Genomic DNA, 54583 nt, shown 5'->3' with positions numbered 1-54583 from the left:
GCAAGACGACTGGGAGCTTTAAGCAGCGCCCCCAGCCGTTGTTTCAGGGGCGCTTAGCCGGGTTTGTACATGCCGTCGTAGATCGGCTCTAGCGTGTCGGCGTCAAACAGGGACGAGACCGAAGTGCCGTTCCAGATGTTCAGGATCGCCTGCGCAAAGATCGGCGCTGTGGGCACGATCCGGATGTTTGTAGCTTGCTTGACGGCGGGCGTCGGCGCGATGCTGTCCGTGATGACCAGCGATTTCATCACCGAATTGCTAACGCGTTCGACCGCAGGGCCGGACATAACGCCGTGGCTGATGTAGGAGTGGACTTCCTTCGCGCCGTTTTCCATCAGCACTTCGGCCGCTTTGCACAGGGTGCCGGCGGTGTCACAGATGTCGTCCACAATCAGGCAGACTTTGTCGGTCACATCGCCGATCACGGTCATCTCTGCAATCTCGCCGGGTTTTTCGCGGCGCTTGTCCACGATGGCGAGGGGGGAGTTGATGCGCTTCGCCAGTTCGCGTGCGCGGGCCACGCCGCCCACATCCGGAGAGATGACCATCAGCTCGTCCATGCGGCCCTTGAATTCGTTTTGGATGTCCAGCGCAAAAACGGGGGAGGCATAGAGGTTGTCGACAGGGATATCGAAGAAACCCTGGATCTGTGCGGCGTGCAGGTCCATCGTCAGGATACGCTCGATGCCACTGCCGACCATCATATTCGCGACCATCTTGGCGGTGATCGGTGTCCGTGCCTTGGTGCGGCGGTCCTGACGGGCATACCCGAAATAGGGCAGAACAGCCGTGACACGCGCCGCAGAGGACCGGCGCAGCGCGTCGGCCATGACCAGCAGTTCCATCAGGTTGTCATTGGCGGGGTTCGACGTTGGCTGGATGATGAACATATCCTCGCCGCGGACGTTCTCGTAAACCTCCACAAAGATTTCGCCGTCATTGAACCGTTCGACCCGTGCGTCGACCAGCCCTACGTTGACCCCCCGATGCAGCGACATCCGCCGTGCGATGGCTTTGGCCAACGGCATGTTCGCGTTACCTGAGATCAGTTTGGGTTCGGTGGTTTGAGCCATGTGCAAAGGGTCCCTGGATGCAGAACATGTGACAGAATCGTGACGTTGACACCGCTTAGCATGGCCTTACGGTCTGGCAAAGCTGCACAGCCCTGATCGGAGACCCCAAATGCCCCATATCGACTATTTTTTTGCGACACTTTCACCATATGCCTATCTGGCGGGAAACCGGCTTGAGGAAATCGCCGCCAAACACGGGGCGACGATCACCTATAAACCTTTCGATCTGATTACCGCTTTCGGGCGCACGGGCGGGCAGCCCCCGAAAGATCGGCATCCGTCGCGGCAAGAGTATCGCGCGATTGAACTGCCGCGTCAGGCCAAGAAGCTGGGGATGCCGTTCAACCTCAAACCCGCGCATTGGCCCACCAACGGTGCGCCGTCTTCGTACGCCATTATTGCAGCGCAGAACGAAGGCGGCAACGTAGGCAAGCTGTGCCAGCTGATCATGACCGCCGTCTGGGCCGAGGAACGCGATATTGCCGAAGATGCGGTCGTGCGCGACTGTCTTGAAAAAGCCGGATTTGACCCCGCGCTGGCCGACAAAGGCTTGCTGCAGGGGGCTGATACCTACGCGCGCAATCTGGAAGAGGCGGTCGAAAAGGGCGTCTTTGGCGCGCCATTCTATATTCTGGACGACAGCCACAAGTTCTGGGGCCAGGACCGGCTTGAAGATCTTGACCTCGTGATGGCAGGTAAACTGTGAGTTCAGGTTTATATACACGGCAATTCGGGCATGGTCCGCGGCACGCGCTGGCTGTTCACTGCACGCTTGCCCATTCCGGCGCGTGGCGCGGCGTGGGTGAGGCGTTGGCGGATGAACTGACGCTGCTCTGTCCCGATCTGCCCTCCCACGGGAAATCCGCCGATTGGGACGGGCAGGGGGATATCCATGCATACTCAACCGATCTGGTGCGGGAACTGGTGACCGAACCGATTGATATTATCGGCCATTCTTTTGGCGCGACGATCGGCTTGCGGATTGCCATCGAGAACCCCGAATTGGTGCGCAGCCTGACGATGATCGAACCGGTCTATTTTGCGGCGGCCCTGGCTGACGATCCGGCACGGGTGGCGGCCGCGGATCGCAACTCCGGCGGGTTCGATGCGGCTTATGACGCGGGCGACCGGATGGAGGCCGCGCGCATCTTCAACACCGGCTGGGGTGACGGTAGCGGATGGGAACAGACGCCGGAAAAGCTGCGCCAGTATATGGCTGACCGTATCCATTATGTGCCCGCCAGCCAGCCGTTCTTGCGGGACGACAATGCCGGGCTGCTAGAACCGGGCAAGTTCGCCCGCGCCGCGATGCCGGTGCTGTTGATAGACGGGGGTACATCGGCGGATATGGTAGATGCGATCAGCACGTCCATCGCCCGCCGTTTGCCGAACGTGACACGCAAGGCGATCGAGGGGGCGGGGCACATGGCTCCGATCACGCACCCGCAGGCCGTCGCCGCTGAAATCCGCAGCTTTCTCGAAACGGTATAGCCGTCAGAAATACGATAGGAACTGGTCGATCGCCTCTGTGCCGATCGACCAGTCACAGACCAGCCGCGCGGATAAAGGCTCATTCGGGTCGTCGCCCTCTAGCGGGCCGTCCATGACATAGTATTTCGCCCCCGCATCATGCAGCTTCTGGTGGATGCGGCGGGGCCATTTGGCAAAGATCATATTGGCGTCGGGTTTATGCAGCAACGTTGCCCCTGCGGCGCGCAAACCATCCGCCAGATGGCGTGCGTTGTCATTGGCCCGGGCAGCGGTCGTCTTCCACAAATCATCCTGCATATAGCCCGCCATCTGCGCAGACAGGAACCGGTGCTTGGAAAACAGATGCGCCCCTCGTTTGCGCCGCAGCTCGAACTCCCAAGCCTTGGCGGGGTCGAAGAAAATCACCGCCTCGACACCCATGCAACCGTTCTTGGTGCCGCCAAAGCTGACGACATCGACGCCCGCTTTCCACGTCATCTCTGCCGGGGTGCAGCCCAAGGCAACCAGCGCATTGGCAAAGCGCGCCCCGTCCAGATGCACCGGCAGGTCATAGCTTTTGGCAACAGCGGTGAGGGCGTTCAGCTCTTCCAGCGTGTGGACCGAGCCCCGTTCGGTCACTTGGGTAATCGACACCGGCCCGCGCTGCGCGCCATGTACATTGCCCTCGGAGTGTTTCTCGATCGCCTTTGTCAGCGCCTCTGGCGTCATCTTGTCGTCGGTTTCAACCACAGTCAGCTTGGCGGCACCGGCATAGAACTCGGGCGCGTTACATTCGTCTTCGTGGATATGCGAGGTGACGGAGCAAAAGATCGTCTGCCACGGCTGGGTGTAGCACGCCAGCGCGAGCGCATTGGCCGCGGTGCCGGTTGCGACCAGATAGACCGCGGCCTCGGGTGCCTCGAACGCGGTGCGGATCGCGCCGCGGACTTCGTCCATGATGGGATCATTGCCATAGGGCATCGCGTGTCCGGTGTTTGCCTGAGCCAGACGGTTCATGATCTGGGGGTGAACAGGGCCCGCGTTGTCAGAGGCAAAAAACATCAGGTTGGCTCCTCGATGATGTGGTCTTCCCATTCCTCGAACGGGGTGTCGAATTCCGAGACGGTATTATGCTGCACCGAGATTCCCGCGCGATGCACGCTATCAGGGTCACCGCTTATCAGCGGGTGCCAGTCATACAGCGGCTTGCCCTGCCACAGCAGCCGATAGGCGCAGGTGAGCGGCATCCAATAGGCGTGGGTATCCAGATTGTCGGGCTTCAGAACGATGCAGTCGGGCACGAATTGGTGCCGGTTCTCGTAGTGGCTGCACCGGCAGGTCGCATCATCTAGCAGGCGGCAGGCCACGCGGGTCAGGGCGACTTCTTCGGTGTCTTCGTCTTCAAGCTTGTTCAGGCAGCATTTTCCGCAACCGTCACACAGCGCTTCCCATTCGTCTTGCGACATCTTGGTGAGCGGCTTCTTTTCCCAGAACCGTTTGGCAAGACCTTTGGCGGCAATCGGATCGGTCATAGCGCGGCCAGAATGCTGCGGGCCTGTGCGCTGTCCGCATCCATCTGGGTGATCAGGGCGTCAAGACTGTCGAATTTTTCCTCGCCGCGCAGGTGGTCGACCAGCGCGACCGAGACATGCTTGCCGTAGAGATCGCCTTTGAAGTCGAAGATGAATGTCTCGAGGTTGGCCTTGTTCTCGCCGAACATCGGGCGCACGCCAAGGCTGGCAACGCCGTGGTAGCGCCCTGCCTGCGGTCCTTCAAGTACATCGACAAGCACCGCATAGACACCAAAGGCTGGCGGGTGCAGCCCGTCGATCGACATATTCGCCGTCGGGTAGCCCAGTTCGCGCCCGCGCTTTTCACCGTGCAGGATCGGGCCTTCAACGCGGTGCCAATGGCCCAGCATCGCGGCGGCGTCGCGGGGGCGTGCCTCTGTCAGTGCGTTGCGTATTGCGGTCGAGGACACGGTGTCGGGCCCCTTCGCCATCAGCGGCGCGATGGTCACGCCGAACCCCATCTCGGCACCGAAGGCCTGCAGCTGTTCAGCGGTGCCCGCGCGCGCCTTGCCAAAGCGGAAGTCCGCACCCACGACCACATGGCGCAGGCCCAGCCCATCAACGATCACCTCTTGCGCAAAGGCGCGGGGGCTGAGGCCGGATAGGGCTGCATCGAACCCCAGCTCATACAGCTTGTCGACGCCGATCTTTTGCAACTGGTGCGCGCGCGCCTCTGCGCCCATCAGGCGGAAGGGCGGGGCGTCGGGGGCGAAATATTCGCGGGGGTGTGGCTCGAATGTGACCACGCCCAAGGGCGCGTCGGGCAGGGCGGCGCGGGCCATATCGATGACCGACCGATGCCCCAGATGCACCCCGTCGAAATTGCCAATAGCGGCGGTCGCCCCCTGATCGGAAGCGGATACAAATTGATAGTCGCGAATGATTTCCATGCGCTTGGTGGTAGCCCCCTCTGCCGGTGCTGACAAGCAGCGGGGCGGGTCACGGTGCCGAAAAACCGCAGCGTCGTGGGGCGGGCGCTGGCGGGAGGGCTATCGTCAATCGAACTTGCGCGACGGGGCCAGAACGGTTGCTTCGCCAATCAGGACCTTTTTGCCGTCAATCGCACAGTGGCAATCCAGTTTCACACGGCGCTTGTCGAATTCGATATTTGTAACTTTCACCTCGGCATAGACCAGATCGCCGGGGCGCACGGGGGCCAGGAACTTGAGCGACTGCGCCATGTAGACGGTGCCGTGCCCCGGCAACTGCTCTCCGATCACGGCAGAGATCAGGCCCGCAGTCAGCATGCCGTGGGCGATCCGCCCCTCAAAGATCGTGTCCTGCGCATAGGCGTCGTCCAGATGTACCGGATTGCGATCAGTGGACACTTGCGCGAACATCTCGATGTCTTCGTCGGTGATGACCTTGCGCAGATAGCGCGTCATGCCGATTTCGATATCTTCAATACAGATCGTTCCACGGGGCAGATTATCCAACATGCCAGCCCTTTCAGTAATAAAGTGACGCCAGTTTTATCCAGTGTGAAACTTAATTACTTTGCAAGCGCAGAAACGCAAGGAAAAAGTAGGTCAGCGTAGGTGTCCAATTGTGTAGGTCGGAGCCGATGTTTCCTTTTCCAAATAACGGGTTAGCGCCTCGGGATCGGGCTGGGTCTGCGTTTCGGTTTCCCGCGCGGCCAGACCGCCAGAGATGAAAAGCGAATCGATATCCTCGCCCATGGCCCCTTTGACATCGGTATGGATGCCGTCGCCGATGGCGAGAATGCCATTGTCGGTGATGTCCTTGTCCAATGCGTAGAGCTTGCGGCGGGCCAGATCATAAATCGGCGGGTGCGGCTTGCCGAAATACAGGCTTTCCCCGCCCATCTCGGTATAAAGCGCCGCGATGGCACCAGCGCACCATTCGCGCACATCGCCACGGTCCACCACGATATCGGGGTTCGCGCAAAGCAGCTTGAGCCCCTTTTGCTTGGCATAAAGCAGTTGCGGGCGCAGCACTGAGGGGTCTTCGGACGGATCGAAAGGGCCGGTGCAGACGATGCCTTCGGCGTCTTCCAGATCAACCAGCTGGATATCGACAGGATCATCAAGCACGTCGCTGGGATCAAAGAAGTGCTTGTCCGTGGGCGGGCCAAGGTGCCAGACCTGCGTGCCCACCATGCCGCGATACATCGCCGTACGCGCAGAATCGCCCGAGGTGGCAATATCGTCCCACGCATCATCCGGTACCCCGAAATGTGCCAGCTGTTTGATCACGCCGTCGCGGGGGCGGGGGGAGTTTGTGACAAGCACGACCTTGCCGCCGCCGTTGCGATAGGCTTGCAGCGCGGTGACCGCATCCGGCAGCGCCTTGACCCCGTCGTGGACGCAGCCCCAAAGGTCGACGAACAAGGCGTCATAGCGGTCAGAGATTTCGAAAAGGTTATTGATAATCTGGGTCATGGGCCGCTTTCCAATCTGCAAGAGCTTTGCACCGCAGAAAGCACACATCCCCCCGCGGGGCAACTGGGCAGCGCAACAGGCCCGCGCCGTGATGCGTGTCAGAGCCGCGCCAACCCGTCCGCGATTTCGCCCGCGATGGCGGCGGCATCCACCCCCTCACGTTCCGCAGAGACGCGCAGCCCCAGCACATCGGACTGGTAGCGCCGCGCCAGACTGCGCGGATCGTGATCGGTGCGGATGTCACCCGCGGCTTGGGCTTGGGAAAACAGCTCTGCGAACATCTGCTCCATCTTCCGCAGATGGGCGTTTGCCTTTTGCGCCAGCGGATGACGGTGGGCTTGCAGTTCAAGCAGGGTTTTCGACAGCATGCAGGCTTTGGCCGGTGCGGTGTCATTCGAAATCACCATGCGGGGAAATTTTTGTAGCGCGGGCAGGGGGCCTTCGTTACGGGCAAGCGTTTTCATCCGCTCTGACCCGTCAGCGGCGTAGCGATCAAGCGCCAGTTCGAACAGCGCATCCTTTGACCCGAACGCTGCATAGAAGCTGCCCGGCTTCATCTTGAGGCTCGCCTCCAGGTCCTTCAGCGACGTGCCCGCCCAACCGCGTTGCCAGAACAGATCGCGGGCGCGTTCGATCAGATCTTCACGGTCATAGCTGGGTTTGCGGGGCATGGGATCACCTTTTCTTGAATGATTGCTCAATTATATACTTGAGTGATCGCTCAATAAACCCTAAATGTACTTTAGCGAAACATTTACAGGAGCTTTTCCATGTCCTTCCCCTCTCACGATCTTGATACCGCACCCGAAGCCTCCAAGCCGCTGCTTGAGCAGTCGCAAAAGGCCTTTGGCCGTCTGCCCGGTTTGCACAAGGTTCTGGCCGAAAGCCCACAGGCTTACGAAGGCTATCAGGTGCTGCACAAGCTGTTCACCGAAACCGATTTTGATGCGGAAGAGCTGACTGTGGTCTGGCAGGCGATCAACGTCGAGAACGAATGCCACTACTGCGTCCCCGCGCACACAGGTATCGCCAAGATGATGAAGGTATCGGACGAAATCTCTGACGCGCTACGCAACGAAACCGCGCTGCCGACACCCAAGCTGGAAGCCCTGCGCACCTTTACCGTCCAGATGTTCCGCCAGCGCGGCAACGTGTCTGACGATCAGATGAAAGCGTTCTTTGACGCGGGTTATGGCCACCGTGCGGTGCTGGATGTGATCCTTGGGATGGCGCAGAAAACCATCTCCAACTACGTGAACCACGTCGCACAGACACCCGTCGACGACGTGTTCAAGCCGCTGGCATGGGAACGCGGCGATACCCCATTGAAGGTATAAGCCCCTCGCGCTTCGGCGCGGCGCTGAAATGACAAAAGCCCCCCTGATCTCAGGGGGGCTTTTGCGTTTGTGCCCCCGCCAAGCAGGGGGCCGGATAGGTCCGTTTAGACTTTGATGTTCGGGATGATCTGCTTCTTACGGCTCATCACACCGGGCAGGACAACGCTGTCACCGGTGACGGTCGCGCCAAAGCTTTTCTCTGCCACAGACTTGGTAAAGTCGTTGGGGATCAGCATGGTGGCTTCTTCGTTCAGGATGTCGACAACGAAGAGCAACACCTGATCGGCCCCGTCTTCTGTGGCAACGCCGGGCATTGCGGCCATCAGCGCGTCTTTACGGTTCAGCACGGCTGCGGGCGATGTGGTTTCCAGAACGGAGACGCGGAATTTCTTGCCGTCGACTTCGTATTCTTTCGAATCCATGCGCAGCAGCTCTGCCTCGGAGAAGGACGATACGTCGGATTTCGCCGCAAACATCTGCGCCGCATATTCAGCGATGTCGACACCCAGATCCTTGGCCAGCGCGTGGGCGATGGCGGTGTCTTCTTGCGTTGTGGTCGGGCTGCGGAATTCCAGCGTGTCGGACAGGATGCAGGTCAGCATCGCGCCTTTGATATTGGTGGGCATCTGCGCCATGTCATCACCGATCATCTTGTACATGATCGTCGCGGTGCAGGCGAGCGTCTCCATCACGATGTTGACGGGGCCTTTGGTTTCAAGCCCGCCCACCAGGCGGTGGTGGTCGATGATGGCGGTGATGTCCGCGTCATTGATGCTGGCGGGCAGCTCGGCAGGGTTGTTGGTGTCAACGATCACAACGGGCTGGTCGGCTTGCACGTCGTCGATGATCTGTGGCTTGTCCAGCTTCCAGTGGTCCAGCATGAACAGCGCTTCGGTGTTGGGCTCGCCCAGCAGGGCGGGGGCGGCGTCGACGCCTTTGATTTCATTCAGGTACCATGCCCAGATGATCGGGCTGCCGGTGCTGTCTGTGTCGGGGGATTTATGGCCAAAAACAAGCGTTGTCATAGGAATGTCCTGCAGTGGGAGAGTGTTGATTTGCGCGCCTTATATGGTTGGTTGGCGCAGTTGTCACCACCTGCCTGATAGCCGCGCCTTTGGGGTTCTCAGCAGCGGGGCAAAGCTGGTAGCACTGCACCCATGACAAACCCGCGCGAAACCGACCTTTACCCGCCGATTAAATCCTTTCTCGAGGATCAGGGCTATGTCGTGAAGTCAGAGGTGGGGGCTGCCGATGTCGTGGCTGTTCGCGGGGCAGAGCCGCCGGTGGTGGTCGAGCTGAAGCTGGGCTTTAGCCTCGCGCTGTTTCATCAATGTATCGCGCGTCTGTCGGTCAGCGATGATGTCTACCTGGCGGTCGCCCGTCAGCCGGGCAAACGTTTTGCCAAGGCGGTCAAGGATAACACGGCAATGGCGCGGCGTTTGGGGTTGGGGTTGATCACCGTGCGGCTGCAGGATGGTCTGGTCGAGGTGCATTGCGATCCGGGCCCCTATGCGCCGCGCAAAAGCGCCAAGCGGCAGGCACGGCTGCTGCGCGAATTCGCACAGCGTCAGGGCGACCCGAATGACGGCGGGCAGACGCGGGCAGGGCTGGTCACTGCGTACCGGCAGGATGCTCTGAAGCTCGCGATGTACCTGTTCGAGGCAGGGGCCAGCAAAGGTGCCCATGTCGCGCGCGAAACCCAGGTTCAGCGGGCAACCGCCACGATGCGCGACAATCACTACGGATGGTTTGAAAAGATCGAGACAGGCATATACGGCCTGACCCCGACAGGTGCCGAAGCCGTTTCCGCCGCGGGGCGGGTGCTCGGGTCGGACTAGCCTGCTCGGGCCACGGGGCAAGTTGGCTAAAATTTTTCAAATTACCGTGGTTGACTAGGGCCGTGCACATCCTTAGCTATCCCTCATTAGCACTCGGCAGGGCCGAGTGCTAATGGCTGCACCCCTCGACCGGAGGGGCGGCTTGGGAGAATAACTTTGAGCCTTAAGGAGCTGAAAGATGGCATTTAAACCGCTGCATGACCGTGTGCTGGTGCGCCGCACCGAAAGCGAAGAAAAAACCAAGGGTGGCTTGATCATCCCTGATTCCGCAAAAGAAAAACCCTCCGAGGGTGAAGTCGTTTCTTGTGGCGAAGGCGCGCGCAAGGACAGCGGTGAGCTGATCGCAATGGCTGTAAAAGCCGGCGACAAGGTTCTGTTCGGCAAATGGTCCGGCACAGAAGTCACCCTGGACGGCGAAGAACTGCTGATGATGAAAGAAAGCGACATCATGGGGATCCTGTCCTGAGCTCAGGCAGACCGGGGCCTAGCGCCTCACCCAAGATACGCTGACATCAACCCAAGATTTTAGGAGAGACACTATGTCTGCTAAGGACGTAAAATTCGGGACCGACGCCCGTAACAAGATGCTTAAGGGTGTAAACATCCTTGCCGATGCCGTCAAAGTCACACTGGGCCCCAAAGGCCGCAACGTTGTGCTGGACAAATCCTTTGGCGCGCCTCGCATCACCAAAGACGGTGTATCCGTAGCGAAAGAAATCGAACTGGAAGACAAGTTCGAAAACATGGGCGCACAGATGGTCAAGGAAGTTGCTTCCCGGACCAACGACGAAGCGGGTGACGGTACAACAACCGCAACCGTTCTGGCCCAAGCCATCGTTAAAGAAGGCATGAAATCGGTTGCCGCTGGCATGAACCCGATGGACCTGAAGCGCGGCATCGACATGGCGACCACCACTGTCGTCGAAGCGATCAAAGCAGCAGCGCGCCCTGTCAACGACAGCGACGAAGTTGCCCAAGTCGGCACCATCTCTGCAAACGGCGAGAAAGAAATCGGCCGTCAGATCGCGGACGCGATGCAGAAAGTCGGCAACGAAGGTGTGATCACCGTCGAAGAGAACAAAGGTCTGGAAACAGAGACCGATGTTGTTGAAGGCATGCAGTTTGACCGCGGTTACCTGTCCCCTTACTTCGTCACCAACTCCGACAAGATGACTGTCGAGCTGGAAGACGCGATCATCCTGCTGCACGAGAAAAAACTGTCCTCGCTGCAGCCAATGGTTCCCCTGCTTGAGCAAGTGATCCAGTCGCAAAAACCACTGCTGATCATCTCCGAAGATGTTGAAGGCGAAGCGCTGGCAACTCTGGTTGTCAACAAACTGCGCGGCGGCCTGAAAATCGCAGCGGTCAAAGCACCTGGTTTCGGCGATCGCCGCAAAGCCATGCTGCAAGACCTTGCGATCCTGACAGGTGGTCAAGTGATCTCCGAAGATCTGGGCATGAAGCTCGAGTCCGTTACAATGGACATGCTGGGTTCGGCAAAGAAAGTCACCATCACCAAAGACGAAACAACAATCGTTGACGGCGCTGGCGAGAAGGCAGAGATCGAAGCACGCGTTGCTCAGATCCGTAACCAGATCGAAGAAACCACATCCGACTACGACAAAGAAAAGCTGCAAGAACGCGTTGCCAAACTGGCAGGCGGTGTTGCCGTGATCCGCGTTGGCGGCATGTCCGAAGTTGAAGTCAAAGAGCGCAAAGACCGCGTTGATGATGCCCTGAACGCGACACGTGCCGCTGTTCAAGAAGGTATCGTTGTTGGTGGTGGTGTTGCACTGGTCCAAGCGGGCAAAAAGCTCGAAGGGCTGACAGGCGACAACGCAGACCAGAACGTTGGTATCGGCATCGTCCGCAAAGCGCTCGAAGCGCCTCTGCGTCAGATCGCTGAAAACGCTGGTGTTGACGGTTCCGTAGTGGCCGGCAAAATCCGCGAAAGCGACGACCTGAAGTTCGGCTTCAACGCTCAGACCGAAGAATATGGCGACATGTTCAAATTCGGTGTTATCGACCCTGCCAAAGTTGTGCGTACAGCGCTGCAAGACGCGGCATCCGTTGCTGGTCTGCTGATCACAACCGAAGCCATGGTTGCCGACAAGCCGTCGAAAGACGGCGGCGCAGCCGGCGGCATGCCCGACATGGGCGGCATGGGCGGCATGGGCGGCATGATGTAAATCACGCCGCGGGGGCGATTACGCCCTTGTGCTGACAGAATGAAGGGGCGCATCACCAGATGCGCCCCTTTTTCGTGGTACGTCGCGCGTCGGTAGCCTAAGCAGTCGCCATGCGTATTTTCTTCCTCACCGCCCTTGTGATGGTCGCCTTCGCGGCCAACTCTGTCCTGACCCGCTTTGCCATCGCGGGCGGGCATATTGACCCCACCGGATTTGCCGTTGTGCGGGTGTTGTCAGGGGCGGTGCTCTTGGCGCTGCTGGTCGTGCTGCGCGGCGGGCGGATGCCCTTGCTGCGACGTCAACAGGGGCTGGGGGCGGTCACGCTGGCAATCTATATCATCGGTTTCTCGCTCGCCTATCTCACGCTGGACGCAGGCTTGGGCGCGTTGATCCTGTTCGGTGTGGTTCAGATCGCGATGTTCGCACATGGTGCGCTGTTCGGCGTGTCACCGACACCGCGCAAGCTGTTAGGGGCGGGGGTGGCCTTTGCCGGATTGGTGCTGGTGCTCTGGCCATCGCAAGGCGTGGCGGTTGACCCATTGGGAGCCGTATTGATGATCGCCGCAGGGCTCGGCTGGGCCGCCTATACGATCATTGGCCGAGGTGCCTCCGACCCGCTGGCAGGCAGCGCGGGGAACTTCGTGATCTGTACGCCCTTGGTCGCTATCCTGCTTCTGGTGCAGCCGACATTCTATACCCCCACGGGCATTGCTCTTGGCGTGGTCTGCGGGGCCGTCACCTCGGGCCTCGGATACGCGCTGTGGTATGCGGTGCTGCCAAGGCTGGCGCAGGCGACGGCGGCGGTGGTGCAACTGTCAGTGCCGGTCATCGCGATCCTTGCCGGTGCGCTTTTGCTGGCAGAGCCTTTGGGCGCAAAGGTGATCATTGCCACCGCGTTGGTGCTTGGCGGGATCGGGCTGGCGGTCAGCGCACGATCGGCTCCAGCGGGTCGTAGCTGATCGGGTCGTTGCCAAAGGCGACCTGCGCCAGACTGTCCGGCTTGACCCGCAGACCGCGCATCTCGTCGGGGGTGACCCAGCGGCGGTCGGTCACGATCCTTTCGGCGTCCTGCCACGCGGGGTCCACATCGGCAGAGCCGGTCACCGTGCAGCGAAAGTATATATCCACCTGATGGAAATCCCCCGCGGGGTCGTGGAATTCATTCACCAAGCAGGGCACCCCCACGGCGATCTGCAGGCCGGTTTCCTCGAAAACCTCGCGGACCAGATTGTCGGGCAGGGCGCTGCCGCGTTCTACCCCGCCACCGGGCGCGCACATCAGGTCGCTTTTGCCATCGGGATAGCCGTTGACCAGCAGCAAGCGGCCTTCATGGACCAACACGGCACGAACTGCCAAACGCGGGCTATTTTCCGCCATCTTACCCTCAATCTCGCGGCGCATGCGTCAAAGCATTTCACATGCGGCGTTTTCAGTCTATTTGACCCTAGCTATGAAAACACTGGTCACAATCACTTTCTCGCTAGGCGTGCTGTCGGGCATGGCACAGGCGCAAGCGTCGCTTTCCACCGCCGGAAACGGGCGCTGCGTGGTGCTGTTGCACGGGCTCGCCCGAACAGAGACCTCCTTTGCCGTGATGGAGGCCGCGCTCGAGACCGAGGGCTACACCGTGGTGCGCCCCGGCTACCCGTCAACCACCGCCCCCGTCGAAGAGCTGACCCGCCGCACCTTGCCCGACGCAGTTGCGGCCTGCGGGACGCAAAAGGTGGATTTTGTGACCCATTCCATGGGCGGTATCCTTCTGCGGCAATGGGTTGCCGAAACGGGCGATGCGCGTATCGGCCGCGTCGTCATGCTGGCCCCGCCCAATCACGGCAGCGAGGTCGTGGACACGCTGGGTGATCTTGCCGCCTTTGACTGGATGAACGGTCCCGCAGGGGCGCAGATGGGGACGGGTGAAAACTCTCTTCCCCTGCGGTTGCCTCCGGTTACCTTTGATCTGGGTGTGATCGCGGGGACGCAATCGCTGAACCCCTATTTTTCGTCGCTGCTGCCGGGGCGCGATGATGGCAAAGTGTCCGTCCAATCCGCGCGGGTCGACGGGATGCGAGATTTTTTGATGCTGCCGGTGACGCATACGTTCATGATGATGAACCCGACGGTGATTGCGCAGACGATGACCTATCTGGACACAGGGAAATTCGACCGGTCGCTGGGGTTCGTGGACGCGGTGCTGGATTCAATCGGCTGCCCCGATGGGGCCTGCTTGCCGGGACAAAAGGCTAACGATGCTGAACGTTGAATTTACGGGGGCGCACGTCTTGGGCGCGGATGCGCTTGAACCCCGCCCGCTGGCGGTTGCGCAGGGGTTGATTACCGATGTGGCGCAAACCACGCGCGTTGATCTTGATGGTTACATGATCGTGCCGGGGATCGTCGATGTCCATGGGGACGGGTTCGAACGGCACCTCGCCCCCCGCCGCGGTGCGATGAAAACCATGCAAGAGGGTCTGGTCGCCGCCGAGGCAGAGCTGGCCGCCAATGGCATCACCACCGCCGTGCTGGCGCAGTTCATCAGCTGGGAAGGCGGCTTGCGCGGCTATGAATTTGCCGAACAGGTCTTTGGCGCGATCCAGCAGGTGTCGGATACGTTGGTTACGGACCTGCGCGGACAGCTCCGGCTCGAGACGCATCTGCTGGACCTCTACGCCGATCTGCCGCAGCGCATGCAGGACTGGGGGCTGTCCTATGTCGTGTTCAACGACCATCTGCCGCACGACCGGCTGGCGAAAGGGCAGGTGCCCAAACGCATGGTAGGGCAAGCGCTGAAGGCAGGGCGCAATCCGGACGACCATCTGCGGATGATGCAAGACCTGCACGCCCAAAGCGCGGATGTTCCCGGCGCGCTGGACTGGCTGTGCAAGGTGCTGGCGGCGCGGGGTATCCAGATGGGCAGCCATGATGACACCACCGCCGAAGGGCGCGCCCTATGGCGCAAGCGTGGCGTGCGCGTCGCCGAGTTCCCCGAGACGCAGGAGGCAGCCGAAGCCGCAGCGGCGGCGGGGGATTATGTGGTGCTGGGGTCGCCGAATGTGGTGCGCGGCGGGTCGCACAACGGCAATGTTTCCGCGCTTGACCTGATTTCGATGGGGATCGGCGGGGCGCTTGCCTCTGACTACCATTACCCGTCGCCACGGCGCGCGGCCTTCATGCTGGCGGATCGTGGCGTATTGCCCTTGGCGCAGGCGTGGCACTTGGTGTCGGCAGGGCCCGCGGCGGTGTTGGGGCTGTCGGATCGGGGCGTGATCGCCACCGGAAAGCGGGCTGATCTACTAGTGCTCGACGCGCAGACGCGCCGTGTGGCCCTGACGATGTCGGGCGGGCGCGTCAGCTATATGTCCGGTGATATTGCCGCGCGGTTCCTTCGCTAGGCCCGCGCGGATAGTGCCCTAGCTGGGCCGTTTGACGATGTTCACATGGCCCATCTTACGGCCCGGTTTGACTTCGGCCTTGCCATACAGATGCAGCGCCGTGTCGCGCTGTTTCGCCAGCTCGGGCACGCGGTCCATATCGTCGCCGATCAAGTTCTCCATCACCACATCTGCATAGCGGCTGCCGTCGCCCAAGGGCCATCCCGCCACGGCACGGATGTGCTGTTCGAACTGGTCCACCGCACAGCCGTTCTGCGTCCAATGGCCCGAGTTATGCACCCGTGGCGCGATCTCGTTCACGATGAAACCTTGCGGCGTGACGAAAAGCTCGACCCCCAGTACGCCGACATAATCCAGTGCATTCAGGATATTGGCGGCCAGCAGGACCGCATCCATGCGCTGTGCGGCGCTTAGCCGGGCAGGGACGGTGGTGGTGTGCAGGATGCCATCGCGGTGCACATTCTCACCGGGATCGAAACAGGCAACCTCGCCCGAGGGGCTGCGCGCGGCGATCACGGACACTTCGGCGGTGAAGTTCACAAAGCCTTCCAGCACCGCAGGATTGCCAGCCATATCTGCCAAGGCCCCCGCCGCATCATCCGCGCTGCGCAGGCGCGACTGCCCCTTTCCGTCATAGCCGAAGCGACGGGTTTTCAGGATCGACGGCGCGCCGATGGTTGTCATGGCAGCCTCCAGATCGGCGGCATTGGCGATATCGGCAAAAGGGGCGACAGTCAGGCCCAAACCTTCGAGGAACTGTTTCTCCACCAGACGGTCCTGACTGGTGCGCAGCGCCTCGCGGTTGGGACGGATGGGGGTGATGTTTTCGATCACATCCAGCGCATCTGTCGGGATGTTTTCAAACTCGAAGGTGACGATATCAACCGACTTGGCAAAGGCGGTCAGCGCGTCGACGTCATCATAGCCAGCGGTGGTCAGCGCATGGGCGACATCACCTGCAGGCGGGTTGGCACCGGGTTCAAAGATATGCGTGCGAAACCCCAGACGTGCGGCGGCAACGGACAGCATGCGCCCCAATTGCCCGCCGCCCAAAATCCCGATGGTGGCCCCTGTCTTCAATGCTTCAGTCATCCGAAGGCTCCTCTGGGATAGACGCGCTGAGCGCATCGCGCCAAGCGTCAAGACGGGTGGCAAGGGTAGGGTCTTGGAGGGCCAGAATGCCCGCCGCCATCAACGCGGCATTCGCAGCACCTGCCGCACCGATCGCCATCGTCGCGACCGGAAAGCCCCGGGGCATCTGCACAATAGAATAAAGCGAATCCACGCCCGACAGCGCCTTGGTTTGCACCGGCACGCCGATCACCGGCACGCGGGTCTTGGACGCCATCATGCCGGGCAAATGCGCAGCACCACCCGCACCGGCGATGATCACCTGCAGGCCACGGTCTGCGGCGGTTTTCCCATAGCTCCACAACCGGTCGGGGGTGCGGTGTGCCGATACGATCTTGGCCTCGTAAGCGATACCAAGTTCATCCAGCAGCGTCGCTGCCTCGCGCATCGTGGCCCAATCGGACTGCGAGCCCATGATGATGCCGACAGGTGGATTTTCCATGAAAAAGGGCCTTTGCTAGAGCGTATAAGAAGCGCGCACTATAGCCATGATCGCCCGCGTGGCAATCCGCTGGCGGGCGCTGTCAGGCGGTAATATCGGGGGTCAGCCGGTCTTCGATCTGGGCAATCAGGTCTTTCAGGCGCAGCTTGCGTTTCTTCAGTCGCTGCAGCGTCAGCTGATCGCCCGTCCCCTTGTCGACCAGCGCCTGAATGGCATCGTCCAGATCGCGATGCTCGCGGCGAAACACCTCAAGCTCGACACGCAGGACATCGTCATTCTTCATCGACAGGTCGGAGGGAGGATTCATAGGTTTGGCTGATTCTTGCTATATCTAGGCCTGCGAATATAGGCGGTTGCAATTCAAAGGCATAGCCCTTGCGTCCTGCCCCCATGGCCCCCATATTTGATGCAGGTCGCCGAATACGGGGCCGGATGACTGACTGTCGCTTATCTTAAAGGACGTGTCTTATGACGAAATTAACGCTGGCTTCCTACCCGCATATGCTGGGTTTCGAGCAGTTGGAACGGGTGATGGAACGTACGGCGAAGGCCGGAAACGAAGGATATCCACCGTTCAACATTGAACAAACATCGGACTATAGCTACCGCATTACGCTTGCGGTCGCAGGTTTTGCGGAACAAGATCTCTCTATAACCGTTGAGGATAGACAACTTGTGATCCGTGGCCGTCAGGTCGACACGCAAGAAGACCGAATCTTTTTGCACCGCGGGATCGCCGCACGCCAGTTCCAACGATCCTTCGTACTGGCCGACGGTGTAGACGTTGGCGAAGCGCTGATTGAAAACGGCCTACTACACGTCGATCTCACCCGCGCGAAGCCCGAAAAGGTCGTTCAGACCATCAAGATCAGAAAAGGGGAATAAAATGCATAACGAAGAAACGCATGTTCAGGACCGTACCGTCTACGTCAAGATGATTGCCGTGTCCGACCTTCCCCTCGAAGTGCGCGAGCAGGCGGAAGGGCTAAAACAGCTATACGCCGTGCATGACGCCGAAGGGCAGCAGCTGGCGCTGGTCGGTGACCGCAAGCTCGCCTTTAGCCTCGCGCGCGATCATGACTATGCGCCAGTGATGGTGCATTAAGTCCTAACATCGAAAATTAAACAAAAAGGGTCGCGATTTTGCGGCCCTTTTTTGTGCACGAGGTCCAACAACACGCACGAAAAAGGCCAGCCTATGAAGGCCGGCCTTTCTGTGTTCGACTTGGCGAAAGGGTTACCCCTTGATCAGCCCCATGCTTTCCAGCTTGAGCAGCACTTGATGGGCGCAGTTGTCGACGTCGACATTTTCTGTCTCGACGCGCAGCTCGGGGTCGGCGGGAACGTCATAGGGGTCTGAGATACCTGTGAATTCCTTGATCTTGCCTTCACGCGCCAGCTTGTACAAACCCTTGCGGTCGCGGCGTTCGCATTCCTCGATGGAGGTGGCGACGTGGACCTCGACGAAGGCACCAAAGCTTTCCACGTCCTCGCGCACGGCGCGGCGGGTGGTGGCGTAAGGCGCGATCGGCGCGCAGATGGCGATGCCGCCGTTCTTGGTGATCTCGGAGGCGACATAGCCGATGCGGCGGATGTTCAGATCGCGGTGCTCTTTGCTAAAGCCCAGTTCCGACGACAGGTTCTTGCGGACAATGTCCCCATCCAGCAGCGTGACGGGACGGCCGCCCATCTCCATCAACTTCACCATCAAAGCATTGGCGATTGTCGATTTCCCCGAGCCGGAGAAACCGGTGAAGAAGACGGTAAAGCCCTGCTTGTTGCGCGGCGGCTTGGTGCGGCGCAGCTCTTCAACCACCTCGGGGAAGGAGAACCATTCGGGGATTTCCAGCCCTTCCTGCAGACGGCGACGCAACTCGGTGCCCGAGATGTTGAGGATGGTGATGTCATCCTTGTCCTCGATTTCGTCAATTGCCTCGTATTGCGCGCGCTCGGCGACCCAAACCATATGTTTGAAGTCGACCATTTCGATGCCCATTTCTTCCTCGTGGGCGCGGAACAGATCCTGCGCGTCATAGGGGCCATAGAAATCATCACCGGCAGAGTTCTTGCCGGGGCCCGCATGGTCGCGGCCCACGATGAAATGGGTGCAGCCGTGGTTCTTGCGGATCAGACCGTGCCACACGGCCTCGCGGGGGCCGGCCATGCGCATGGCGAGGTTCAGCAGGCTCATTGCGGTGGTGGCGGCGGGGTATTTGTTCAGCACGGCCTCGTAGCAGCGCACGCGGGTAAAGTGGTCCACATCGCCGGGCTTGGTCAGGCCGACAACGGGGTGGATCAGCAGGTTCGCCTGCGCTTCACGCGCGGCGCGGAAGGTCAGTTCCTGGTGCGCGCGGTGCAGGGGGTTGCGGGTCTGGAAGGCCACAACCTTGCGCCAGCCCATCTTGCGGAAATAGGCACGCAGCTCGTTCGGCGTGTCGCGACGCGCCTTGAAATCATAGTGGACGGGCTGCTGGATGCCCGTCACAGGGCCGCCCAGATAGACGTTGCCCGCGGTGTTGTGCAGATAGTTCACCGCCGGATGCGCGCTGTCATCCGCGCCAAAGACTTTCTCTGCCTCGCGGGCCTTGTTTGGAACCCAACGGTCGGTGACGGTCATGACCGCCAAAATCACGCCTTCCTGATCGCGCAGCGCAATGTCCTGCCCGATCTCGAGCCCTTCGGCAAACTTTTCCGACACATCGAGGTTGATCGGCATCGGCCACAGCGACCCATCTGCCAGACGCATGTTTTCGACAACACCGTCATAGTCTTCTTCGGTCAAGAAACCCTTAAGAGGGTTGAAGCCACCGTTCATCAGCAGCTCTAGATCGCAGATCTGGCGCGGCGTCAGGTCATGGCTGACCAGATCGCCAGCTTCCACCTTCAGCTTCTGCGCCGAGTCGTAAGAGACATAGAGTTCAGGGATCGGAGCAAGGTTGGGCGTTTGCATGGGCGTCTCGCAATATTTTAGGTTCAAATTCGAATATTCGGGCTGATAGACCGCACCGATTGGGCTAGGCAACCTTTGTAGCCGCTTTGCGGCGAATTACGGACAGCGACGTGTTTTTTGCTGGGAAAAGGCAATCTTATCCCAGCAAATGCCATCCTAGGCGAACGTTATGCGTCGTCTTTTACCTCGGCTCCATAGCCAAGCGGCAGCGATGTGTCTTTGCCTTCGTCATCGCCAACTTCCGCAAGGAATCGTTCAGCCTCTAGCGCGGCCATGCAGCCCATGCCGGCGCTGGTCACGGCCTGACGGTATTTGTGGTCGGTCAGGTCGCCCGCCGCGAATACACCGGGGACAGAGGTTTCGGTGCTGTCCGGCTTGGTGACGACATAGCCGCCCATATGCGTTTCCAGCGTATCCTTGACCAATTCATTCGCGGGCGCGTGGCCGATGGCGACGAAGACACCTTTGCACGGAATATCGGTGATCTCGCCGGTTTCGACATGCTTGACCTTGACCCCTTCGACGCCAAGCGGCGCATCGGTCCCATAGACTTCATCCAGTTGGTGGAACCACAGCGGTTCGATCTTTGGATTTTTCATCAGCCGGTCGATCAGGATCTTCTCGGCGCGCAGCTCGTCCCGGCGGTGGATCAAGGTGACCTTGGAGGCGAAGTTGGTCAGGAACAGCGCTTCTTCCACGGCGGTGTTGCCACCCCCGATGACCACGATTTCCTGATTGCGATAGAAGAAGCCGTCGCAGGTGGCACAGGCCGAAACGCCGAAGCCTTTGAACTTCTCTTCGGTCTCAAGCCCCAGCCATTTTGCCCGTGCGCCTGTTGCAAGGATCACGGCGTCGGCCACATAGGTCGTGCCGCTGTCGCCCTTGGCGTGGAAGGGGCGGCTGGACAGGTCCAGATCGGTGATGATGTCGCCGATGATCTCGGTCCCCATCGCCTTGGCGTGGTCCTGCATACGGATCATCAGATCGGGGCCCTGGACCTCGCTGTCGCCGGGCCAGTTTTCAACCTCGGTCGTGGTGGTCAACTGCCCGCCCGGTTCGATGCCTTGTACAAGGATCGGGTTCAGCATCGCGCGGCTGGCATAGACACCGGCAGTATATCCGGCAGGGCCGGAGCCGATGATCAAAAGCTTGGTTTCGCGAGTTTCGGCCATGATAAAGAACCCCAGAATGTATAATTTGTTGCGTTCCAACCGATATAGACGCCCCTCGGGTTGCCTTAAACCCCAAGTTTGCATATCCGCCCTGCAAAGATCGCCGTCATCGAAAATGCGGTTGATTTTTGCTTGAATTCAGAACATTGCGCACCGGCGAAAGATTATTGCGTCCAACGATGTTGGTGCTATAACAATTGAAAATCCTATGGGGGTATTATGGCAGGGACGCGGCTTGATCCGATTGATCGGAAAATTTTAGCCGAATTGCAGGCGGACGGGCGCATGACCAACGTTGAGTTGGCCAAACGTGTAGGCATCTCTGCGCCGCCGTGTCTGCGCCGGGTCCGGACCCTTGAGGAAAGCGGGTATATCCGCGGCTACCACGCGAATGTTAACGCGCGCGAGCTGGGTTTCGAGGTACAGGTCTTCGCGATGGTCGGTCTGGCCAGCCAGGCTGAATCCGACCTCACCGCCTTTGAAGAGAAGTGCCGCAACTGGCCGCTGGTCCGCGAATGTCACATGCTCAACGGCGAGGTGGATTTCCTGCTGAAATGCGTCGCCCCCGATCTGTCGAGCTTCCAGAGCTTTCTGACCGGACAATTGCTGACGACGCCCAATGTGGAAAGCGTCAAAACCAGCCTTGTGATCCGCCCGGCCAAAGATGAACCGGGCGTGCCTTTTGATGTGCTGGAAAGCCGTCTGAAAAGCGAACCCTAAAGGCTATTGCGCAGCGTAGATCGGGTCTGACCGTTCTGACGCGCGGGGGTGACACAGCGGGCCAAAATCCTTGGCACTACTGATATGCGGAAACATTGATAAAAACGCGTCACGTTGATGCAGCGGCAGGGCTGCGATTGTCGACGGGCCGGGGTGAAATGTCTCCATCTCCAGACCGCTGACGCTGATCGCGGCATGACGGGCGAGACCCAAGTGATAGAGCCGCACCGGCGTCGGAGGCTGAATTTCGATTATATTCACCCCGTCCACCAGATCTCGCATCAGGGTAAAGACCTTGCGCGTCTGCTCTGCGCCGCGAAGACTTTGAGGCGTATGCAGGATGCGCGCAGCGGGGCCGAAGGTCAGGAAACCAGAGGGGCGCGCCAGCCCCAGACTGTCCGCCATGACCCGTACAAGCGGCGTGCGATGGCCGATATCCGCAGGGACGAACTTGCTTGATCCAACCCAGAGAAGCGGAGTGTGCAGCCCGTCGGCCTGTACGATCCGGTCACCGGGGCAAAGGTCTTCGACTGGGATTTCCCCTTGGGTCGTGCGGATCAACGTACCATGGGCGAAAGCGGAAAACGGCTCTTCGAACAACGGTGTGGCAGGGGCGTAGCCTTCGGTCACAAAGACGGAGCCGTCCTGACGCAGCACCGCAATCTCATACGCGCGGGTGCGTCCGGTAGATCTGGCACGCGCTTCCCGCAGAACCGAACGGGAGGCTGCTGATTGCGCCGTATGTGTAGGGGAGGGGATGAAATCAGGGGCAGTATGCAATGTCATAGCGTGACCTTTATATGGTCGATCCCACGTGCCTAGCCCCCGCTGAAACACCTGCGATCCGGATTAATCCGCGCGAGAGAGGCTCGCGCGCAGAGAATGTTTGTGATCGGTCTCAAACCATCTGTGCGGACAGGCACCCGCCCGTCGCGCGCAGGGTCACCGGCTGGCCCGAGAACCCCCGGGCCATAAGCCGACCCTCTTCAGGCGGCTTTTTGCTGGGACGTCAGGGCAGCGCGTTTCGCGATAAACGCGGCGCGGCGTGTGCCACGGGACCAAGGCAGGTTCACGCCTTCCTTGTTGGAAGCGTCGATAACCGATTTGATGAAGCGTGCGTTGGTTTTCATGCTCTGTATCCTATTGTCTATGGGCAATGCCCTTTCGTCGAGGATCACTATGCAAATGCTTTCGGGCACCGATGGGGCATTTCGCGAAAAAATACAGATAATTCGAGCAGACCTGGGCGCGGTTTGTGGCACGCGCTCAAAAGCGCGAAACACCCTTGAATTTATGACCTGTGGTAGAAAATGCGCCGCCATTCAAACAGGCTGCTGGCCGGCTATGGGGCGAAATCTGGGCAGGTGCCTGTCGCATTGCTGCCTAAATTCACGCTTCTATAGCACAATCGCAGCGATCAGCCGGCCATAGTCAGCCTCTTTCGCGTGGGTGCTGCGACGGTAGCTATAGAAACGATCCGCATCGCTATAGGTGCAGTGGCGCGTCCATTCCGCATGGCCCACACCCGCCGCGCGCAGGCGGTTCAGGCCAAAGCCCGCAAGGTCGAACTGCATCCGGTCATCGGTACCGTTTGCAAAATAGCGGGCGAATGTCGGATCTTCTGCTAGGAAGGCATCGATGAACTCTGGCCCGACCTCATAGGCGCGCTGGCTGATGCAGGGGCCGATCACCGCTGTGATATTATCGCGTGTGGCCCCAAGGTCTTCCATCGCCTCGACTGTGGCGGTCAGCACCCCGTCAAGCGCGCCGCGCCAACCGGCATGCGCCGCCCCGATCACGCCGGCCTCTGCGTCGTGGAACAGCACAGGCTGGCAATCGGCGGTCAGGATCGACAAGGCCAGCCCCGGTGTCGCGGTGACCAGTGCATCGGCGCGGGGTTTCTCGTGCAGGGGGCCATCGACGCTAATGACGGTGGCGGAATGGATCTGATGCACGCCAACCAGATGGTCCGGTGCCACGTCCATTGCATCGGCGACACGGGCACGATTGATCTCTACGACCTCGCGCTGGTCGGAACTGCCAACCCCGCAATTCAGCCCGGCAAACACGCCAGAGGAGGCACCGCCGCGGCGCGTAAAGAACCCGTGGCGCACGTCGCCAAGACTATCGGAGGTGAGTATTTCCAGCGTCATGGTTCCAATCCTGGGGGCGGGCTATGGTGCGGAGGATAAATCCCCATCACTTTAAACAAATTTCCCATTTCTGACGGATGCGTCAAGCGTCTATGTGCGGCGACATGGGCGTTCAGCGCGTCCTCGGTCATGCCCTTGGCAAGGGTCTGTGCGCGTTGAGTGATCCCGAGGCGTTCAAGGAAGACGCCCTGCGGGGTGATGCGAGTGTGGCTGGCCGGTGCGGCCGCGAGGGCAAGCTTTTCAAAATCGACGTGTGCTGTCAAATCGGCTTGGCCGGGGGCGGCCAGCGGATCGGCTTTTTCATGCCCCCGCAGCGCCTGCAAGGTATCGCCCAGACTGTGCCAGTCGCCATAATCCACGATCAGCGCGGCGCCGCCGTGGGTCGCGATCCGTTCCGACACAGGGTGGAGGATCGGCGCAAGCTGAGTGCAATCCTCGACCAGATCGCCGGGCTTGGTATCGGCCAGCCGGTCGGCCAGCGCGGGTTGCGGCAGTTCGGGCCCCAGCCCAAAGCTCAACGCGCCGTCCGCCAGCCCAACCTGCCGTTCGTGCCACGATGTTTCGCCACGGACGAACTGGCGGATCGGCAGCGCGTCGAAAAATTCATTCGCCACCAGAAAAAGCGGTTGGTCGGGCAGCGCGTCGGTCCCGTCGGCCCAGATCACCTGATGCCCCGCAAGGGTCTTGGCCTGCACATCGCGCAGCGTCGGGGACGCCTCTACCAGCGTAATTTGCGCCGCCTCGATAAAGCCGGGCACGTTACGGGTCGCGCGCAGGATATCGGCCATCAGGGTGCCGCGGCCGGGGCCAAGCTCGGCCAAGGTGAAGGCCGAGGGCGCGTCTTGGGCGAGCCAGCTCTGCGCGAGACACAGGCCCAACAGCTCTCCGAACATCTGGCTGATCTCGGGGGCAGTGGTAAAATCGCCTTGGGTGCCAAAGGGGTCACGGGTGGTATAATAGCCCTGCGTCGGATGCAGCAGGCAGGTGGCCATATATTCGTCGATCCGCATCGGCCCGTTGGACGCGATGCGGCTGTGTAGAATGTCGCGCAGTGTGGTCATGCCTTGCGCGTCGCCCGCAAGATCAGGAACACCCCGATGGCAATCATCGGCAGGCTCAGCAGTTGGCCCATGGTCAGCCCCCAGCCGTTTACATGCCACGCCAGCCCCAGCGGGTTGTTGGCGCTGACAAATTGCGCATCCGGTTGGCGTACGAATTCGACGATGAAACGCGCGGCCCCGTAGCCGGCCAGAAAGACGCCGCCGATCAGCCCCTCCGATTTCAGCCCGCCGCGCCGCCATGCCAGATAGATCAGCAGGGCCCCAAGGATCAGCCCCTCAAGCAGCGCCTCATATAGCTGCGAGGGATGCCGCGCACAGATCGTCGCAATGTCCGGGCAGTCCTGTGCGGCTACCGTGGGAAAGGCCACGCCCCAGGGCAGATCGGTGGGGCGGCCCCAAAGCTCTGCATTGATGAAATTCGCCAGACGCCCCAGAAACAGGCCGGGTGCCAGCCCCAGACAGACGACATCACCGGTAGAGATTGTGCTGATGCCATGACGTTTGGTATAGGCGATACCCGCAAAGATCACCCCAAGCGCGCCGCCGTGGAACGACATGCCCCCCTCCCAGATCCGCAGGATCTGCGCGGGATTGCTGAGGTAATAGCCCGGTTGATAGAATAGTACATATCCCAGACGCCCGCCCAGAATGACGCCGAGAATGACCCAGAAAAGCAGATCCTCGACCTGCTGTTTGGTCATGACGGGGGTATTGCCCGCCCAAAGCTTGGGCCGTTCAACGGCGCGCACAACGATGCGCCAGCCAACGAGGATGCCGACGATATAGGCCAGCGCATACCAGCGCAGGGCGACGGTCATGCCAAACAATGTGAACGAGAAAATCTCGGGCGATAGGTCGGGGAAGGGGAGCATTGCATTCATGCGCTGATTGAGCCTGACCGTAAACGGAAGTCAACCTTGCGAGAACCCGCTTTGCACACCATATAGTGAGCAACAGCCGATCAGGAGAGAATGACCATGCAAACGCGCAACAAGATTTTCGACGACATCTCGCAGATGATGACCAATGCCATGGGCGTGGCCCAAGGGGCCAAGACCGAAGCAGAGACCGCGATGAAGGGCATGCTGGACCGTTGGCTGGCAGACCGTGATTTTGTGACACGCGAAGAATTCGACGCGGTGCGCGCCATGGCGCAAAAAGCCCGCGAAGAGAATGAAGCGCTGAAGGCGCGGCTTGATGCGATGGACAGCAAGGTCTGATCGCCGCGCACATCCTCGGCGAACTTTGTACGATGTGATCCGCACCCGCCTTTTGGCGGGTGTGTTCGTTTTTGGGGTGGCACCTTCGCCTCTAATGCTGTCTGTCGGGGTCAGTGCTCTATAGATTGGGGGTTATGCTGCTTTTATCCACAAGATACTGAGGTTATCCCCTATCTTTCGTGGTTACCCCCAGAAAAAGACTTGCCTCAGGGCCGCGTTGCGCGCACCATATTTGGTATAGGTCGCTAATAACTTCGGCGATTTATGGTAGATGCACCCATGTATTGATGTGCCTGCGCATATGAATACCCGGATCCAAAGAGGTGACCACATGGCCCTGACAGAGCAGTATCTTGAAGAAGACATTCACCCCATCGACATCGTAGAAAATCTCGCGGCGTATCACGACTGGGACTTCGACCGTATATCGGACGAACAGATCGCGATGGCCGTCGAAGGGCAGTGGCGGACCTATTCCATCACCCTCGCGTGGTCGCCCTTTGACGAAACCCTGCGCCTTGTCTGCACCTTCGAAATGGATCCGCCCGCGGAAAAACTGCCGGTGCTCTATCACTTGCTCAACGATGTGAACGATCAATGCTGGACCGGTGCCTTCACCTATTGGCCGGAACAAAAGCTGATGGTTTATCGCTATGGGCTGGTTCTTGCCGGGGGGCAGGATGCCTCTGCGCAGCAGATTGATACCATGATCAACGCCGCCGTGAGCAACGCAGAGCGGTATTATCCCGCGGTGCAACTGGCGGTTTGGGGCGACCAGACGCCCCGACAAGCCCTTCAGGTTGCCATTGCAGAGGCGTACGGCCACGCATAGGTGTATCCCCGAATGTTAATTTAGGGGTACAGATATGAAAGATACGCGCATCGCCAAAGACGGTTTGGTTCTACTGGGCTGTGGCAAGATGGGATCCGCGATGCTGGCGGGCTGGCTGGCACGCGGGCTTCCGACATCTTCGGTATATGTCATCGATCCGAAACCCTCTGATTGGTTGAAAGAGCAGGGCGTGCAGTTGAACGTCGATCTGCCCAAGGAGCCCGCTGTGGTTCTTGTGGCGGTGAAGCCGCAGATGATGGGTGACGCGCTGCCCACGTTGCAGGCCATGGGCAACTGCAAGACGGTTTTTGTCAGCGTCGCCGCCGGCACCACCATCGCGACGTTTGAGAAAACGCTGGGGGAACAGACGCCGATCGTGCGCGCCATGCCCAACACACCCGCCGCCATCAGCCAAGGCATCACCGCCATCGTCGGCAACGACCACGTCGACGCCAAAGGCATGGACGAAGCCGAAGAGCTGCTGTCGGCCGTGGGCGACGTTGTCCGGCTGGAGGAGGAATCCCAGATCGACGCGGTCACAGGGGTCAGCGGCTCGGGTCCGGCCTATGTTTTCCACATGATCGAAACCATGGCCGCGGGCGGGATCGCGCAGGGGCTCAGCCCCGAGCTCGCGCTAAAGCTCGCCACGGCCACGGTCGCAGGGGCAGGGGCGCTGGCGAAATCCGCCGACGAAGGCCCGGACCAGCTGCGCATCAACGTGACCAGCCCCAACGGCACCACACAGGCCGCGCTGGACGTGCTGATGAACGAGCAAGACGGTTTTCCGGTTTTGCTCAAACGCGCTGTGGCGGCGGCCGCCGATCGATCGCGCGAGCTTTCGAATGGCTGAGATCAGCTTTGACGACTTCATGAAAGTCGACATCAGGGTCGGGACGGTCACCCGTGCCGAACCCTTCCCCGAGGCGCGCAAGCCCGCGATCAAGATGTGGATCGACTTTGGTCCCGATATCGGTGAGCGTAAAACCTCGGCCCAGGTGACGGTGCATTACACGCCCGAGACGCTGATCGGCACGCAGGTGATGGGGGTGGTCAACTTCCCGCCGCGTCAGATCGGGCCGTTCATGTCCGAAGTTTTGGTGCTTGGGGTGCCGGACGAGGACGGGGCGATTGTGCTGATGCGCCCCACGCAACCCACCCCGAACGGAGGACGTCTGCATTGACGAAACTACTGATCGCCCGCCCTGCGCCCCCCGAAGTGCACGAGGCCCTGCAAGGCTTTGACGTTACCTATCGCGAGGACAGCGCGCCCTTGTCCGAGGACGAGATGCAGGACGCCCTGCGCGACTATGACGGGGTGCTGGCCACCTTGGGCGACCGCTTTACCGCGGATGTCTTCGGCAAGGTCGGCATGCCACGGTGCAAGATGCTTGCCAATTTCGGGGTGGGCTATAACCACATCGATGTCGAGGCGGCAAAGGCGGCGGGGCTTCAGGTCTCTAACACGCCCGGTGCTGTGACCGATGCCACCGCCGATATCGCCATGACGCTGATGCTGATGGCCGCACGGCGTGCGGGAGAAGGCGAACGGCTGGTGCGGTCAGGTCAATGGTCCGGATGGGAGCCTTCGCAGCTTTTGGGCATGCATCTGACGGGCAAGACCGTCGGGATCGTCGGGATGGGGCGTATTGGTCAAGCCGTCGCGCGGCGCTGTCACTACGGCTTTTCGATGGATGTGAAATACTTTAGCCGCAGCGCGAAAAGTGTCGCCTATCCGGCGGAACATATCAGTGATCTCAAACAGTTGGTCGCCGCTGTTGATGTGGTTGTTATCGCCGTGCCGGGCGGGGATGACACGCAGCATCTGATCAATGCGGATGTGCTGGCAGCGATGCAGCCCCATGCCTTCCTGATCAACATCGCGCGCGGCAATATCGTCGAGGAAGCCGCTTTGATCGAGGCGCTGCAAGCGGGCACCATCGGCGGCGCAGGGCTGGATGTGTATGAGTTCGAACCAGAGGTGCCGCAAGCCCTGCGGGATCTGGATAACGTGGTGCTATTGCCGCATCTAGGCACGTCCTCCCGGGAGGTGCGTGTGGATATGTGGATGATGGCGGTTGAGAATTTGAAAGCGGGCGTCGAGGGCGAAACGCCCCCGAACCTCGTTTAACGGCCCACGGCCTCGCGCCAATGTCGGCGGCACAATGAGATATAGGTCTCGTTGCCGCCGATCTGCACCTGCGCCCCTTCGCGGATCGCTTTGCCTTCCGCATCCTGCCGCACCACCATCGTCGCCTTCTTGCCGCAGTGGCAGATCGTGCGAACCTCGCGCATTTCATCCGCCAGTGCGAGCAGCGTGGCCGACCCGGGGAAAAGCAGACCACGGAAGTCCACGCGCAGCCCATAGCACATGATAGGCACCCGCAGGTCATCCACCGCACGGGCCAATTGCCAGACCTGATCAGGGCTGAGGAACTGCGCCTCGTCGATGAAGATGCAGGCGCAAGGGCCTTCAGCCAAACGCTTTTCGATCTTCGCCAGAAGGTCTTCGTCTGTCTCGAAAGTGTCGGCCTCGTGCCCGATCCCGATACGCGATGCGATCCGCCCGTGTCCGGCGCGGTTGTCGAATTTCGCGGTCATCAGATAGGGGACCATGCCGCGTTCGACATAGTTATGAGCCGCCTGCAGAAGCACGGTCGATTTGCCCGCGTTCATGGTCGAATAATGAAAGTAAAGCTTTGCCATGGCCCTCTTTAGCGTCAGGCGACCTTGGCGTTCAAGGTGGGGGGAGGGCCGCGTGGGCGCGTCTGTCGCAGACCGCGCCCCACATGTCACAGGTGTTGAAGTGGTTCTGTGCCGCCGGGCCTAGCCGTGGCGCTGTACCAGCACAGACCCCACGGAATATCCGGCCCCGAAGGAACAGATCAGCCCGGTGTCTCCATCGGTCAGATCGTCGGAGTATTTCGAAAACGCGATGATCGACCCGGCAGAGGAGGTGTTGGCGTAGTCTTGCAGGATGTTGGGCTGCTCGCCCGCTTCGGGCGCGCGACCCAGCACTTTGCGACCGATGAAGTCATTCATCGATTTATTCGCCTGATGCAGCCACAGGCGTTTCAGATCAGCGGCCTCAACGCCTTCGTCAGCCATGTGGCCCGCGATGTGTTCGGCAACCATCGGCAGCACTTCCTTGAACACCTTGCGCCCGTTCTGCATGAACTGCATGTCGCGGCGGTCCGCGACGCCATCGGGGCGGGACCGGCGTAAAAAGCCATTGTTGTTGCGGATGTTGTTCGAGAACTCAGTCGCGCAACGGGTCGATTTGATCTCGAAATAAGCACCGGCTGCGTCTTCGGCGCGTTCGATCAGCACGGCGGTGGCCACGTCCCCAAAGATAAAGTGGCAGTCACGGTCGCGCCATTCCAGATGCGCCGAGCATATCTCGGGGCAGACCACCAGCGCAGAGCGGATTGAGCCGGAGCGGATCATATCCGCCGCCGCTTGGATGCCGAAGGTCGCGGACGAACAGGCGACGTTCATATCGAAGGCAAAGCCGTTGATATCCAGCAACTGCTGGATTTCGATCGCAACGGCCGGATAGGCGCGTTCAAGGTTCGACGCCGCGCAGATGACGGCATCAACATCAGCCGCGGTTTTCCCCGCCGCCTGCAACGCCTTTTGCGCCGCATCCAGCGCCATCTCGGCCATCAGGCCGGGTTCGTCGTCGGACCGTTGGCGCAGCAGGGGGTGCATCACCTTGGGATCCAAAATACCCGTCTTATCCATGACATAGCGCTGTTCGATGCCCGACGCCTTGACGATGAACTCCTCTGACGAGTGTTCCTTGGCTGGCAACTCTCCGGCGTCGATCTCAGCGGCGTGTTCGGCATTGTACAGATCGGCATAGGCGTTGAACGCCTTGACCAGCTCGGCGTTGGTGATGACCTGTTCCGGCGTAAAGATGCCGCTACCAGTAATGGCGGGTGTGTACATGGGTAAACCTTTTTCAGCGTTGTCCGAGTAGGCCAAGAAACGGCTGCGGGGTCAAGTCCAGCGGGGGCTGGCATGCAAGGGCGACGGACAATGAGAGAGGGGAGGAAAGGGGAAAGACCTGCGCCACGCGTAAAAGACGCGGCGCAGGTCAGAAAGGGCAGGTTAGCCCTGAAGCGATTTAACGCCGATCTCGTCTTCGGCTTGTGCCTTGATGGCCAACGCTGCGGCATAGGCACCGGCGGCCGTGGTGAAATACGGGATCTTGTCATACAGCGCGATAGAGCGGATGGATTTGCTGTCCTCGACCGCCTGCGCGCCTTCGGTGGTGTTCATCACCAGTTGGATCGCTTCGTCCTTCATCATGTCGGTGATGTTCGGGCGACCCTCGTAGACCTTGTTCACGATCTCGCAGGCGATGTCATGCTCTGTCAGCCATGCGGCGGTGCCACGGGTGGCGCGCAGGGTGAAGCCTTGCTCAAGCAGGATACGCGCGGCGGTCAGCATGTCATCCGACTTGTCCATATCCTTGATCGAGAAGAATACACAGCCGTTGCGCGGCAGCGGGTTGCCCGCGCCCATCTGCGCCTTGAGGAAGGCACGCGGGAAATCGCGGTCCCAGCCCATAACCTCGCCCGTTGACCGCATTTCAGGGCCAAGCAGCGTGTCGACACCGGGGAAGCGGGCGAAGGGCAGCACGGCTTCCTTGACCGAGAACCAAGGCATGTTCGGGTCCGCCAGTGTCATCGGATCACCCAAAGGCAGCACGTCGTCATAGGCGGCATCCTCACGGTAGGGCGCGCGTTGCGGGAAGGCCGACAGCTTTTCGCCCGCCATGATCCGCGCAGCGATTGACGCAATCGCGCTGTCCGTCGCTTTGGCGACAAAGGGCACGGTGCGCGAGGCGCGGGGGTTGACTTCGATCAGGTAGATCTCGCCGTCCTTGACCGCGAACTGGATGTTCATCAGGCCCACTACATTCAACGCCAGCGCCAGCGCCTTGGTCTGTTTTTCGACCTCGGCAATGATCTCGCGGCTCAGCGAATAGGGGGGCAACGAACAGGCGCTATCGCCCGAATGAACGCCGGCCTCTTCGATGTGCTGCATGATGCCCGCAACGTGGACATCCGTGCCGTCTGACAGCGCGTCGACGTCCAGCTCTACCGCGCCCGAGAGGTAGTGGTCCAACAGCACGGGGCTTTTGCCCGATACGACCACCGCGTCGCGGATATAGCGTTCGAGGCTGGCCTGATCGCGCACGATCTCCATCGCGCGGCCGCCCAGAACGTAAGACGGGCGGATCACCAGCGGAAAGCCGATGTCTGCTGCGATCTCAAGCGCTTCGGCGTCGGAGTGGGCGATACCGTTATGCGGCTGTTTCAGGCCCAGCGATTGCACCAGCTGCTGGAACCGTTCGCGGTCTTCGGCAAGGTCGATCATGTCGGGCGTGGTGCCAAGGATCGGGATGCCCGCCTCTTGCAGCGCTTGCGCGATCTTCAGCGGTGTCTGGCCGCCGAACTGCACGATGACGCCGTGCAGCGTGCCGTTTTCCTGTTCGACCCGCAGGATTTCCATCACGTGTTCAAAGGTGACGGGTTCGAAATACAGCCGGTCCGAGGTGTCATAGTCGGTCGAGACGGTTTCGGGGTTACAGTTGACCATGATCGTCTCGTAGCCCGCGTCGGTCAGCGCATAGCAGGCGTGACAACAGCAATAGTCGAACTCGATCCCTTGACCAATCCGGTTCGGTCCACCGCCCAGAATGACGACTTTCTGACGGTCGCTGGGGCGGGCTTCGCATTCAACTTCGTCAAAGGCGGGGGCCTCGTAGGTAGAATACATGTAGGGCGTTTGCGCTTCGAATTCGGCGGCGCAGGTGTCGATCCGTTTGAACACGGCCTTGACGCCAAGGTTCAGACGCGCGCGGCGTACGTTGTCTTCGTCGCGACCGGTCAGCGTGCCAAGGCGCGCGTCGGTAAAGCCCATCATCTTGAGCTTGCGCATCCCGTCTTCGGTCAGCGGCAGCCCGTCTTTGCGGACCTGCGCCTCGGCGTCGACGATCTCGCGGATGCGGGCAAGGAACCACGGGTCGAACATGGTCACACCGTGGATATCCACGTCGGACATACCGTGACGCATCGCCTGAGCAATGGTGCGCATCCGGTCGGGGGTCTGCTTGCTGATCGCGGCAATCAGCGCGGCTTCGTTCTGTGGTGCGTCGGCGGGCAGGTCACTGTCCAGACCGGGGATGTCGATTTCGTCAAAGCCGGTCAGCCCGGATTCCATCGACGCCAGCGCTTTTTGCAGCGACTCGTGGATCGTGCGGCCAATCGCCATCGCTTCGCCGACAGACTTCATCGCGGTCGTCAGATAGGGTTCGGAGCCGGGAAATTTCTCGAACGCGAATTTCGGGATCTTGGTGACGACATAATCGATTGTCGGCTCGAAGGACGCAGGCGTCACGCCGGTGATGTCGTTGTCCAGCTCGTCTAGGGTAAAGCCCACCGCCAGCTTGGCCGCGATCTTGGCGATGGGGAAGCCCGTCGCCTTGGACGCCAGCGCAGAGGAGCGCGATACACGGGGGTTCATCTCGATCACGACCATGCGGCCATCTTCGGGGTTCACGGCCCACTGCACGTTCGATCCGCCTGTTTCCACGCCGATTTCGCGCAGCACGGCGATCGAGTGGTTACGCATGATCTGGTATTCTTTGTCGGTCAGCGTCAGGGCAGGGGCCACGGTGATCGAATCGCCTGTGTGCACGCCCATCGGGTCGACGTTCTCGATCGAGCAGACGATGATCGCATTGTCAGCAGTGTCGCGCACCACTTCCATCTCGTATTCTTTCCAGCCAAGCAGGCTTTCATCAATCAGGATCTGCCCCATCGGCGACGCGTCCATCCCCGAGCGGCAGTAGAACTCGTAATCGTCGCGGTTATAGGCCACGCCACCGCCGGTGCCGCCCATGGTGAAGGCAGGGCGGATGATCGCGGGCAGGCCGACATATTCCAGCGCGTCGAGCGCAAGCTGCACGCCCGCCGCAAGGTCTTTTTTACCGCTGGCGGCAACGGGCGCGGTGACGATGGTCGCCTTGGGATTTTCGATGCCCAAACGGTCCATCGCCTCGCGGAAGAGCTTGCGATCCTCTGCCATTTCAATGGCTTCGCGTTTCGCGCCGATCATCTCGACGTTGAATTTCTCGAGCACGCCCATCTCTTCGAGCGCGAGCGAGGTGTTCAGCCCGGTCTGACCGCCCATCGTTGGCAGCAGCGCGTCGGGGCGTTCTTTCTCGATGATCTTGGCGACGATTTCAGGGGTGATGGGTTCGATGTAGGTGGCATCCGCCAGCCCCGGATCGGTCATGATCGTCGCAGGGTTGGAGTTCACGAGGATGACGCGGTAGCCTTCCTCTTTCAGGGCCTTACAGGCCTGCGCGCCGGAGTAGTCGAACTCGCACGCCTGACCGATGACAATGGGCCCCGCTCCAATGATCATGATCGACTGGATATCGGTTCTTTTTGGCATGGCTCAGGCCCCCGGATGTTTGCAAATTCTCCGCGTTATAGGCTTTGGGGGGAGAGGTGCAAGGGGGCATGTCGGGATATGGGGCGTGTTTTCAGGCAACACCCATGTGGCAGGGGCGCAGCACCGCCCGATGCGGTGCCGCTTTGCCTTACCCGAGCGTCAGGAAGGCCCGCAAAGACGCCTCGAAGTCGCGCGGCTTTTCGGCGTGCAGCCAATGGCCTGTGTCCGGCAGCTTGGCAAAGCGCGCCTGCGGGAACAGCGCCTTGATCACGGGGCGGTCTTCGGGTTTGACATAGGTTGAGTTGCCGCCGGACAGGAACAGCACCTCCCCCTCGTATTGTCCATCGACCCCATCGGGCCAGCCGACGATCTTGGACATCTCTGCCTCAAGCACATCAAGGTTCAGCTTCCACACCTTGTTGGGCACATCCAGAGACTGGGTGAAAAAGCTTTGCAATGCGGGCTCGACCCCCGCAGCCGCCAATTGGTCAGAGGCGTCGGAGCGGCGGGTGAGCGTACCCAGATCAACCGTGCGCATCGCATCGATAAACTCTTGCTGGCTGTGGCCATAAGCGACAGGAGCGATATCGGCGACCACCAGACGGTTCACAACTTCGGGATGGTTCAGCGCCAGCATCATGGCCGCCTTACCGCCCATCGAATGCCCGCAGACGTCCATTGGCGCGCCAAGATGGGTGATGACCTCTGCCAGATCGGCGGCCATCTCTGGGTAGCTTTGCGCCTGCGCGCGCGGGCTGTCCCCGTGGTTGCGCATGTCGACGGTCACCACGCGGCGCTGGTCGGACATCCGTTTGGCGATCACGCCCCAATTGCGGCCTGACCCGAAAAGACCATGCACGATCAGCAGGGCAGGGGCGTCGCCTGTGGTGCCATATTCAGTGTAATTCAACATGCCCATGATGTAGGGCCATTGCAGCCGATGTGCCAGACCGTTTAGGGTTGAAACATGCTGGATCAAAAAGACCTAGAGGCCAAGGCACGTGAAATGCAGCGCGGCTTGCAGGCAAAGCTGGGTGTGCAGGGGCGCGATGTCTCTCATGCGTTGGCGCGCGCAGGGCGACGTCTGCCCGCGCGGGTGCGGCGTGAGGGCAAGGTCATTGCACAGGCGGCTTTTTTGGCGCGCAACCCCAAGATGGCACGCAGGCTCGAGGGCGCGACGGTGCAGTCCGCCTATGACCGCGTGATGGAGCATCTTGCCGGGATCGACGTGGCCGAACGGCGCAAGGACCGCTGGCTTGGTCTTGCGGCCAGCGTGGCGTTCAACCTGATTTGCGTTGCGGTGGCGTTCATCACGTTTCTGTGGTGGCGCGGCTACGTCTGACGGGCGCTGCTGTTACGATCAAATACGCAAAAGCCCCGCTGCGGACCTGCAAGCGGGGCTTTGTTTCGAGGCGTGGTTTGTGGCGCTGCCCCGCCCTTGCGGGCCCCCCGGGATTTAATCCATTTGGAAGGGCCCGGGGCACATCGCTTTAGAGGTTGGGGCTTTAGAGGTCGGGATAGATCGGGAAGCGGGCGCAGAGCGCTTCGACTTCGGCTTTGACCTTGGCTTCGACCTCGGCGTTGCCATCGGCACCATTGGCGGCCAGCCCGTCGACAACCTCGATGATCCAGTCGGCGATCTGACGGAATTCATCCTCACCAAACCCGCGTGTTGTTGCCGCCGGCGATCCCAAACGGATGCCGGAGGTGACCATGGGCTTTTCAGGGTCAAACGGCACACCGTTCTTGTTGCAGGTGATATGCGCGCGGCCCAAGGCTTTTTCGGTGTCGTTCCCTTTAACGCCTTTGGGGCGCAGGTCGACCAGCAGCAGGTGGGTGTCGGTGCCGTGTGTGATCGTGTCGAGCCCGCCTTTGATCAGCTGGTCGCTGAGTGCTTGGGCGTTCTTGATGACCTGTTGGATGTAGGTCTTGAACTCGGGTTTGAGCGCTTCACCAAAGGCCACGGCCTTGGCGGCGATCACATGCATCAGCGGGCCACCCTGAATACCGGGGAAGATGGCCGAGTTGAACTTTTTCGCCAGCGCTTCGTCGTTGGTCAGGATCATGCCGCCGCGCGGACCGCGCAGGGTTTTATGTGTGGTGGTTGTCGCCACATGCGCATGGGGGAAGGGGGAGGGGTGTTCGCCCGCAGCGACCAGACCGGCAAAATGGGCCATGTCCACCTGCAGGTAGGCACCGACCATATCGGCAATCTCGCGCATCCGCTTGAAGTCGATCTGGCGCGGGATGGCGGAACCACCGGCGATGATCAGCTTGGGCTGGTGTTCCTTCGCGAGCGCTTCGACCTGGTCATAGTCAAGCTGGTTGTCTTGTTTGCGCACGCCGTACTGGATGGCGTTGAACCATTTGCCGGATTGGTTCGGCTTGGCCCCGTGGGTCAGGTGGCCGCCCGCGTCGAGGCTCATGCCCAGAATGGTGTCACCGGGTTGCAGCAGCGCGGTGAACACGCCTTGGTTGGCTTGGCTGCCCGAATTCGGCTGCACGTTGGCGAAATCGCAGTTGAACAATTTGCACGCGCGTTCAATCGCCAGGTTTTCCGCCACATCGACAAAATCACACCCGCCATAATAGCGGCGGCCCGGGTAGCCTTCGGCGTATTTGTTGGTCATCACCGACCCCTGCGCCGCCATGACAGCCGCAGACACGATGTTTTCGGAGGCGATCAGTTCGATCTCGTTACGCTGGCGACCCAGCTCGTCTGTAATGGACCCGAAGATTTCGGGATCGGCTTCGGACAGGGGGGTGGTGAAAAAACCGGACATGGGCGTGGTTCCTTTGACTACGTGTGCGGGTTGCGGGCTATCTAGCTTAATCCGGCACGGGGGTGAAGGTCGTAATGCGCCGGTCGCACCGTCATATGCGGCAAAGCTGGTAGGTCGGCGCGATATGTGGTTCTTTTGACTGTGAATATCCCTCATTGGAAACATCCGCCCATGAAGATCGCTTTTATCGCCAGCCGCTCTGATGTTGCACAGGATGCGTTGACGGCGCTGAGCGCACGATACGGCAATGTCACGCGCGAGGAGGCAGAGGTTATCGTCGCCCTCGGGGGGGACGGGTTCATGCTGCAGGCGCTGCACGACTCGCAAGAGCTGTCGACGCCGGTCTATGGCATGAACCGCGGCACCATCGGGTTCTTGATGAACGCCTATGCCGAAGAGGATCTGGTGGATCGTCTGCGCGCAGCAGAAGAGGCGGTGATCAACCCGCTGGTGATGGTCGCCACACATGCGAATGGCGAGACTTCCAAGGCGCTGGCCTTGAACGAGGTCGCCTTGCTGCGCGAAGGACCGCAGGCCGCCAAGCTGCGGATCAGCGTCGACGGGCGCGTGCGGATGGAGGAGCTGGTCTGCGATGGCGCACTGGTGGCGACGCCTGCCGGGTCCACCGCCTATAATTACTCCGCGCACGGCCCGATCCTGCCGATTGGCGCGGATGTGCTGGCCCTGACGGCGATGGCGGCGTTTCGGCCACGGCGCTGGCGCGGGGCCTTACTGCCGAAAACGGTGACCGTGCGCTTTGATGTGTTAGAGCCCGCCAAACGCCCTGTGATGGCCGACGCCGACGGGAATTCCTACCGCGATGTCGTCGCGGTCGAGATCACCTCGGACCCGTTGATCAAGCACCGTATCCTGTTCGATCCGGGCCACGGTCTGGAAGAACGGCTGATCAGCGAGCAGTTCAACTAATCCGCGTTTCAGACGGAACCGCGGTGCCTTTGGCGCGTTGATATTCCGAGACGCATGAGAGGCCGTTCAGGTGCTTTCATCGTTTGGAATTTTAGCAAAAGGAGACCTGACATGAATTGGGATACAATCAAAGGTAACTGGAGCCAGATGACCGGTAAGGTCAAAGAAGAATGGGGTGATCTGACCGACGATGACCTGACAGAAGCCGCCGGCGAACGCGACCAGCTGGTCGGCAAGATTCAGGCGCGCTACGGCGTTGCCAAAGACGAGGCGGAGCGTCAGGTAGACAGCTTCGTGGCCAAACACTAACTGGCCTAGATATCGATTAGAAAAGGCGGCTGTTACAGCCGCCTTTTTCGCGTTCTGGGAAGCCGGATCTATCAGGTGTCCTTGGCGTAGCCGATGGTTTGCAGCGCCGACTTTATCTCGTCCAGAATGGCCGGATCGTCGATCGTGGCGGGCAGTTTGAACGGCTCTGCATCGGCCAGCTTGACCATCGTTGCCCGCAGGATCTTGCCTGAACGCGTCTTGGGCAAACGATCCACCACCAGCGTCATCTTATAGGCTGCCACTGGCCCGATCTGGTCACGCACCCGTTGCTGGCATTCGGCTGCAATCTCGGCATGGGGGCGGTCGACCCCTTTGGACAGGCACACAAACCCCATCGGGGCTTGGCCCTTCAGCGGATCGCTGACGCCGATCACGGCACATTCAGCCACATCGGGGTGGCCGGCCAGAACCTCCTCCATCGCGCCGGTGGACAAGCGGTGACCGGCGACGTTGATCACGTCATCGGTGCGCGCCATGATATAAAGATATCCATCCTCGTCGATCCTGCCCGCATCGCCCGTTTCGTAGTATCCGGGATAGGTCGTGAGGTAACTTTTGCGGAAGCGATCTTCGGCATTCCACAGGGTGGGCAGCGTGCCGGGGGGCAGGGGCAGCTTGATCGCGATAGACCCCAAAGTGCCAGCGGGTTGCGGCTCGCCCGCCTCGTTCAGGATTTGCACGTCATAGCCCGGCATCGGCACCGTGGGGGAGCCGACTTTGACCGGCAGCGCCTCTAGTCCGGCGGGGTTGCCGACGATGGTATAGCCGGTTTCGGTCTGCCACCAATGGTCATAGACGGGTATGCCCAGCTTTTCCTGCGCCCAGATCACGGTGTCTGGGTCGGCGCGCTCGCCCGCGAGATACAGCGCGCGCAGGCAGGAAATGTCGTATTTGCCAATCTCCTCGCCCTTGGGATCTTCGCGTTTGACGGCGCGGATCGCGGTGGGGGCGGTAAAGAAGCTGCGGACATTGTGTTCGGAAATGACGCGCCAGAAGGTGCCCGCATCGGGTGTGCCCACGGGCTTGCCTTCGAACACAACGGTGGTGTTGCCATGCACCAGCGGGCCATAGCAAATGTAGCTGTGCCCCACGACCCAGCCCACATCGGAGGCGGCCCAGAAGACATCGCCCGGATCGACATTGTAGATGTTCTTCATCGTCCAGTTCAGCGCCACCAGATGCCCCGCGGTTTGGCGCACCACGCCCTTGGGCGCGCCGGTCGTGCCCGAGGTGTAAAGAATATAGGCGGGGTGGTTTCCCTCCACCGCGACGCAGGGCGCGGGGGTGGTGCCTTTTTGCGCGGCGTGCCAATCCAGATCGCGCCCCGGTGTCAGATCGCAGGGGGCCTGTTCGCGTTGCAGGATCAGGCAGAAATCGGGTTTGTGGTCGGCCTGTTCAATGGCCCCGTCAAGCAGCGGCTTATAGGCCACCACACGTGCCGGTTCCAACCCGCAGGATGCGGCGATGATCGCTTTGGGGGTGCAGTCGTTGATCCGCACGGCCAGTTCGTTCGAGGCAAAGCCGCCGAACACGACCGAATGTACCGCCCCGATCCGCGCACAGGCGAGCATCGCCTCAAGCGCTTCGGGGACCATCGGCATATAGATGATCACGCGGTCGCCTTTGCCCACGCCATTGGCCTGTAGCGCACCGGCGACAGCGGCGACGCGGGTTTGCAGCTCGGCAAAGGTGATCTTGGTCTGGGTGCCGGTGATCGGGCTGTCATGGATGATCGCCACCTGATCGGCACGGCCGTTTTCCACATGGCGGTCAACGGCATTATAGCACGCATTTACTTTGGCGTCGGCGAACCATTCGTACAGATCATTGCCCTTGTCGAACAACGCCTGACGGGGCGCTTCCTCCCAATCGATGGCTTTGGACTGCTCTAGCCAGTAGGCTTCAGGGTTGTCCTGACAGCTTTTGTAAATGTCGTGATATCCCATATGCGGCTCCCTCCCGTGAACGCGAATACCATTTGGTAGGCCACGGCCGCGGGAAAGAGCAAGAGCTTGCGCCTATATCGCGGCCATCCGGCAACAAAGTTTACAGCCGCTTCCCCGCACGCGGTGTCAAAATTTACAAGCGCGTTTCGGCCTATTTCCGGTAGCGCACAGAATTTCGCGCAGCTCATGTCGAATATGACCCACCGCGTCGAATTTGGATCAGATCAATCGCGCAAAGGGGCGCAGCATCGCGGATAGGGACGGCATGTCGCCGCCCTTCGTCTTTGAACAAAGGTTCAGAACAATGGGTGATAAGCTCGCCAACAAGAAGAAAAAGGCCAAAGCAGACGCACGGCCTGCCAAGCCGATGCCAAGCAGCGTGTCTGACATCAAGGCACCCTTTGCGGCCAAGGGCACCAAACCGGCCAAGTAATTCCGGCCGGTTCCGGTCCATGCGCCGCCCCGTATAAGGGCGGCGTTTTAACGCGGGGCGTCAGCCGTATTCGGCGACCGGCGTACCGGCGATCGCACCGACGTTCAGCAGCCCGCGCGCGGTGATCGACGGAGAGACGATGTGAGCACGGTTGCCCATCCCCATCAGGATCGGCCCAACCTCAAGCCCCCCTCCTTTCATCTTCAGAATGTTGCGCACGCCCGATGCCGCATCCGCATGGGCAAAGACAAGAACATTCGCAGCACCTTCCATCCGGTTCGAGGGCAGCAGACGGCTGCGCAGCTCGGGGTCGAGTGCGGCATCGATGTTCATCTCGCCCTCATAGCAGAAATCGTGGTTGCCCGCATCCAGCAGCCGCAGCGCCGCGCGCAGACGTTTGCCCGACCCTTCGCCCTGATTGCCGAACTGGCTTTGCGAACACAGGGCGATCTTGGGCTCGATGCCGAAACGTTGCACATGGCGCGCGGCACCGATGGCGATCTCGGCGATCTGTTCGGGGGTGGGGTGCAGATGCACCTGCGTATCCGCGATAAACAGCGGCCCATCTTCCAAGATCATCAGCGACAGTGCCCCGTGGGGGCGCCGCCCGTCGCGACCGAGAACCTGTTCAATATAATTCATATGCCAGCGGAATTCCCCGAAGGTGCCGCAGATCAGACTGTCGGCCTCTTCGCGGTGCACCATCACCGCGCCGATGGCGGTGGTATTGGTGCGCATGATGGCGCGCGCGATATCAGGTGACACGCCGCGGCGGGCCATCAGGTTGTGATAGGTCTCCCAATAGTCGCGGTAGCGCGGGTCGTTTTCGGGGTTCACCAGATCCACCGTCTCGCCCAGCTTGATTGTCAGACCAGCCTTTTCGATGCGCCGTTCGATCACCTCGGGGCGGCCGATCAGGATCGGGCGTTCCTTGGTTTCCTCCACCATGGCTTGGGCGGCGCGCAGCACGCGTTCGTCTTCGCCTTCGGCAAAGACGATCCGGCGCGGGGCCACGCGCGCGGCCTCGAACACGGGACGCATCAGCATGGACGACTTGAAGACCGAGCTGTCCAGCTTGTGGCGATAGGCGGCCAGATCCTCGATCGGGCGGGTGGCGACGCCGGTGTCCATCGCGGCTTTCGCGACGGCGGTAGAGACGACCCCGATCAGGCGCGGGTCAAAGGGTTTGGGGATCAGGTAGTCGGGGCCAAAGGTCAACTGTTCGCCCTGATAGGCGGCGGCAGCCTCGGCCGAGGTGGTGGCACGGGCAAGCGCGGCAATCCCGTCGATACAGGCGATCTTCATCTCGTCATTGATGGTGGTTGCCCCCACATCCAGCGCACCGCGGAAGATAAAGGGAAAGCACAATACGTTGTTGACCTGATTGGGAAAATCCGACCGGCCCGTTGCGATAATCGCATCAGGGGCCACCGCACGGGCCAGATCGGGCATGATTTCCGGCGTGGGGTTGGCCAGCGCAAAGATGATCGGCTGCGGTGCCATTTTCTGCACCATTTCGGGGCTCAGGACACCGGGACCAGATAGGCCGAGAAACAGATCAGCGTCATGTATCACATCGGCCAGATCACGCAGGTCGGATTTCTGCGCGTATTCCGATTTGATCGGGTTCATGTCGATCTCGCGGCCCTCGTAGACCAGACCGTGAATGTCACAAAGCCAGACGTTCTCGCGCTTCACGCCAAGTTTCAGCAGCATGTTCAGACAAGCAATGCCCGCCGCGCCGCCGCCTGTGGATACGATCTTGATGTCCTCGAACTTCTTGCCCGCCACGAAAAGCGCGTTCTTCACGGCGGCCCCAACGACAATCGCGGTGCCGTGCTGGTCGTCGTGGAAAACCGGAATGTTCATCCGCTCGCGGCAGATGCGTTCGACGGTAAAGCAATCGGGTGCCTTGATGTCTTCGAGGTTGATCGCGCCGAAGGTCGGCTCTAGCGCGCAGACCAGTTCAGCGAGCTTTTCGGGGTCGTTCTGGTCCAGCTCGATGTCGAAGCAATCGATATTGGCGAATTTCTTGAAAAGGACGGCCTTGCCCTCCATCACCGGTTTGGAGGCCAGCGCGCCGATGTTGCCAAGCCCCAGAACCGCCGTGCCATTGGTCACCACACCCACAAGGTTCGCGCGGGTTGTGTAATGCGCGGCTGTGGTCGGGTCGGCCTTGATCTCAAGGCAGGCTTCGGCCACGCCGGGGGAATAGGCGCGCGCCAGATCGCGGCCGTTCGCCAGTGGTTTGGTCGCGCGCACTTCGAGTTTTCCGGGCTTGGGGAAAGCGTGATAGTCAAGTGCGGCTTGGCGCAGATTGGGCGCATCGGTCATGTTTTGGCGGTCCTTTAAGAGAGTAGTTTAGCGTTAAACTATTTTGCCAGCCGCGCCAACACGACTTTTGGAGCGGGGCGTGTCACCGCCCATGCGGCGCAGATTATGGGGCGGGAAGGGGGCCAGCCCCCATCGTGGCAGGCCACGATTCCCCCGGAGTTTGTCTGGCAAAATGAAGCATGGCATTTTTCCGCTTTTGGCATCGCAACTTTGGCGAAAGGTTTTTATAGTTTTGTGAAACTTGGGGGAATTATGACCAGTGATTTGCGACAGCACGCCATCGCCGTGCAGGAAAATGCCTATGCGCCCTATTCCAACTTCAAGGTGGGGGCCGCGTTGCGTACGGCCTCGGGTGCGGTGTTTGTAGGCTGCAACGTGGAAAACGTCGCCTACCCGGAAGGCACCTGTGCCGAGGCCGGTGCCATCGCCGCCATGATCGCGGCGGGCGAGACGGCTTTTGTAGAGGCTTATGTGATTGCGGGCAGCCCCACGCCCGTCACGCCCTGTGGCGGCTGCCGTCAGAAACTGGCGGAATTCGGTCAGGGGGACGCGCGGGTGACGATGGCGACCTTGTCGGGCGTTGAAGAGGTGATGACCATGGCCGAGCTGTTGCCCGGTGCCTTTGGCCGCGCGCATATGGAGGGCTAAGCCATGGATGCCCGCGCGATCCTGTCCAAACTGCGGCACCGGCGGTCGCTGAACCGAGAAGAGCTTGTCTGGTTCGCGATGGCCCTTGCCGATGGGCGGGTCAGTGATGCGCAGGCGGGGGCCTTTGCGATGGGGGTCTGTCAGGTCGGGCTGAGCGATGTGGGCCGCGTGGCCCTGACGCTTGCCATGCGCGACAGCGGGCGGGTGTTCGACTGGGATCTGAACGGGCCGGTATTGGATAAACATTCGACGGGCGGTGTGGGCGATTGCGTTAGCCTTGTGTTGGCCCCTGCCTTGGCCGCCTGCGGGGCCTATGTGCCGATGATCTCGGGGCGTGGGCTGGGGCATACCGGCGGGACACTGGACAAGCTCGAGGCCATTCCGGGTGTGAATACCACATTGGACGAGGCGCAGTTTCGCGCCGTGGTGGCCAAGGCAGGCTGTGCGATTGTCAGTGCGACCGACGGTATCGCCCCCGCGGACAAGCGGCTTTATGCCGTGCGCGATGTGTCATCGACCGTGGACAGCCTCGATCTGATCACCGCGTCGATCCTGTCGAAGAAGCTGGCGGCGGGGCTGGATGGTTTGGTGTTGGACGTCAAGGTCGGCAGCGGTGCCTTCATGAAAGATTTGGCGCAGGCGCAGGCGCTGGCGACGGCGTTGACCAAGACTGCGAATGCGAGTGGATGCCGGACGACGGCGGTGATTAGCGATATGAGCCAGCCCCTGGTGCCGAGCCTTGGGAACGCGCTGGAAGTGGCCGAGGTGATGCGCGTGCTGACGGGGCACAACAAGGGGCCGATTGTCTCGGTCTGTGCGGCTCTTGGGGGGGTGTTGCTGGCCAATGCAGGGCTGGCGGGCGATGTGCAGGTCGGGGCGGATATGATCGTGCAGGCGATCCGGTCGGGCCGCGCGGCGGAACGCTTTGGCGTGATGATCGCGGCCATGGGCGGGCCTGCGAAGTTTGTCGAAAACTGGACGCGGTTCCTGCCCGAGGCGACGATCATCGGCGAGGTCCCCGCACCGAAAACCGGATATGTGACCGCGATTGATGGGGAGGCGTTGGGCCTTGCCGTCGTCGCTTTGGGCGGCGGGCGCGCGGTCGAGACGGACCAGATCAACCCGGCCGTGGGGATTTCGGATGTCGTCCGCCTAGGCGCGAAAGTATCGTCCAAGGGGCCACTGGCGGTGGTCCATGCCGCCCGCGCCGGTGACGCAGAGCGGGCCGCACAGGCGGTGCGCGGTGCGATCACCATCGGCCCGAAGCCGGTCGCCGTGCCGGATTTGATTGTAGAGAGGGTCGGCTGATGGCGCGTGCTTTTCTGGTTGTGATGGATTCAGTCGGTATCGGCGGTGCCCCCGATGCGGACACCTTCTTTAACGGGCGTGTGCCGGACACCGGCGCGAATACCCTTGGTCATATCGCGCAGGCCTGTGCCGAAGGCCGTGCAGAAGACGGGCGCAGCGGCCCTTTGAACGTGCCGCATATGGCGTCGCTGGGGCTTGGCCCCGCGATTGAACTGGCCAGCGGGCTGCATATCGCAAGCCTTGATGACGCCGTCAGCGGCACATGGGGCGCGGCGACAGAAATTTCGCGCGGCAAGGATACGCCCTCGGGTCATTGGGAATTGGCCGGTTTGCCGGTCCCGTGGGAGTGGCATTACTTTACCGATGTGTCGAAGTCCTTTCCGCCCGCGCTGGTCGCGCAGCTTGCGGCCTTTGCCGGCACGGATGAGATTTTGGGGAATTGCCACGCCCCCGGCACCGCCATTATCGAGGAGTTCGGCGCGCAGCATATCAAGACCGGTTTCCCGATCTGCTATACCTCGGCTGACAGCGTGTTACAGATCGCCGCGCATGAAGAGAGTTTCGGCCTGCAACGGCTGTTGGACCTATGCGAAAACATGGCCCCGATCGCGCATGAGATGAAAGTCGGACGGGTGATCGCGCGTCCCTTCATCGGGGATGCGCAAAGCGGTTTTACCCGCACCACCAACCGTCGTGATTTTGCGATCAAGCCACCCGCGCCGGTGCTGAGCAACTGGGTGCAGGACAGTGGTGCCCGTGTTTATGCCGTTGGAAAGATCGGCGACATTTTTTCGATGACCGGTTTTGACGAGGTGCGCAAAGGGTCTGACGAGACGTTGATGGGCCATCTTGGTGATCTGGTTGAAAGCGCCAAGGACGGCAGTCTGACGTTTGCGAACTTTGTGGAGTTTGACAGTCTTTATGGGCATCGGCGCGATGTGTCGGGCTATGCCCGCGCGCTTGAGTGGTTTGATGCCGAGATTGGTAAGCTGCTGGGGCAACTGCGGGACGGGGATCTGCTGGTGCTGACTGCAGATCACGGGAACGACCCGACATGGGTGGGCACCGACCACACCCGCGAACGGGCTCCGGTTCTGGTGGCAGGGCAGGGCGCTGGCAGCTTGGGGCAGATCGGTTTTCGCGATGTCGCTGGGCTGGTGGCGCGGCATCTTGGGGTTGCGGTGCCCGACTAAACTCTGTTCGGCGGCGTATCGGTCGGGTGGGGGCCAGCCCCCATCGCGGCGGGGCCGCGATCCCCCCGGAGTTTGACTGGCAAAATGAAGCTGGCGAAGATGCGATGGTTGCGGGGCACGGCTTTTCGGGGCATGAGTTCAGCCAAGTAATATGGAGAGCGCCCCGATGTCCGATATCGTTGAACACCTGACCGTCGTTAATCATCCGCTGGTGCAGCACAAGCTGACAATCATGCGGGATAAATCCACATCGACCGCGGCGTTCCGCCAGTTGCTGCGCGAGATCAGCCAGCTTCTGGCCTATGAGGTGACCCGCGGCTTGCCGATGACGACCAAGCGGATCGACACGCCGATGCAGCCGATGGACGCACCTACGCTGGACGGCAAGAAGCTCGCGCTGATCTCTATCCTGCGGGCGGGCAACGGGTTGATGGATGGCGTGCTTGAGCTGATCCCGTCGGCACGGGTAGGCTTTGTTGGCCTGTATCGTGACGAGGAAACGTTGCAGCCGGTGGAATACTATTTCAAGGTGCCCGAGGGTATGGACGACCGTCTGGTGATCGCCGTGGACCCGATGCTCGCCACCGGTAATTCATCCGTGGCTGCGATCGACATGCTGAAGAAAGCCGGTGCGACCAATATCCGCTTCCTGTGTCTGCTGGCGGCCCCCGAAGGCGTGGCCCGCATGAAAGAGGCGCATCCCGATGTGCCGATCGTCACCGCGGCGGTCGACGAGAAGCTGAACGAGCAGGGGTATATCATTCCCGGGCTTGGTGACGCCGGTGACCGGATGTTCGGGACCAAGTAAGGCGCAAAATGGGCGATCCGGTGATCAGGGTGCTTTACTCTGAAACCGGGATCGCGCATGGTTTATTTACTACATTGTGTGGGGGCGCAGATGAAATTTACTAGTATTGTGGCAGTTGCGGCATTGATGACGACGTTTGGGGCAGGTATTTCCCAAGCGCAGAGCTTTCGCGATCAACCGGCGGAATTCCCATCGGCCTCGTATAAGGGCAAGCAATATGTTGACAGCAAAGGCTGTGTGTTTATTCGGGCCGGTATCGACGGCAATGTGACCTGGGTGCCGCGCGTGTCGCGCAAGCGTCAGGGTGTCTGCGGCTTCAAGCCGACCAATGTGCAGACAGCGGCCAGCGCGCCTGCCGGTGGTGCTGATGCGCCGGTGCAGATCACCGTGAACAACGCGCCCGCCGCGGCCAAACAGCCCACGGTTGCGGCACGCCCTCTGCCACAGCGCAAGGCCAAGCCGGTTGTTGTACGCCAGAAAGCACCCAAGCCGGTGCGCCAGCCGGTGCCACGCTCGGTCGACGTGCCGGCCGCACCGCGCGCGCAAGCGCCGGTGGCGGTGGCGCAGGTGCCGACCACCTGTGCCGGACGCTCTGCCATCAGCCAGCAATACTCCGGGTCGCGGACCAAGGGGCTCGCCGTGCGTTGCGGCCCGCAAACCGCGCCGATCCTGCCCTCCACCGCGCAGGTCGGGGCCGTGGCGTCTGCGCCGTCCTATGGGGCAGCCACAGGCAGCGTCACAACCACGGCGAGACCCGCAGCGGCGCATGCGCATACGCGTATCGTGCCGAAACATGTCGCGATTAACCGCCAGAACACCTATGCCAACGTCTCGGTGCCCAAAGGATACCGCCCCGTGTGGGAAGACGACCGTCTGAACCCCAAGCGGGCTGAACAGAACCTTGAGGGGCGGTCCAAGATGTTGTTGATCTGGACCAACACTGTGCCGCGCCGTCTGGTCAACCAAAGCACAGGGCGGGACATGACCGCGCGTTTGCCGCTGGTCTACCCCTATACCTCGGTCGAGCAGCAGCGCCGTGAGTTGGGCGAGGTGAGTTTTGCCAAGCGCAACGGCCAGCTGGTGAAACGTATCGTACGTAACAAGAACGCAGCGCCTGCCGCGCGCAAGCCGGTCTACTCCAGCCGTTCGACCCCCAAGCCAGTCGCCACAGCCCCAGCGACCCCGCGTGCCGCGGGCAAGACCTATGTGCAGATCGGCGTCTATGGGGACAGCGCGAACGCGCAGCGTGCGGCACAACGTATCGCGCGGATGGGTATGGGCGCGCGCATCGGTAAGTCCACCCGCGGCGGCAAGACCTATCTGTCGGTGCAGGCGGGGCCCTTTGGCGCGTCCGCGGCCCCAGCGGCTTTGGGTAAGTTGCGCGGTGCCGGTTACGGGGATGCCTACATCCGCTGACGCAACCGCACGACAGTACAGACAAAAGGCCAGTCGGGGCGATCCGGCTGGCCTTTTGCGTTGAAGGTCGGAGTGTGTATCTCTGCCTTAGCCGCCGCAGATATTTTGCAGCCGTAGCCAGTCGGCATCATTCAGCAGTGGGTCGGTTTCCTTGCCGTTCATCGGATCGCCTTCGATCAGGGGCAGCACCGTCTCTCCGGTGATGTCGCGGGCTTGCGCGTAAGGGGTGCTGTGCAGGCGCTGTTTTTCGAAACGGGCAAGCAGGGCGTCAACGGGCGGTTCCGGCGCGGGTTCGGCCATCAGATGTTCGGCGTAGCGTGTGAGGGCCGCATCCGACACATCGCCGGTGGTCAGCAGGCGGAAGTTTTCGCGGATGCCGATGGTGGCGAGCATATGTTCAAGCGGGTCCGTGACGGCGCGTTTCGCTTGCTCCGCCAGAATATAGCCGCCTGCGATATCGGGGGACTCGTAATCCTCGAACAGGGTCTTGTTCAGCACGATCAGCCCGCCGGGCAGGTGCAGGCTGGGGCGGGTCATGGCGGGCAGCACCACCATCGGATCAGACGACAGCCGCGCGCCGAGCTTTGCCAGCGCCGTGCGCCCGCGGGCGTTGGTACAGGCGGGGCCGGACACCCGTTCGATCTTTTTCAGCAGCGCCGCCCCGATGGAGGCGCGTTTGACCTTGGGCACCACCCGCAGCGTGTGATCTTGTAGCGCGCCCGGCAGCCAGAACAGCGCCACCGCCGCCACCACCAGCGCCGAGGTCAGCACCCCGGCAAACCGCAGCCGCCCCGGGCGGGGGCGACGGCGTTCGACCACGCGGCGCAGGGTTTCGATGGCGTCGATCATCTCTCCCTCGCTGTCGGGGATTTCCAGCGTTTCACTGGGGTCGCCGTCGGGGTGGAAAATCGCAGGGCGGGTGCCAGGGTTTGACCGCGCCAAAGCCGCCAGTGACCAATGGGTCAGCGCCTGATCCTTGAGGTCGGAAATCACCAGTGTCGCATCGCCGATCGACACGATGACCTCGCGACGTTGGGCATCGGGGGCCGAACGCCATAGTCCGGTTGCTTCCAACCGGGCGTATTTGGAAAGGGCTGTCATATCCTGAAGTATAGTGCCTAACTGTTTTGGATAGTTTACCACCTGACACGGGTTGAGCAATGGGTGGACTTAAGACAGCATAGGAGAATTCGAAAGGAGCGTCTCATGCAGATCAAGCCCGCACATCCCGATGATGCCGCCAGACTTGTCGAGATATGGTATCATGGTTGGCATCAGGCCCATGCCGATGTCGTGCCGCCCGCCTTGACCGCCCTGCGCAGTTTCGAAGAGTTCACGATGCGGATGCGTGTGCACCTTAAGCATACGCAGGTGGTCTGGGTCGAAGGGCAGATCGCGGGGTTCTTCATGGTGGACCATGACGAGATCTACCAGTTCTATGTCAGTGAAGCCTTTCAGGGCAGCGGTCTGGCGCAGCAGATGATGGCGGCGACCGAAGCAGAACTGGGACATGGGCTGAAATGGTTGGCCTGTTCGGTTGGCAACACCCGCGCCGCGCGGTTCTATGAGGCCTGCGGTTGGGTGCAGGCAGGCACGATCCCCTACGAGGTCGAAACCGGCGAGGGGCCGTTGCAGATCGACGTCTGGCGGTATGAAAAACGGCTCGGCCCGCAAGAGCAGGCAGAGGCGGTGATCGTCGCCGATCCGGTTGTCACACAGCGCGCGATGTAGACCGCACTAAAGCCTGGCGGCCTGCGCGCGCAGTTCGAATTTCTGGATCTTCCCGGTCGAGGTTTTCGGCAGCTCTTGAAACACCACGCGTTTGGGTACTTTGAACCCCGCAAGCGTGTCGCGCGCAAAGGCGATCAGGGCGGCTTCGTCTCCGCTCCGGCCCGGTTTCAGCTCGACAAAAGCGCAGGGCACTTCGCCCCATTTCTCGTCCGGTTGCGCGACAACGGCGGCGAGGTTCACATCCGGATGGCCCATCAATACGCCTTCGACCTCGACGGACGAGATGTTCTCGCCGCCCGAGATGATGATGTCCTTGGCGCGATCTGCGATCTGCATATGTCCGTTCGGATGCTGCACCGCCAGATCGCCCGAATGGAAATACCCGCCCGCAAAGGCCGCGCGCGTGGCGGCGGGGTTCTTGAAGTATCCCTTCATCACCGAATTGCCGCGGATCATGATCTGTCCCTGTGTGGCAGCGTCCAGCGGGACTTGGGCCATTTCGCTGTCCATGACGGTGATCTCTTCCATCATCGGCATGGCGACGCCCTGACGGGCCTTGATCGCGGCGCGCTCGGCCCCTTGGGCGCTGTCCCATGCGGGATCCCACAGACATTCGGTGACGTGGCCGTAGGTCTCGGTCAGCCCGTAGACCTGCGTGACGTTGAACCCCAAGGCTTCGATCTTGGACAGGGTGGCAGGGGCAGGGGGCGCACCGGCGGTAAAGACCTCCACCTGATGATCAAAGGCGCGGCGTTCCGCTTCCGTCGCGTTCACCACCATGTTCAGCACGATGGGGGCACCGCCAAAATGGGTCACGCCTTCGTCGGCGATGGCGTCATAGATCGCAGCGGCAGTGATGTCGCGGCAGCAGACCAGTGTGCCCCCCAAAAGCGGCATCATCCACGTGTGGTTCCAGCCGTTGCAGTGAAACAGCGGTACGATCTGCATGAACACGGGCCGCATCACCATACGCCAGCTGACCACCGTGCCCATGGTCATCAGATAGGCCCCGCGATGGTGATAGACCACGCCCTTGGGCCGCCCCGTCGTGCCAGAGGTATAGTTGAGCGCAAGGCTTTCCCATTCGTCCTGCGGCATGATCCAGTTGAACGCAGGGTCGCCGGTGGCGATGAAATCATCGTATGTGGTGTGGCGACCCGTTGCCGGAAACCCCGCCGCAGGGTCAGGCACTTCGATCAGCAGCGGCGGCGGGCCGTCGAGCGTTGCACAGGCCGCCTCGGCCAGATCGACGAACTGCGTATCGACCAGCAGCACCCGCGCTTCGCCGTGGTCGAGGATGTAGCACACCGTATCCACATCCAGCCGCGTGTTGATGGTGTTAAGCACGGCGCCGCAGGCGGGCACGCCGAAATGCGCCTCTGCCTGCGCGGGGATATTGGGCAGGATCGTCGCCACAACCTGACCCGGTTCAACCCCCGCGGCCACCAAGGCCGAAGCAAGCTGTGAACAGCGTGCGTGATACTGCGCATAGGTCACCCGATGCGCGCCGTAGATCACCGCCGTCACATCGGCAAAGACATGGGCCGCGCGTTTCAGGTGCGATAGCGGCGTGAGCGGCACGTAATTCGCGGCGCATTTGTCCAACCCGTCTTCGTTCGTCATCCAGCCCATGGCGCACCCTGTCTTTTTTCGCTTTGTCCCGGTTACTATTGCGCAGCATCCCCCGTTTTGGGAAGGATGATAAAAGCAGTGCAGAGGCAGGATATGGGCACGAGCGTAAAGCGGCCAATCACAGATGCGGCGGGGCGGTCATGATCATCAGCCGCGGGCGCAACTACATCTTTGTGCATATCCCCAAGACCGGAGGCACGTCCCTTGCGCTCGCGCTGGAAGCGCGGGCGATGAAGGACGATCTGATGCTGGGCGACACGCCCAAGGCGGTCAAGCGGCGCAAGCGTCTGTCAGGGGCGGCGTCGGCAGGACGGCTTTGGAAACACGCGACCCTCGCCGATATCGAAGGCGTGGTCACCCGCCAAGAGATTGCCCGGATGTTCACCTTTGCGCTTGTGCGTAACCCGTGGGACCGGATGGTCAGCTATTACCATTGGCTGCGCGCGCAGGGGTTCGATCATCCCGTCGTGGGGCTTGCCAAGTCGCTGGCGTTTGACGCCTTCGTGCAGACGCCTACCGTGCAGGGCAGCCTTCTGGCCTCTCCCTATGGGTCATATCTGCGTGACGGGGCGGGCGAGGATCAAAGCAACCTGTTCATCCGGATCGAGCATTTCGCGCAGGACGCGCAGCCGCTGTTTGACCATCTGGGCTTTGATCTGACGTTGCCGCATGCGAATGCGTCTGACCGCGCGGCGGGCTATCGGGACTACTACACCCCCCAAACCCGCGACCTGATCGCCACGACCTGCGCCGAGGATATCGCGCGTTTCGGCTACAGTTTCGACGGCTGAGCGCGCGGGCGGTACATCATCCAGCAAAGCAAAACGGCCAGCAAGAACTGCTGGCCGTTTCCGTTTTCTCTATCGGGCGTTGCCGTCTTAGGCGGCTTTGGCGTCCGGCCCGAAGCGACCATAGAAGGTCTGGTTCTTCTCGGCCATTTCGCGCAGCAGGTCAGGGCATTTGAACCGCTCGCCGAACTGCGCTTCCAGCTGGTCACACCGTTCCGCGGCATAGGGCGTGCCGATGATGTCGAGCCAGCTGAACGGGCCGCCGGACCAAGGCGCAAAGCCCCAGCCAAGGATCGCGCCCACGTCGCCTTCGCGGATGTCTTCCAGCACGCCTTCTTCCAGCGCACGTACCGCTTCGAGCACCTGAACGAACATCAGACGGTCCTGCACATCGCGCAGGTCTGGCTGTTCCTCGGCCAGCGGGAATTTGTCGTGCATCCCCTTCCAATAGCCCTGACGCTTGCCCTTTTCGTCATAGTCAAAGAAGCCCGCGTTCGCCTTGCGGCCCAGACGACCCAGATCTTCCATCCAGAAAATCAGATCATCCGCTTGGCTGGCAGGATAGGCATTGCCCATGGCCGCCTTGGTCGCGCGGGCAATCTTGGCCCCCAGATCGATCGAGGTCTCATCGGTCAGCTGCACCGGCCCCACAGGGAAGCCCAGAAGCTGTGCCGCGTGATCGACCAGTTGCGGTGCAGCCCCTTCGGTGATCATCCGCGCGCCTTCGTTGGCATAGGGGATGATGCAGCGGTTGGCATAGAAGAACCGCGCGTCGTTGACCACGATCGGCGTCTTGCGGATCTGACGCACATAGTCGAGCGATTTGGCCACCGCACGGTCGCCAGTCTCGGCCCCCTTGATGATCTCGACCAGCGCCATTTTCTCGACGGGCGAGAAGAAGTGGATGCCGATGAACTGATCCGCCCGGCTGGAGGCTTTGGCCAGCTCGGTGATCGGCAGGGTCGAGGTGTTGGAGGCAAAGATGCAATCCTCGGGGATCACGGCTTCGACCTTTTTGGTCATCTCGGCCTTGACGGCAGGGTCTTCGAAGACGGCTTCGATGATCAGGTCACAGCCTTTCAGCGCGTCCAGATCGGTGGTTGCAGTGATCAGATCAAGGGCGGCGGCTTTCTTTTCCTCGGTGGATTTCTTGCGCGCGATGCCTTTGTCAAAGAAGCTGGCGGAGTAGGCTTTGCCCTTGTCGGCGGCTTCTTGGGTCTGGTCGATCAACACGACCTCGATCCCGGCTTGCACGGAAACAAGCGTGATGCCCGCACCCATCATGCCAGCCCCCAGAACGCCCAGTTTCTTGACGCGCTGGTCGGCAATGCCTTCGGGACGTACCGCGCCTTTTTCCAGCGCTTCCTTGTTCAGGAACAGCGACCGGATCATGGCAGAGGAGGACGGGTTCAGCAGGATGTTGGTGAACCAGCGCGCCTCGATCTTCAGCGCGGTATCAAACGGCACAAGCGAGCCTTCGTAAACGGCGCTCAGCAGGGCCTTGGCCGCAGGGAAGGCACCTTGGGTCTTGCCGTTGACCATCGCATTGGCCCCGACGAAGGTCATGAAGCCCGCAGGGTGATAGGGGGCACCACCGGGCATCTTGTAGCCCTTGGCGTCCCAGGGTTTCAGAATGTCCGCATCCTTGGCATTCAGCACCCATTCTTTCGCGGCGGCAACCGGATCAGCGACAACTTCGTCGATCAGACCGGCAGATTTCGCGGCAGCAGGGGCAACCATCTTGCCTTCCAGCAAGAAGGGCGATGCGGCCATCGCGCCGAGTTTGCGCGCCAGACGGGTGGTGCCGCCCGCGCCGGGGAAGATACCGACCATGATCTCGGGCAGACCGATACGGGCCTTGGGGTTGTCTGCGACAAAGATGCGGT

At 61.0% G+C, this 54583-nt stretch carries 58 protein-coding genes (2 of these 58 only partly in view); 29 read left to right on the top strand and 29 right to left on the bottom strand.

Annotated features, from left to right (window positions below; genetic code table 11):
• Positions 1 to 22, top strand: the 3' portion of a protein-coding gene (locus ABM428_RS12885; RefSeq protein ID WP_081858800.1) for an H-type lectin domain-containing protein. The gene continues 317 nt to the left of window position 1, outside the view; the window shows 22 of its 339 coding nt (coding positions 318-339); its start codon lies beyond the left edge, outside the window; the stop codon is at positions 20 to 22.
• A gap of 31 nt (positions 23 to 53) precedes the next feature.
• On the opposite strand, the gene ABM428_RS12880 is transcribed toward ABM428_RS12885, so the two are convergent.
• Positions 54 to 1073 carry a ribose-phosphate pyrophosphokinase gene (locus tag ABM428_RS12880; protein WP_005849565.1) on the bottom strand — a complete coding sequence of 340 codons (1020 nt, stop codon included), beginning with the start codon at positions 1071 to 1073 and terminating at the stop codon, positions 54 to 56.
• A gap of 109 nt (positions 1074 to 1182) precedes the next feature.
• Here ABM428_RS12880 and ABM428_RS12875 point away from each other — a divergent pair, with 109 nt between their 5' ends.
• Together ABM428_RS12875 and ABM428_RS12870 are read left to right on the top strand one after the other, a co-directional pair.
• Positions 1183 to 1779 carry a 2-hydroxychromene-2-carboxylate isomerase gene (locus tag ABM428_RS12875; RefSeq protein WP_132997762.1) on the top strand — a complete coding sequence of 199 codons (597 nt, stop codon included), beginning with the start codon at positions 1183 to 1185 and terminating at the stop codon, positions 1777 to 1779.
• Positions 1776 to 2564, top strand: coding sequence for an alpha/beta fold hydrolase (locus ABM428_RS12870; protein ID WP_132997761.1), 789 nt, complete (start codon positions 1776 to 1778; stop codon positions 2562 to 2564). Before ABM428_RS12875 ends, ABM428_RS12870 begins: the two co-directional genes overlap by 4 nt.
• 3 nt (positions 2565 to 2567) lie before the next feature.
• On the opposite strand, the gene ABM428_RS12865 is transcribed toward ABM428_RS12870, so the two are convergent.
• From ABM428_RS12865 to ABM428_RS12840, 6 genes are all read right to left on the bottom strand, one after another.
• Complete coding sequence (locus tag ABM428_RS12865; protein ID WP_132997760.1) at positions 2568 to 3605, bottom strand: low specificity L-threonine aldolase; 1038 nt, start codon at positions 3603 to 3605, stop codon at positions 2568 to 2570.
• A complete protein-coding gene (locus tag ABM428_RS12860; protein WP_037944761.1) occupies positions 3605 to 4075 on the bottom strand; it encodes a YcgN family cysteine cluster protein in 471 nt (156 codons plus the stop codon). The genes ABM428_RS12865 and ABM428_RS12860 overlap by 1 nt, the downstream gene beginning before the upstream one ends.
• On the bottom strand, positions 4072 to 5004 hold the full coding sequence (locus ABM428_RS12855) for a bifunctional riboflavin kinase/FAD synthetase (RefSeq protein WP_037944760.1): 933 nt from the start codon (positions 5002 to 5004) through the stop codon (positions 4072 to 4074). Before ABM428_RS12855 ends, ABM428_RS12860 begins: the two co-directional genes overlap by 4 nt.
• A gap of 105 nt (positions 5005 to 5109) precedes the next feature.
• Positions 5110 to 5553 (bottom strand): MaoC family dehydratase, encoded by a 444-nt coding sequence (locus ABM428_RS12850; RefSeq protein WP_005849555.1) that lies wholly within the window; start codon positions 5551 to 5553, stop codon positions 5110 to 5112.
• 90 nt (positions 5554 to 5643) lie between these two features.
• Positions 5644 to 6516, bottom strand: a complete 873-nt coding sequence (locus ABM428_RS12845; RefSeq protein WP_132997759.1) for a TIGR01459 family HAD-type hydrolase — start codon at positions 6514 to 6516, stop codon at positions 5644 to 5646.
• Between the two features lie 98 nt (positions 6517 to 6614).
• Positions 6615 to 7187 carry a TetR/AcrR family transcriptional regulator gene (locus ABM428_RS12840; protein ID WP_132997758.1) on the bottom strand — a complete coding sequence of 191 codons (573 nt, stop codon included), beginning with the start codon at positions 7185 to 7187 and terminating at the stop codon, positions 6615 to 6617.
• Between the two features lie 99 nt (positions 7188 to 7286).
• Here ABM428_RS12840 and ABM428_RS12835 point away from each other — a divergent pair, with 99 nt between their 5' ends.
• The gene (locus ABM428_RS12835) at positions 7287 to 7853 is read left to right on the top strand and encodes a carboxymuconolactone decarboxylase family protein (protein ID WP_005849548.1); all 567 of its coding nucleotides are present in this window, start codon (positions 7287 to 7289) and stop codon (positions 7851 to 7853) included.
• A gap of 104 nt (positions 7854 to 7957) precedes the next feature.
• On the opposite strand, the gene ABM428_RS12830 is transcribed toward ABM428_RS12835, so the two are convergent.
• Entirely contained in the window at positions 7958 to 8878 is a 921-nt protein-coding gene (locus tag ABM428_RS12830) for a manganese-dependent inorganic pyrophosphatase (protein ID WP_009825195.1), read from the bottom strand.
• A gap of 132 nt (positions 8879 to 9010) precedes the next feature.
• On the opposite strand from ABM428_RS12830, the gene ABM428_RS12825 reads away from it, so the two are divergent.
• From ABM428_RS12825 to ABM428_RS12810, 4 genes are all read left to right on the top strand, one after another.
• Positions 9011 to 9691 carry a DUF2161 family putative PD-(D/E)XK-type phosphodiesterase gene (locus ABM428_RS12825; protein WP_353627998.1) on the top strand — a complete coding sequence of 227 codons (681 nt, stop codon included), beginning with the start codon at positions 9011 to 9013 and terminating at the stop codon, positions 9689 to 9691.
• 178 nt (positions 9692 to 9869) lie between these two features.
• Positions 9870 to 10157 carry a co-chaperone GroES gene (locus ABM428_RS12820; RefSeq protein WP_005849542.1) on the top strand — a complete coding sequence of 96 codons (288 nt, stop codon included), beginning with the start codon at positions 9870 to 9872 and terminating at the stop codon, positions 10155 to 10157.
• Positions 10158 to 10230: 73 nt separating this feature from the next.
• Complete coding sequence (gene groL / locus ABM428_RS12815; RefSeq protein WP_005849541.1) at positions 10231 to 11880, top strand: chaperonin GroEL; 1650 nt, start codon at positions 10231 to 10233, stop codon at positions 11878 to 11880.
• Positions 11881 to 11990: 110 nt separating this feature from the next.
• Positions 11991 to 12839, top strand: coding sequence for a DMT family transporter (locus tag ABM428_RS12810; protein WP_353627997.1), 849 nt, complete (start codon positions 11991 to 11993; stop codon positions 12837 to 12839).
• On the opposite strand, the gene ABM428_RS12805 is transcribed toward ABM428_RS12810, so the two are convergent.
• Positions 12805 to 13281: an NUDIX hydrolase gene (locus tag ABM428_RS12805; RefSeq protein ID WP_353627996.1), complete on the bottom strand. Its 477-nt coding sequence runs from the start codon at positions 13279 to 13281 to the stop codon at positions 12805 to 12807. The genes ABM428_RS12810 and ABM428_RS12805 overlap by 35 nt on opposite strands.
• A 49-nt stretch (positions 13282 to 13330) precedes the next feature.
• Here ABM428_RS12805 and ABM428_RS12800 point away from each other — a divergent pair, with 49 nt between their 5' ends.
• Complete coding sequence (locus ABM428_RS12800; protein WP_005849535.1) at positions 13331 to 14140, top strand: triacylglycerol lipase; 810 nt, start codon at positions 13331 to 13333, stop codon at positions 14138 to 14140.
• On the top strand, positions 14127 to 15269 hold the full coding sequence (locus ABM428_RS12795) for an alpha-D-ribose 1-methylphosphonate 5-triphosphate diphosphatase (protein WP_353627995.1): 1143 nt from the start codon (positions 14127 to 14129) through the stop codon (positions 15267 to 15269). Before ABM428_RS12800 ends, ABM428_RS12795 begins: the two co-directional genes overlap by 14 nt.
• An 18-nt stretch (positions 15270 to 15287) precedes the next feature.
• On the opposite strand, the gene ABM428_RS12790 is transcribed toward ABM428_RS12795, so the two are convergent.
• The 3 genes from ABM428_RS12790 to ABM428_RS12780 all read right to left on the bottom strand — a co-directional run bounded on the left by ABM428_RS12790 (position 15288) and on the right by ABM428_RS12780 (position 17149).
• The gene (locus ABM428_RS12790) at positions 15288 to 16361 is read right to left on the bottom strand and encodes a 5-(carboxyamino)imidazole ribonucleotide synthase (protein ID WP_168592961.1); all 1074 of its coding nucleotides are present in this window, start codon (positions 16359 to 16361) and stop codon (positions 15288 to 15290) included.
• A complete protein-coding gene (gene purE, locus ABM428_RS12785) occupies positions 16354 to 16842 on the bottom strand; it encodes a 5-(carboxyamino)imidazole ribonucleotide mutase (protein WP_064217128.1) in 489 nt (162 codons plus the stop codon). The genes ABM428_RS12790 and purE overlap by 8 nt, the downstream gene beginning before the upstream one ends.
• 82 nt (positions 16843 to 16924) lie before the next feature.
• Positions 16925 to 17149 carry a YdcH family protein gene (locus ABM428_RS12780; RefSeq protein ID WP_005849528.1) on the bottom strand — a complete coding sequence of 75 codons (225 nt, stop codon included), beginning with the start codon at positions 17147 to 17149 and terminating at the stop codon, positions 16925 to 16927.
• A gap of 161 nt (positions 17150 to 17310) precedes the next feature.
• Here ABM428_RS12780 and ABM428_RS12775 point away from each other — a divergent pair, with 161 nt between their 5' ends.
• Both ABM428_RS12775 and ABM428_RS12770 read left to right on the top strand, forming a co-directional pair.
• Entirely contained in the window at positions 17311 to 17727 is a 417-nt protein-coding gene (locus ABM428_RS12775) for an Hsp20 family protein (protein WP_005849527.1), read from the top strand.
• A 1-nt stretch (position 17728) separates the two neighbouring features.
• Positions 17729 to 17947, top strand: coding sequence for a DUF1150 family protein (locus ABM428_RS12770; RefSeq protein WP_009825186.1), 219 nt, complete (start codon positions 17729 to 17731; stop codon positions 17945 to 17947).
• 132 nt (positions 17948 to 18079) lie between these two features.
• On the opposite strand, the gene ABM428_RS12765 is transcribed toward ABM428_RS12770, so the two are convergent.
• The gene (locus ABM428_RS12765) at positions 18080 to 19792 is read right to left on the bottom strand and encodes a bifunctional sulfate adenylyltransferase/adenylylsulfate kinase (RefSeq protein ID WP_037966127.1); all 1713 of its coding nucleotides are present in this window, start codon (positions 19790 to 19792) and stop codon (positions 18080 to 18082) included.
• 167 nt (positions 19793 to 19959) lie between these two features.
• On the bottom strand, positions 19960 to 20964 hold the full coding sequence (gene trxB / locus ABM428_RS12760) for a thioredoxin-disulfide reductase (protein WP_005849520.1): 1005 nt from the start codon (positions 20962 to 20964) through the stop codon (positions 19960 to 19962).
• Between the two features lie 219 nt (positions 20965 to 21183).
• Here trxB and ABM428_RS12755 point away from each other — a divergent pair, with 219 nt between their 5' ends.
• Positions 21184 to 21684: an Lrp/AsnC family transcriptional regulator gene (locus ABM428_RS12755; RefSeq protein ID WP_005849518.1), complete on the top strand. Its 501-nt coding sequence runs from the start codon at positions 21184 to 21186 to the stop codon at positions 21682 to 21684.
• Positions 21685 to 21687: 3 nt separating this feature from the next.
• Here the strand turns inward: ABM428_RS12755 and ABM428_RS12750 are convergent, their stop codons facing one another.
• The 5 genes from ABM428_RS12750 to lgt form a co-directional block, all read right to left on the bottom strand.
• Positions 21688 to 22470: a Hint domain-containing protein gene (locus tag ABM428_RS12750; protein ID WP_353627994.1), complete on the bottom strand. Its 783-nt coding sequence runs from the start codon at positions 22468 to 22470 to the stop codon at positions 21688 to 21690.
• Between the two features lie 200 nt (positions 22471 to 22670).
• A complete protein-coding gene (locus ABM428_RS12745; protein WP_005849514.1) occupies positions 22671 to 22814 on the bottom strand; it encodes a hypothetical protein in 144 nt (47 codons plus the stop codon).
• Between the two features lie 267 nt (positions 22815 to 23081).
• Positions 23082 to 23837: a peptidoglycan editing factor PgeF gene (gene pgeF / locus ABM428_RS12740; RefSeq protein ID WP_132997749.1), complete on the bottom strand. Its 756-nt coding sequence runs from the start codon at positions 23835 to 23837 to the stop codon at positions 23082 to 23084.
• The gene (locus tag ABM428_RS12735) at positions 23834 to 24898 is read right to left on the bottom strand and encodes a class I SAM-dependent methyltransferase (RefSeq protein WP_132997748.1); all 1065 of its coding nucleotides are present in this window, start codon (positions 24896 to 24898) and stop codon (positions 23834 to 23836) included. Before ABM428_RS12735 ends, pgeF begins: the two co-directional genes overlap by 4 nt.
• Positions 24895 to 25779 (bottom strand): prolipoprotein diacylglyceryl transferase, encoded by an 885-nt coding sequence (gene lgt, locus ABM428_RS12730; protein ID WP_005849509.1) that lies wholly within the window; start codon positions 25777 to 25779, stop codon positions 24895 to 24897. Before lgt ends, ABM428_RS12735 begins: the two co-directional genes overlap by 4 nt.
• A gap of 96 nt (positions 25780 to 25875) precedes the next feature.
• Between lgt and ABM428_RS12725 the strand changes: the two genes are divergently transcribed.
• The 5 genes from ABM428_RS12725 to ABM428_RS12705 all read left to right on the top strand — a co-directional run bounded on the left by ABM428_RS12725 (position 25876) and on the right by ABM428_RS12705 (position 29078).
• Positions 25876 to 26118, top strand: a complete 243-nt coding sequence (locus tag ABM428_RS12725) for an accessory factor UbiK family protein (RefSeq protein ID WP_184581576.1) — start codon at positions 25876 to 25878, stop codon at positions 26116 to 26118.
• A 331-nt stretch (positions 26119 to 26449) separates the two neighbouring features.
• Positions 26450 to 26950, top strand: coding sequence for a YbjN domain-containing protein (locus tag ABM428_RS12720; protein ID WP_005849506.1), 501 nt, complete (start codon positions 26450 to 26452; stop codon positions 26948 to 26950).
• Between the two features lie 34 nt (positions 26951 to 26984).
• Positions 26985 to 27800 (top strand): pyrroline-5-carboxylate reductase, encoded by an 816-nt coding sequence (proC, locus tag ABM428_RS12715; RefSeq protein ID WP_353627993.1) that lies wholly within the window; start codon positions 26985 to 26987, stop codon positions 27798 to 27800.
• Positions 27793 to 28131: a tRNA-binding protein gene (locus tag ABM428_RS12710; RefSeq protein ID WP_005849502.1), complete on the top strand. Its 339-nt coding sequence runs from the start codon at positions 27793 to 27795 to the stop codon at positions 28129 to 28131. The genes proC and ABM428_RS12710 overlap by 8 nt, the downstream gene beginning before the upstream one ends.
• The gene (locus ABM428_RS12705; protein ID WP_353627992.1) at positions 28128 to 29078 is read left to right on the top strand and encodes a D-glycerate dehydrogenase; all 951 of its coding nucleotides are present in this window, start codon (positions 28128 to 28130) and stop codon (positions 29076 to 29078) included. The genes ABM428_RS12710 and ABM428_RS12705 overlap by 4 nt, the downstream gene beginning before the upstream one ends.
• On the opposite strand, the gene ABM428_RS12700 is transcribed toward ABM428_RS12705, so the two are convergent.
• The 4 genes from ABM428_RS12700 to ABM428_RS12685 form a co-directional block, all read right to left on the bottom strand.
• The gene (locus tag ABM428_RS12700; protein WP_064217121.1) at positions 29075 to 29653 is read right to left on the bottom strand and encodes a thymidine kinase; all 579 of its coding nucleotides are present in this window, start codon (positions 29651 to 29653) and stop codon (positions 29075 to 29077) included. The genes ABM428_RS12705 and ABM428_RS12700 overlap by 4 nt on opposite strands.
• 120 nt (positions 29654 to 29773) lie before the next feature.
• On the bottom strand, positions 29774 to 30898 hold the full coding sequence (locus ABM428_RS12695; RefSeq protein WP_037966144.1) for a beta-ketoacyl-ACP synthase III: 1125 nt from the start codon (positions 30896 to 30898) through the stop codon (positions 29774 to 29776).
• A gap of 162 nt (positions 30899 to 31060) precedes the next feature.
• The gene (gene carB, locus ABM428_RS12690; RefSeq protein ID WP_340244211.1) at positions 31061 to 34420 is read right to left on the bottom strand and encodes a carbamoyl-phosphate synthase large subunit; all 3360 of its coding nucleotides are present in this window, start codon (positions 34418 to 34420) and stop codon (positions 31061 to 31063) included.
• A gap of 148 nt (positions 34421 to 34568) precedes the next feature.
• A complete protein-coding gene (locus ABM428_RS12685) occupies positions 34569 to 35333 on the bottom strand; it encodes an alpha/beta fold hydrolase (RefSeq protein ID WP_132997812.1) in 765 nt (254 codons plus the stop codon).
• A gap of 54 nt (positions 35334 to 35387) precedes the next feature.
• On the opposite strand from ABM428_RS12685, the gene ABM428_RS12680 reads away from it, so the two are divergent.
• Entirely contained in the window at positions 35388 to 35762 is a 375-nt protein-coding gene (locus ABM428_RS12680) for a hypothetical protein (RefSeq protein ID WP_132997744.1), read from the top strand.
• Between the two features lie 163 nt (positions 35763 to 35925).
• On the opposite strand, the gene glyA is transcribed toward ABM428_RS12680, so the two are convergent.
• A complete protein-coding gene (gene glyA / locus ABM428_RS12675) occupies positions 35926 to 37203 on the bottom strand; it encodes a serine hydroxymethyltransferase (RefSeq protein ID WP_132997743.1) in 1278 nt (425 codons plus the stop codon).
• A gap of 171 nt (positions 37204 to 37374) precedes the next feature.
• On the opposite strand from glyA, the gene ABM428_RS12670 reads away from it, so the two are divergent.
• Together ABM428_RS12670 and ABM428_RS12665 are read left to right on the top strand one after the other, a co-directional pair.
• A complete protein-coding gene (locus ABM428_RS12670) occupies positions 37375 to 38130 on the top strand; it encodes an NAD kinase (protein ID WP_005849487.1) in 756 nt (251 codons plus the stop codon).
• 111 nt (positions 38131 to 38241) lie between these two features.
• Positions 38242 to 38439, top strand: coding sequence for a CsbD family protein (locus ABM428_RS12665; RefSeq protein ID WP_005849485.1), 198 nt, complete (start codon positions 38242 to 38244; stop codon positions 38437 to 38439).
• A gap of 71 nt (positions 38440 to 38510) precedes the next feature.
• On the opposite strand, the gene ABM428_RS12660 is transcribed toward ABM428_RS12665, so the two are convergent.
• A complete protein-coding gene (locus tag ABM428_RS12660; RefSeq protein WP_005849483.1) occupies positions 38511 to 40406 on the bottom strand; it encodes a propionyl-CoA synthetase in 1896 nt (631 codons plus the stop codon).
• Positions 40407 to 40710: 304 nt separating this feature from the next.
• On the opposite strand from ABM428_RS12660, the gene ABM428_RS12655 reads away from it, so the two are divergent.
• Positions 40711 to 40839, top strand: coding sequence for a hypothetical protein (locus ABM428_RS12655; RefSeq protein ID WP_005849481.1), 129 nt, complete (start codon positions 40711 to 40713; stop codon positions 40837 to 40839).
• A 60-nt stretch (positions 40840 to 40899) separates the two neighbouring features.
• Here ABM428_RS12655 and ABM428_RS12650 read toward each other — a convergent pair whose 3' ends face one another.
• Complete coding sequence (locus ABM428_RS12650) at positions 40900 to 43173, bottom strand: NADP-dependent malic enzyme (RefSeq protein WP_005849479.1); 2274 nt, start codon at positions 43171 to 43173, stop codon at positions 40900 to 40902.
• Positions 43174 to 43425: 252 nt separating this feature from the next.
• Between ABM428_RS12650 and ABM428_RS12645 the strand changes: the two genes are divergently transcribed.
• The 5 genes from ABM428_RS12645 (at position 43426) to ABM428_RS12625 (ending at position 48546) form a co-directional block, all read left to right on the top strand.
• On the top strand, positions 43426 to 43821 hold the full coding sequence (locus ABM428_RS12645) for a cytidine deaminase (protein ID WP_132997742.1): 396 nt from the start codon (positions 43426 to 43428) through the stop codon (positions 43819 to 43821).
• A gap of 3 nt (positions 43822 to 43824) precedes the next feature.
• Positions 43825 to 45129, top strand: a complete 1305-nt coding sequence (locus ABM428_RS12640; protein ID WP_037966163.1) for a thymidine phosphorylase — start codon at positions 43825 to 43827, stop codon at positions 45127 to 45129.
• Positions 45129 to 46322 (top strand): phosphopentomutase, encoded by a 1194-nt coding sequence (locus tag ABM428_RS12635; protein ID WP_353627991.1) that lies wholly within the window; start codon positions 45129 to 45131, stop codon positions 46320 to 46322. The genes ABM428_RS12640 and ABM428_RS12635 overlap by 1 nt, the downstream gene beginning before the upstream one ends.
• A 166-nt stretch (positions 46323 to 46488) precedes the next feature.
• Positions 46489 to 47130 (top strand): uracil phosphoribosyltransferase, encoded by a 642-nt coding sequence (gene upp / locus ABM428_RS12630; protein WP_005849474.1) that lies wholly within the window; start codon positions 46489 to 46491, stop codon positions 47128 to 47130.
• Between the two features lie 90 nt (positions 47131 to 47220).
• On the top strand, positions 47221 to 48546 hold the full coding sequence (locus tag ABM428_RS12625) for an SPOR domain-containing protein (protein WP_340269481.1): 1326 nt from the start codon (positions 47221 to 47223) through the stop codon (positions 48544 to 48546).
• A gap of 87 nt (positions 48547 to 48633) precedes the next feature.
• Here ABM428_RS12625 and ABM428_RS12620 read toward each other — a convergent pair whose 3' ends face one another.
• Positions 48634 to 49647, bottom strand: coding sequence for a hypothetical protein (locus ABM428_RS12620; RefSeq protein WP_037966171.1), 1014 nt, complete (start codon positions 49645 to 49647; stop codon positions 48634 to 48636).
• Between the two features lie 105 nt (positions 49648 to 49752).
• Between ABM428_RS12620 and ABM428_RS12615 the strand changes: the two genes are divergently transcribed.
• Positions 49753 to 50277 carry a GNAT family N-acetyltransferase gene (locus ABM428_RS12615; protein WP_037944731.1) on the top strand — a complete coding sequence of 175 codons (525 nt, stop codon included), beginning with the start codon at positions 49753 to 49755 and terminating at the stop codon, positions 50275 to 50277.
• Between the two features lie 6 nt (positions 50278 to 50283).
• On the opposite strand, the gene ABM428_RS12610 is transcribed toward ABM428_RS12615, so the two are convergent.
• The gene (locus ABM428_RS12610) at positions 50284 to 51909 is read right to left on the bottom strand and encodes an AMP-binding protein (protein WP_132997739.1); all 1626 of its coding nucleotides are present in this window, start codon (positions 51907 to 51909) and stop codon (positions 50284 to 50286) included.
• Positions 51910 to 52049: 140 nt separating this feature from the next.
• Between ABM428_RS12610 and ABM428_RS12605 the strand changes: the two genes are divergently transcribed.
• Positions 52050 to 52700 (top strand): sulfotransferase family 2 domain-containing protein, encoded by a 651-nt coding sequence (locus ABM428_RS12605; protein ID WP_132997738.1) that lies wholly within the window; start codon positions 52050 to 52052, stop codon positions 52698 to 52700.
• Positions 52701 to 52787: 87 nt separating this feature from the next.
• Here the strand turns inward: ABM428_RS12605 and ABM428_RS12600 are convergent, their stop codons facing one another.
• Positions 52788 to 54583, bottom strand: partial view of a 3-hydroxyacyl-CoA dehydrogenase NAD-binding domain-containing protein gene (locus tag ABM428_RS12600; RefSeq protein WP_353627990.1) — the 3' portion only. Its footprint extends 406 nt past the window's final position; only the last 1796 of its 2202 coding nucleotides appear in the window; its start codon lies off the right edge, out of view; its stop codon occupies positions 52788 to 52790.

Origin of the sequence: Sulfitobacter sp. TCYB15 (assembly GCF_040435955.1) — a bacterium.
Classification (GTDB): domain Bacteria; phylum Pseudomonadota; class Alphaproteobacteria; order Rhodobacterales; family Rhodobacteraceae; genus Sulfitobacter; species Sulfitobacter pontiacus.
The sequence above is the reverse complement of the archived record's forward strand: the minus strand, read 5'-3'. Positions and strand labels throughout refer to the sequence as shown.

Bases quoted from the DNA above. Each gene is read 5' to 3' on its own strand.
- ABM428_RS12880 (WP_005849565.1), bottom strand. From the start codon at position 1,073: ATGGCTCAAACCACCGAACCCAAACTGATCTCAGGTAACGCGAACATG.
- ABM428_RS12875 (WP_132997762.1), top strand. From the start codon at position 1,183: ATGCCCCATATCGACTATTTTTTTGCGACACTTTCACCATATGCCTAT.
- ABM428_RS12865 (WP_132997760.1), bottom strand. From the start codon at position 3,605: ATGTTTTTTGCCTCTGACAACGCGGGCCCTGTTCACCCCCAGATCATG.
- ABM428_RS12860 (WP_037944761.1), bottom strand. From the start codon at position 4,075: ATGACCGATCCGATTGCCGCCAAAGGTCTTGCCAAACGGTTCTGGGAA.
- ABM428_RS12855 (WP_037944760.1), bottom strand. From the start codon at position 5,004: ATGGAAATCATTCGCGACTATCAATTTGTATCCGCTTCCGATCAGGGG.
- ABM428_RS12850 (WP_005849555.1), bottom strand. From the start codon at position 5,553: ATGTTGGATAATCTGCCCCGTGGAACGATCTGTATTGAAGATATCGAA.
- ABM428_RS12845 (WP_132997759.1), bottom strand. From the start codon at position 6,516: ATGACCCAGATTATCAATAACCTTTTCGAAATCTCTGACCGCTATGAC.
- ABM428_RS12840 (WP_132997758.1), bottom strand. From the start codon at position 7,187: ATGCCCCGCAAACCCAGCTATGACCGTGAAGATCTGATCGAACGCGCC.
- ABM428_RS12835 (WP_005849548.1), top strand. From the start codon at position 7,287: ATGTCCTTCCCCTCTCACGATCTTGATACCGCACCCGAAGCCTCCAAG.
- ABM428_RS12830 (WP_009825195.1), bottom strand. From the start codon at position 8,878: ATGACAACGCTTGTTTTTGGCCATAAATCCCCCGACACAGACAGCACC.
- ABM428_RS12825 (WP_353627998.1), top strand. From the start codon at position 9,011: ATGACAAACCCGCGCGAAACCGACCTTTACCCGCCGATTAAATCCTTT.
- ABM428_RS12820 (WP_005849542.1), top strand. From the start codon at position 9,870: ATGGCATTTAAACCGCTGCATGACCGTGTGCTGGTGCGCCGCACCGAA.
- groL (WP_005849541.1), top strand. From the start codon at position 10,231: ATGTCTGCTAAGGACGTAAAATTCGGGACCGACGCCCGTAACAAGATG.
- ABM428_RS12810 (WP_353627997.1), top strand. From the start codon at position 11,991: ATGCGTATTTTCTTCCTCACCGCCCTTGTGATGGTCGCCTTCGCGGCC.
- ABM428_RS12805 (WP_353627996.1), bottom strand. From the start codon at position 13,281: ATGCGCCGCGAGATTGAGGGTAAGATGGCGGAAAATAGCCCGCGTTTG.
- ABM428_RS12800 (WP_005849535.1), top strand. From the start codon at position 13,331: ATGAAAACACTGGTCACAATCACTTTCTCGCTAGGCGTGCTGTCGGGC.
- ABM428_RS12795 (WP_353627995.1), top strand. From the start codon at position 14,127: ATGCTGAACGTTGAATTTACGGGGGCGCACGTCTTGGGCGCGGATGCG.
- ABM428_RS12790 (WP_168592961.1), bottom strand. From the start codon at position 16,361: ATGACTGAAGCATTGAAGACAGGGGCCACCATCGGGATTTTGGGCGGC.
- purE (WP_064217128.1), bottom strand. From the start codon at position 16,842: ATGGAAAATCCACCTGTCGGCATCATCATGGGCTCGCAGTCCGATTGG.
- ABM428_RS12780 (WP_005849528.1), bottom strand. From the start codon at position 17,149: ATGAATCCTCCCTCCGACCTGTCGATGAAGAATGACGATGTCCTGCGT.
- ABM428_RS12775 (WP_005849527.1), top strand. From the start codon at position 17,311: ATGACGAAATTAACGCTGGCTTCCTACCCGCATATGCTGGGTTTCGAG.
- ABM428_RS12770 (WP_009825186.1), top strand. From the start codon at position 17,729: ATGCATAACGAAGAAACGCATGTTCAGGACCGTACCGTCTACGTCAAG.
- ABM428_RS12765 (WP_037966127.1), bottom strand. From the start codon at position 19,792: ATGCAAACGCCCAACCTTGCTCCGATCCCTGAACTCTATGTCTCTTAC.
- trxB (WP_005849520.1), bottom strand. From the start codon at position 20,964: ATGGCCGAAACTCGCGAAACCAAGCTTTTGATCATCGGCTCCGGCCCT.
- ABM428_RS12755 (WP_005849518.1), top strand. From the start codon at position 21,184: ATGGCAGGGACGCGGCTTGATCCGATTGATCGGAAAATTTTAGCCGAA.
- ABM428_RS12750 (WP_353627994.1), bottom strand. From the start codon at position 22,470: ATGACATTGCATACTGCCCCTGATTTCATCCCCTCCCCTACACATACG.
- ABM428_RS12745 (WP_005849514.1), bottom strand. From the start codon at position 22,814: ATGAAAACCAACGCACGCTTCATCAAATCGGTTATCGACGCTTCCAAC.
- pgeF (WP_132997749.1), bottom strand. From the start codon at position 23,837: ATGACGCTGGAAATACTCACCTCCGATAGTCTTGGCGACGTGCGCCAC.
- ABM428_RS12735 (WP_132997748.1), bottom strand. From the start codon at position 24,898: ATGACCACACTGCGCGACATTCTACACAGCCGCATCGCGTCCAACGGG.
- lgt (WP_005849509.1), bottom strand. From the start codon at position 25,779: ATGAATGCAATGCTCCCCTTCCCCGACCTATCGCCCGAGATTTTCTCG.
- ABM428_RS12725 (WP_184581576.1), top strand. From the start codon at position 25,876: ATGCAAACGCGCAACAAGATTTTCGACGACATCTCGCAGATGATGACC.
- ABM428_RS12720 (WP_005849506.1), top strand. From the start codon at position 26,450: ATGGCCCTGACAGAGCAGTATCTTGAAGAAGACATTCACCCCATCGAC.
- proC (WP_353627993.1), top strand. From the start codon at position 26,985: ATGAAAGATACGCGCATCGCCAAAGACGGTTTGGTTCTACTGGGCTGT.
- ABM428_RS12710 (WP_005849502.1), top strand. From the start codon at position 27,793: ATGGCTGAGATCAGCTTTGACGACTTCATGAAAGTCGACATCAGGGTC.
- ABM428_RS12700 (WP_064217121.1), bottom strand. From the start codon at position 29,653: ATGGCAAAGCTTTACTTTCATTATTCGACCATGAACGCGGGCAAATCG.
- ABM428_RS12695 (WP_037966144.1), bottom strand. From the start codon at position 30,898: ATGTACACACCCGCCATTACTGGTAGCGGCATCTTTACGCCGGAACAG.
- carB (WP_340244211.1), bottom strand. From the start codon at position 34,420: ATGCCAAAAAGAACCGATATCCAGTCGATCATGATCATTGGAGCGGGG.
- ABM428_RS12685 (WP_132997812.1), bottom strand. From the start codon at position 35,333: ATGTTGAATTACACTGAATATGGCACCACAGGCGACGCCCCTGCCCTG.
- ABM428_RS12680 (WP_132997744.1), top strand. From the start codon at position 35,388: ATGCTGGATCAAAAAGACCTAGAGGCCAAGGCACGTGAAATGCAGCGC.
- glyA (WP_132997743.1), bottom strand. From the start codon at position 37,203: ATGTCCGGTTTTTTCACCACCCCCCTGTCCGAAGCCGATCCCGAAATC.
- ABM428_RS12670 (WP_005849487.1), top strand. From the start codon at position 37,375: ATGAAGATCGCTTTTATCGCCAGCCGCTCTGATGTTGCACAGGATGCG.
- ABM428_RS12665 (WP_005849485.1), top strand. From the start codon at position 38,242: ATGAATTGGGATACAATCAAAGGTAACTGGAGCCAGATGACCGGTAAG.
- ABM428_RS12660 (WP_005849483.1), bottom strand. From the start codon at position 40,406: ATGGGATATCACGACATTTACAAAAGCTGTCAGGACAACCCTGAAGCC.
- ABM428_RS12655 (WP_005849481.1), top strand. From the start codon at position 40,711: ATGGGTGATAAGCTCGCCAACAAGAAGAAAAAGGCCAAAGCAGACGCA.
- ABM428_RS12650 (WP_005849479.1), bottom strand. From the start codon at position 43,173: ATGACCGATGCGCCCAATCTGCGCCAAGCCGCACTTGACTATCACGCT.
- ABM428_RS12645 (WP_132997742.1), top strand. From the start codon at position 43,426: ATGACCAGTGATTTGCGACAGCACGCCATCGCCGTGCAGGAAAATGCC.
- ABM428_RS12640 (WP_037966163.1), top strand. From the start codon at position 43,825: ATGGATGCCCGCGCGATCCTGTCCAAACTGCGGCACCGGCGGTCGCTG.
- ABM428_RS12635 (WP_353627991.1), top strand. From the start codon at position 45,129: ATGGCGCGTGCTTTTCTGGTTGTGATGGATTCAGTCGGTATCGGCGGT.
- upp (WP_005849474.1), top strand. From the start codon at position 46,489: ATGTCCGATATCGTTGAACACCTGACCGTCGTTAATCATCCGCTGGTG.
- ABM428_RS12625 (WP_340269481.1), top strand. From the start codon at position 47,221: ATGAAATTTACTAGTATTGTGGCAGTTGCGGCATTGATGACGACGTTT.
- ABM428_RS12620 (WP_037966171.1), bottom strand. From the start codon at position 49,647: ATGACAGCCCTTTCCAAATACGCCCGGTTGGAAGCAACCGGACTATGG.
- ABM428_RS12615 (WP_037944731.1), top strand. From the start codon at position 49,753: ATGCAGATCAAGCCCGCACATCCCGATGATGCCGCCAGACTTGTCGAG.
- ABM428_RS12610 (WP_132997739.1), bottom strand. From the start codon at position 51,909: ATGGGCTGGATGACGAACGAAGACGGGTTGGACAAATGCGCCGCGAAT.
- ABM428_RS12605 (WP_132997738.1), top strand. From the start codon at position 52,050: ATGATCATCAGCCGCGGGCGCAACTACATCTTTGTGCATATCCCCAAG.